General features: G+C 41.3%; 52 protein-coding genes and 3 other annotated features. Of the genes, 45 read left to right on the top strand and 7 right to left on the bottom strand.

Translation table 11 applies throughout. The annotated features are described in order from the left end of the window. Positions 1 to 98: 98 nt before the first annotated feature. Entirely contained in the window at positions 99 to 413 is a 315-nt protein-coding gene (locus BN2425_RS12185; RefSeq protein WP_042459672.1) for a YtpI family protein, read from the bottom strand. Between the two features lie 100 nt (positions 414 to 513). On the opposite strand from BN2425_RS12185, the gene BN2425_RS12180 reads away from it, so the two are divergent. Continuing rightward, positions 514 to 1446 (top strand): DHH family phosphoesterase, encoded by a 933-nt coding sequence (locus tag BN2425_RS12180; RefSeq protein WP_042459669.1) that lies wholly within the window; start codon positions 514 to 516, stop codon positions 1444 to 1446. 43 nt (positions 1447 to 1489) lie between these two features. Here BN2425_RS12180 and ytrI read toward each other — a convergent pair whose 3' ends face one another. Further along, entirely contained in the window at positions 1490 to 1993 is a 504-nt protein-coding gene (gene ytrI, locus BN2425_RS12175) for a sporulation membrane protein YtrI (protein WP_042459666.1), read from the bottom strand. Further along, complete coding sequence (locus tag BN2425_RS12170; RefSeq protein WP_042459662.1) at positions 1990 to 2328, bottom strand: YtrH family sporulation protein; 339 nt, start codon at positions 2326 to 2328, stop codon at positions 1990 to 1992. The genes ytrI and BN2425_RS12170 overlap by 4 nt, the downstream gene beginning before the upstream one ends. Positions 2329 to 2625: 297 nt before the next feature. Here BN2425_RS12170 and dnaE point away from each other — a divergent pair, with 297 nt between their 5' ends. The 7 genes from dnaE to pyk all read left to right on the top strand — a co-directional run bounded on the left by dnaE (position 2626) and on the right by pyk (position 13171). Beyond that, positions 2626 to 5991 carry a DNA polymerase III subunit alpha gene (gene dnaE / locus BN2425_RS12165; RefSeq protein ID WP_042459660.1) on the top strand — a complete coding sequence of 1122 codons (3366 nt, stop codon included), beginning with the start codon at positions 2626 to 2628 and terminating at the stop codon, positions 5989 to 5991. Positions 5992 to 6118: 127 nt separating this feature from the next. Continuing rightward, the gene (locus BN2425_RS12160) at positions 6119 to 7357 is read left to right on the top strand and encodes an NAD(P)-dependent malic enzyme (protein ID WP_042459657.1); all 1239 of its coding nucleotides are present in this window, start codon (positions 6119 to 6121) and stop codon (positions 7355 to 7357) included. 56 nt (positions 7358 to 7413) lie between these two features. Then, positions 7414 to 7980, top strand: coding sequence for a FadR/GntR family transcriptional regulator (locus BN2425_RS12155; RefSeq protein WP_042459655.1), 567 nt, complete (start codon positions 7414 to 7416; stop codon positions 7978 to 7980). A 203-nt stretch (positions 7981 to 8183) separates the two neighbouring features. Continuing rightward, positions 8184 to 9062: an acetyl-CoA carboxylase, carboxyltransferase subunit beta gene (gene accD / locus BN2425_RS12150; RefSeq protein ID WP_042459651.1), complete on the top strand. Its 879-nt coding sequence runs from the start codon at positions 8184 to 8186 to the stop codon at positions 9060 to 9062. Next, positions 9056 to 10033, top strand: a complete 978-nt coding sequence (gene accA, locus BN2425_RS12145; protein ID WP_042459647.1) for an acetyl-CoA carboxylase carboxyl transferase subunit alpha — start codon at positions 9056 to 9058, stop codon at positions 10031 to 10033. Before accD ends, accA begins: the two co-directional genes overlap by 7 nt. Before the next feature lie 318 nt (positions 10034 to 10351). Further along, the gene (gene pfkA, locus BN2425_RS12140; RefSeq protein WP_042459643.1) at positions 10352 to 11314 is read left to right on the top strand and encodes a 6-phosphofructokinase; all 963 of its coding nucleotides are present in this window, start codon (positions 10352 to 10354) and stop codon (positions 11312 to 11314) included. A gap of 93 nt (positions 11315 to 11407) precedes the next feature. Next, positions 11408 to 13171, top strand: a complete 1764-nt coding sequence (gene pyk, locus BN2425_RS12135; RefSeq protein WP_042459640.1) for a pyruvate kinase — start codon at positions 11408 to 11410, stop codon at positions 13169 to 13171. Between the two features lie 201 nt (positions 13172 to 13372). Here pyk and ytvI read toward each other — a convergent pair whose 3' ends face one another. Further along, the gene (ytvI, locus tag BN2425_RS12130; RefSeq protein WP_042459638.1) at positions 13373 to 14482 is read right to left on the bottom strand and encodes a sporulation integral membrane protein YtvI; all 1110 of its coding nucleotides are present in this window, start codon (positions 14480 to 14482) and stop codon (positions 13373 to 13375) included. Positions 14483 to 14621: 139 nt separating this feature from the next. Here ytvI and BN2425_RS12125 point away from each other — a divergent pair, with 139 nt between their 5' ends. The 23 genes from BN2425_RS12125 (at position 14622) to BN2425_RS12010 (ending at position 38719) form a co-directional block, all read left to right on the top strand. After that, positions 14622 to 15083 (top strand): DUF441 domain-containing protein, encoded by a 462-nt coding sequence (locus BN2425_RS12125; RefSeq protein ID WP_042459635.1) that lies wholly within the window; start codon positions 14622 to 14624, stop codon positions 15081 to 15083. Between the two features lie 362 nt (positions 15084 to 15445). Continuing rightward, complete coding sequence (gene citZ / locus BN2425_RS12120; RefSeq protein WP_042459632.1) at positions 15446 to 16564, top strand: citrate synthase; 1119 nt, start codon at positions 15446 to 15448, stop codon at positions 16562 to 16564. Between the two features lie 136 nt (positions 16565 to 16700). Next, on the top strand, positions 16701 to 17969 hold the full coding sequence (gene icd / locus BN2425_RS12115) for an NADP-dependent isocitrate dehydrogenase (protein ID WP_042459629.1): 1269 nt from the start codon (positions 16701 to 16703) through the stop codon (positions 17967 to 17969). 231 nt (positions 17970 to 18200) lie between these two features. Next, positions 18201 to 19139 (top strand): malate dehydrogenase, encoded by a 939-nt coding sequence (mdh, locus tag BN2425_RS12110; RefSeq protein ID WP_042459627.1) that lies wholly within the window; start codon positions 18201 to 18203, stop codon positions 19137 to 19139. A gap of 140 nt (positions 19140 to 19279) precedes the next feature. Further along, positions 19280 to 19996 carry a response regulator transcription factor gene (locus BN2425_RS12105; protein WP_042459625.1) on the top strand — a complete coding sequence of 239 codons (717 nt, stop codon included), beginning with the start codon at positions 19280 to 19282 and terminating at the stop codon, positions 19994 to 19996. Further along, the gene (gene pnpS, locus BN2425_RS12100) at positions 19993 to 21747 is read left to right on the top strand and encodes a two-component system histidine kinase PnpS (protein ID WP_042459623.1); all 1755 of its coding nucleotides are present in this window, start codon (positions 19993 to 19995) and stop codon (positions 21745 to 21747) included. The genes BN2425_RS12105 and pnpS overlap by 4 nt, the downstream gene beginning before the upstream one ends. Positions 21748 to 21771: 24 nt before the next feature. Beyond that, positions 21772 to 24408, top strand: coding sequence for a DNA polymerase I (gene polA, locus BN2425_RS12095; RefSeq protein ID WP_042459621.1), 2637 nt, complete (start codon positions 21772 to 21774; stop codon positions 24406 to 24408). 52 nt (positions 24409 to 24460) lie between these two features. Beyond that, a complete protein-coding gene (gene mutM / locus BN2425_RS12090) occupies positions 24461 to 25294 on the top strand; it encodes a DNA-formamidopyrimidine glycosylase (RefSeq protein ID WP_042459619.1) in 834 nt (277 codons plus the stop codon). Between the two features lie 113 nt (positions 25295 to 25407). After that, positions 25408 to 26043: a sporulation membrane protein YtaF gene (ytaF, locus tag BN2425_RS12085; protein WP_042459616.1), complete on the top strand. Its 636-nt coding sequence runs from the start codon at positions 25408 to 25410 to the stop codon at positions 26041 to 26043. A 22-nt stretch (positions 26044 to 26065) separates the two neighbouring features. After that, complete coding sequence (coaE, locus tag BN2425_RS12080) at positions 26066 to 26671, top strand: dephospho-CoA kinase (protein ID WP_042459613.1); 606 nt, start codon at positions 26066 to 26068, stop codon at positions 26669 to 26671. Positions 26672 to 26925: 254 nt separating this feature from the next. Next, positions 26926 to 27957 (top strand): glyceraldehyde-3-phosphate dehydrogenase, encoded by a 1032-nt coding sequence (locus tag BN2425_RS12075; RefSeq protein ID WP_042459610.1) that lies wholly within the window; start codon positions 26926 to 26928, stop codon positions 27955 to 27957. A gap of 158 nt (positions 27958 to 28115) precedes the next feature. Then, a complete protein-coding gene (locus BN2425_RS12070; RefSeq protein WP_052352853.1) occupies positions 28116 to 28502 on the top strand; it encodes a hypothetical protein in 387 nt (128 codons plus the stop codon). Positions 28503 to 28599: 97 nt separating this feature from the next. Beyond that, complete coding sequence (nrdR, locus tag BN2425_RS12065) at positions 28600 to 29061, top strand: transcriptional regulator NrdR (protein ID WP_042459603.1); 462 nt, start codon at positions 28600 to 28602, stop codon at positions 29059 to 29061. Between the two features lie 53 nt (positions 29062 to 29114). Further along, complete coding sequence (locus BN2425_RS12060) at positions 29115 to 30503, top strand: replication initiation and membrane attachment family protein (protein WP_042459599.1); 1389 nt, start codon at positions 29115 to 29117, stop codon at positions 30501 to 30503. 12 nt (positions 30504 to 30515) lie between these two features. Further along, entirely contained in the window at positions 30516 to 31445 is a 930-nt protein-coding gene (dnaI, locus tag BN2425_RS12055) for a primosomal protein DnaI (protein ID WP_042459596.1), read from the top strand. 140 nt (positions 31446 to 31585) lie between these two features. Further along, the gene (gene ytxC, locus BN2425_RS12050; RefSeq protein ID WP_042459592.1) at positions 31586 to 32470 is read left to right on the top strand and encodes a sporulation protein YtxC; all 885 of its coding nucleotides are present in this window, start codon (positions 31586 to 31588) and stop codon (positions 32468 to 32470) included. Between the two features lie 131 nt (positions 32471 to 32601). Further along, positions 32602 to 32846 (top strand) — a binding site (T-box leader). Between the two features lie 372 nt (positions 32847 to 33218). After that, the gene (gene thrS, locus BN2425_RS12040) at positions 33219 to 35153 is read left to right on the top strand and encodes a threonine--tRNA ligase (protein WP_042459587.1); all 1935 of its coding nucleotides are present in this window, start codon (positions 33219 to 33221) and stop codon (positions 35151 to 35153) included. Positions 35154 to 35320: 167 nt separating this feature from the next. Then, positions 35321 to 35455: a sequence feature (ribosomal protein L20 leader region), on the top strand. A 139-nt stretch (positions 35456 to 35594) separates the two neighbouring features. Next, on the top strand, positions 35595 to 36098 hold the full coding sequence (infC, locus tag BN2425_RS12035) for a translation initiation factor IF-3 (RefSeq protein WP_042459584.1): 504 nt from the start codon (positions 35595 to 35597) through the stop codon (positions 36096 to 36098). A gap of 16 nt (positions 36099 to 36114) precedes the next feature. Further along, positions 36115 to 36315 carry a 50S ribosomal protein L35 gene (gene rpmI, locus BN2425_RS12030; protein ID WP_042459581.1) on the top strand — a complete coding sequence of 67 codons (201 nt, stop codon included), beginning with the start codon at positions 36115 to 36117 and terminating at the stop codon, positions 36313 to 36315. A gap of 36 nt (positions 36316 to 36351) precedes the next feature. Continuing rightward, the gene (gene rplT, locus BN2425_RS12025) at positions 36352 to 36711 is read left to right on the top strand and encodes a 50S ribosomal protein L20 (protein ID WP_042459578.1); all 360 of its coding nucleotides are present in this window, start codon (positions 36352 to 36354) and stop codon (positions 36709 to 36711) included. A 61-nt stretch (positions 36712 to 36772) separates the two neighbouring features. Then, positions 36773 to 37042 (top strand): DUF1294 domain-containing protein, encoded by a 270-nt coding sequence (locus tag BN2425_RS12020; RefSeq protein ID WP_042459575.1) that lies wholly within the window; start codon positions 36773 to 36775, stop codon positions 37040 to 37042. Positions 37043 to 37060: 18 nt separating this feature from the next. Next, positions 37061 to 37552: a dUTP diphosphatase gene (locus BN2425_RS12015; protein ID WP_042459573.1), complete on the top strand. Its 492-nt coding sequence runs from the start codon at positions 37061 to 37063 to the stop codon at positions 37550 to 37552. An 81-nt stretch (positions 37553 to 37633) separates the two neighbouring features. Beyond that, complete coding sequence (locus tag BN2425_RS12010) at positions 37634 to 38719, top strand: M42 family metallopeptidase (RefSeq protein WP_042459570.1); 1086 nt, start codon at positions 37634 to 37636, stop codon at positions 38717 to 38719. A 231-nt stretch (positions 38720 to 38950) separates the two neighbouring features. Here BN2425_RS12010 and sspI read toward each other — a convergent pair whose 3' ends face one another. Continuing rightward, entirely contained in the window at positions 38951 to 39160 is a 210-nt protein-coding gene (gene sspI / locus BN2425_RS12000; protein WP_042459564.1) for a small acid-soluble spore protein SspI, read from the bottom strand. 113 nt (positions 39161 to 39273) lie between these two features. On the opposite strand from sspI, the gene BN2425_RS11995 reads away from it, so the two are divergent. From BN2425_RS11995 to BN2425_RS11980, 4 genes are all read left to right on the top strand, one after another. Further along, positions 39274 to 40029, top strand: a complete 756-nt coding sequence (locus tag BN2425_RS11995; protein ID WP_042459561.1) for a TrmH family RNA methyltransferase — start codon at positions 39274 to 39276, stop codon at positions 40027 to 40029. A 59-nt stretch (positions 40030 to 40088) separates the two neighbouring features. Beyond that, positions 40089 to 40336: a binding site (T-box leader), on the top strand. A 67-nt stretch (positions 40337 to 40403) separates the two neighbouring features. Continuing rightward, complete coding sequence (pheS, locus tag BN2425_RS11990; protein ID WP_042459558.1) at positions 40404 to 41441, top strand: phenylalanine--tRNA ligase subunit alpha; 1038 nt, start codon at positions 40404 to 40406, stop codon at positions 41439 to 41441. Positions 41442 to 41454: 13 nt separating this feature from the next. Continuing rightward, positions 41455 to 43869 (top strand): phenylalanine--tRNA ligase subunit beta, encoded by a 2415-nt coding sequence (pheT, locus tag BN2425_RS11985; RefSeq protein ID WP_042459555.1) that lies wholly within the window; start codon positions 41455 to 41457, stop codon positions 43867 to 43869. A 138-nt stretch (positions 43870 to 44007) separates the two neighbouring features. After that, the gene (locus BN2425_RS11980) at positions 44008 to 45081 is read left to right on the top strand and encodes a nuclease-related domain-containing protein (protein WP_052352852.1); all 1074 of its coding nucleotides are present in this window, start codon (positions 44008 to 44010) and stop codon (positions 45079 to 45081) included. Between the two features lie 138 nt (positions 45082 to 45219). Here BN2425_RS11980 and BN2425_RS11975 read toward each other — a convergent pair whose 3' ends face one another. Next, complete coding sequence (locus BN2425_RS11975; protein ID WP_042459553.1) at positions 45220 to 45507, bottom strand: 4a-hydroxytetrahydrobiopterin dehydratase; 288 nt, start codon at positions 45505 to 45507, stop codon at positions 45220 to 45222. 11 nt (positions 45508 to 45518) lie between these two features. Next, on the bottom strand, positions 45519 to 46472 hold the full coding sequence (gene rnhC, locus BN2425_RS11970; RefSeq protein ID WP_042459550.1) for a ribonuclease HIII: 954 nt from the start codon (positions 46470 to 46472) through the stop codon (positions 45519 to 45521). Positions 46473 to 46569: 97 nt separating this feature from the next. Between rnhC and zapA the strand changes: the two genes are divergently transcribed. The 10 genes from zapA to BN2425_RS11920 all read left to right on the top strand — a co-directional run bounded on the left by zapA (position 46570) and on the right by BN2425_RS11920 (position 57558). Next, the gene (gene zapA / locus BN2425_RS11965) at positions 46570 to 46830 is read left to right on the top strand and encodes a cell division protein ZapA (RefSeq protein ID WP_042459547.1); all 261 of its coding nucleotides are present in this window, start codon (positions 46570 to 46572) and stop codon (positions 46828 to 46830) included. A gap of 6 nt (positions 46831 to 46836) precedes the next feature. Continuing rightward, a complete protein-coding gene (locus BN2425_RS11960; protein ID WP_042459544.1) occupies positions 46837 to 47379 on the top strand; it encodes a CvpA family protein in 543 nt (180 codons plus the stop codon). A gap of 85 nt (positions 47380 to 47464) precedes the next feature. Beyond that, positions 47465 to 49186 (top strand): DNA polymerase/3'-5' exonuclease PolX, encoded by a 1722-nt coding sequence (gene polX, locus BN2425_RS11955; RefSeq protein WP_042459542.1) that lies wholly within the window; start codon positions 47465 to 47467, stop codon positions 49184 to 49186. A gap of 52 nt (positions 49187 to 49238) precedes the next feature. After that, the gene (locus tag BN2425_RS11950) at positions 49239 to 51599 is read left to right on the top strand and encodes an endonuclease MutS2 (protein ID WP_042459540.1); all 2361 of its coding nucleotides are present in this window, start codon (positions 49239 to 49241) and stop codon (positions 51597 to 51599) included. 19 nt (positions 51600 to 51618) lie between these two features. After that, positions 51619 to 52026 (top strand): DUF350 domain-containing protein, encoded by a 408-nt coding sequence (locus tag BN2425_RS11945; protein ID WP_042459538.1) that lies wholly within the window; start codon positions 51619 to 51621, stop codon positions 52024 to 52026. Between the two features lie 301 nt (positions 52027 to 52327). Then, positions 52328 to 54025, top strand: a complete 1698-nt coding sequence (locus BN2425_RS11940) for an AMP-binding protein (protein ID WP_042459536.1) — start codon at positions 52328 to 52330, stop codon at positions 54023 to 54025. A gap of 235 nt (positions 54026 to 54260) precedes the next feature. Next, the gene (locus tag BN2425_RS11935; protein ID WP_042459534.1) at positions 54261 to 54845 is read left to right on the top strand and encodes a TetR/AcrR family transcriptional regulator; all 585 of its coding nucleotides are present in this window, start codon (positions 54261 to 54263) and stop codon (positions 54843 to 54845) included. Between the two features lie 31 nt (positions 54846 to 54876). Beyond that, positions 54877 to 55650, top strand: coding sequence for an enoyl-CoA hydratase (locus tag BN2425_RS11930; RefSeq protein ID WP_042459531.1), 774 nt, complete (start codon positions 54877 to 54879; stop codon positions 55648 to 55650). 117 nt (positions 55651 to 55767) lie between these two features. Further along, the gene (locus tag BN2425_RS11925; RefSeq protein ID WP_042459527.1) at positions 55768 to 56541 is read left to right on the top strand and encodes an electron transfer flavoprotein subunit beta/FixA family protein; all 774 of its coding nucleotides are present in this window, start codon (positions 55768 to 55770) and stop codon (positions 56539 to 56541) included. Between the two features lie 39 nt (positions 56542 to 56580). Further along, positions 56581 to 57558, top strand: coding sequence for an electron transfer flavoprotein subunit alpha/FixB family protein (locus BN2425_RS11920; RefSeq protein WP_042459525.1), 978 nt, complete (start codon positions 56581 to 56583; stop codon positions 57556 to 57558). Positions 57559 to 57671 lie beyond the last annotated feature (113 nt).

The following is a 57671-nucleotide window of genomic DNA, read 5'->3' as shown; positions in this document are numbered from 1 at the left end:
CTGGCTCCATAACAGATTTGCAGAGGAAAAATAAAAAGCCGCTTCTCGAATGAGGAGCGGCTAGAATATTTATGCTAGAATTAGGTAAGGCTGATCGATTATACCGAAGCATCATCGGTCATCTTTGCTTCCTCTATTGCAAAAGGAAGGTAGTGTTTATACTTTTTCACCCCAACCCAGCTGAAATAAGCGCCATATAGGGTGAAAATGGCAGCGACAAGATAGCTGACAGCTGTTTCGGAAATAAACACCAAATGGTTAACTCCGAATAAGCAGACAAACAGCCCTAAAGCAATATTGCCTTTAGCTGAAAGCCATTTCTTTTCAACCGGACGATTGCTTCGGAAGTATTTGGTTTTATAAAATATATAGAAAGCAAAGGAAATAGCGATCAGTAATACGAATACAAACATGTCCCGTTCCTCCAAGTTTTGAAAAATCATCTTTATTGTATCGTTAATGAAGGAAAATTACCAGAATTGGTACCTAAATAATCCGGTTAAAGGAGTGCCTATGAAAGAGAAAATTTTGGAAGCCATTGAACAATATGAAACAATTATCATTCACCGCCATGTCCGGCCAGACCCGGATGCTTATGGGTCGCAAGGAGGACTGGCTGCTATTTTGCAAGAATCCTATCCCAATAAAAAAATTTATGCCGTCGGGCAGGAAGAACCAAGCCTAAACTATTTGCGCAGACTGGATACGATTTCCGATGATGTGTATAAAGGGGCGTTAGTCATTGTCTGTGATACCGCTAATCAAGAAAGGGTAGACGATAAGCGATACACTTTGGGGGATAAATTAATTAAAATCGACCATCACCCGAACGAAGATCCATATGGAGATTTGTTATGGGTAGATACCACTGCAAGTTCCTGCAGTGAAATGATTTATGAGTTTTATCTCTCTGGTAAGGAACAAGGCCTTAAACTAAATGATAAAGGGGCACGGCTCTTATTTGCTGGTATTGTCGGTGATACGGGACGGTTTATTTATCCAAGCACAACCGAGAAAACATTTGCCTATGCTGGAGAGTTGATTCATTACAATTTTTCCCGGACTGAATTGTTTGACAAGATGTATGAACTAGAGCCAAACATTATTAAATTAAATGGATATATCCTGCAAAATTTTGAATGGCAGGAAAATGGGGTTGCTTGTGTAAAGTTGACAAAAGAACTAATGGAGGAATACAAGGCCAAGCCGTCTGAGGCGTCGCTGCTTGTCAGCACATTGGGTGATGTCAAAGGTATTAAAGCATGGGTCTTTTTCATTGAAGAAAGCGACCAAATAAGGGTCCGGCTTCGGTCCAAGGGGCCAGTCATTAATGGCGTGGCGAGAAAATTTAATGGCGGCGGCCATCCACTCGCAGCAGGAGCATCCATTTACTCATGGGATCAAACAGCAGACGTCCTAAAAGAACTAAACGAAGTATGTAAATAGATAAGTATTGAACGATAAATAGGGCGGCTGGGGTTTGCCGTCCTTATTCATCAAACTGGAGTTCGAGCTGGATAGATAATGTTGTATAGATGACCATTTCCCTAACTTTAAGCTTATATCGTTTTTCATTTAATTTTACCGGTTCATTTTCTATGATTTTCTTAATTAATTCTTTACTCTTTGCCACTGTTTCCAGGTCTTTAGCCAGCACCATTTTTATATCATCCCGGACAGCTTCTTCGGTTTGGAATACACTAAGATCGTCAAGCCGATATCTCTCTCCATTGATAATCTTTATGTTAATCTTTTGTACTGTAATTTTATCTAAATTGCGTTGATTTAACTCTTCATAGTCGGCTTGCCAAATTTTTATATCATTCTTTAATTCTTCAATTTCATTCTGCTGTGTTTGAATTAACTTGGAATTCTCCTCCTGCCAGACACCGAAAATATATAAAAAAATACACCAGCTAATGGCTCCGCCAATCCCCATACCAGCAAAAAAACGCTGCCAGGACGGCTTCCGATAATAAGGCGGTATCCTCATGATGAGATATGCTCCTGTGTCAGCCAGTTTATGATCAGTGCGCCGGTCTGTGCGCCTCCTAAAGCAGATAGAATCAATAAAAATTGCTTAAATAAATCTTTTGTATCCGCATTAAATAATCCCCGTTCAAACGTATAAACGGCATCGAATGTACCGCCAATGGCGGCGACGATTCCCCAGATCCGCAATGCGGATGATAAGCGATATACGGTAGTTAACGGTGGCTGGCCTGTTAAAAATGAGGCAATTCCCCCGATTAAAGAGCCGCCAAGCACGACTCCCAGAGCAATAAAGTAGCTTTCAATAAATGCTGGAAAAAAGCCGATTTCTTTCATCCATTCCAACCGCCTTTTACGATAAGTATCCTCTCTCTATCATGTATATGGACAAGTAGCATGGATTATGATTTTGATAGTTCGGAGAGTAAATCTTGTCTTTGAGAATTGTCCAGCACCACAAGGAAAGTTTCAGCAGCATAGCCAGCACACGAAGAAAAGCAATCGTTTTTTCGAGAGGCAATACGGTACTGACAAGGGCGCTTCCGCTCTTCTTAAAATGAGAACATATTTTCTTTTTTTTCTGCAATGTTTATAATAGGAACTGAGAATGAGTAAGTAAGGGTGTGACAAATCATGTCTTTTATTCACCTGCATGTTTATAGCGCATATAGTTTGCTGTCAAGTACAGCTTCTGTTCCAAAATTAGTAGAAAATGCCCAAAAGAAAGGGTATCATGCACTGGCTTTAACGGATCGGAATGTTATGTACGGCGCAATTGAGTTTTATAAATTATGTAAACAGCACCAAATCAAACCGATAATCGGATTAACGGCAGATATCGAAAGCATTTATAAGGAAAATGAGGCATTTCCGTTAGTATTGCTAGCGGAAAATAATGAGGGCTTTAAAAATTTGATCAAAATATCAAGCTCTCTGCAAACAAAAACAGAGAATGGAATTCCAATCAGGTGGTTGAAGCACTACTCAGAGGGAGTGATCGCAATTTCACCTGGTATCGAGGGAGAAATTGAACAAGCCCTTCTAAACCATGATGTTGCTGCAGCTGAAAAGGTTGCGAAGGAATATGTAGCGATTTTTGGACAAGGCAATCTTTATCTATCCATCCAAAATCATAGACTCGCTTCAGAGAGAGCTATTAGTAATCCGCTGCAAAAACTGTCACAACTGTTAAATATCCCCCTAGCAGCCACAAACTGCGTTCATTATTTAGAAAAGGAAGATACCTTTGCCCATGAATGCCTCTTGGCCATTAAAAATGGCGATAAGCTCCAAGATGAACAGAGAGAGAAACTAGGGAGCGATGAATTCTATTTAAAAACAGCAGGGGAAATGGTGGAGGACTTCTCTGACTTGCCTGAGGCTTTAGAGAATACCCTCAACATTGGGGAGAGATGCAATGTTAACATTGACCTGGGTAAAACGTTCTTGCCATCATATCCAACCGAGGATGATATTCCATCTGATGTTTATCTCGAAAAATTATGTTTACAAGGACTAAAAGAACGTTTTTCCTCACCGCCGGGAAGTGAGTATTATGACCGGTTGAACTACGAATTAGATGTCATCAAACGTATGAAATTCAGCGACTATTTTTTAATTGTTTGGGACTTTATGAAGTATGCTCGCGATAAGAGGATTTTAACTGGACCTGGCAGGGGTTCGGCAGCAGGTTCCTTAGTAGCCTATACCCTTTATATTACCGATGTGGATCCAATTCAACATCATCTCTTATTTGAGCGGTTCTTAAATCCAGAACGGATATCGATGCCGGATATTGATATTGATTTTCCCGATAACCGGCGGGATGAAGTCATTGAATATGTGGCCCATAAATATGGCGAGCTCCATGTAGCTCAAATCGTCACCTTTGGAACACTTGCATCTAAGGCTGTATTACGGGATGTGGGCAGGGCTTTCGGTTTGAATACGAAAGAATTGGACTATATGGCTAGACTGGTGCCGCCAAGGATGGGAGGCACGTTAGCGGACGCCTATAAAGAATCAGAAGGGTTGCGAAGGTTTGTCCAAGAATCTCCCCTTCATCGGAGACTGTTTGATACCGCGCAAAAATTGGAAGGGCTGCCGCGCCATACTTCCACACATGCTGCGGGGGTTGTTCTCAGCGAAAAGCCGCTTACAGAGTTAGTCCCCATCCAACAGGGGTCAGGCCATGTATACTTGACCCAATATTCCATGGAGCACTTAGAAGAGCTTGGACTATTAAAAATGGACTTTCTGGGACTCAGGAATTTAACGCTCCTTGATTCCATTTTGTCATCGATTTATTTCCATACAGGAAAAAAACTCGAATTAAGGTCGATACCCCTTGATGATGCCAAAACCTTTGACTTATTGGCAAGAGGGGAAACAACAGGTATATTTCAGCTGGAATCAGAAGGGATGCGCAAGGTATTAACCCGGTTAAAACCGACCCGTTTTGAAGATATCGTTGCGGTAAATGCCTTATATCGTCCAGGCCCAATGGAAAATATACCGCTGTTTATCGACCGAAAGCATGGAAGACAAGCGGTTGCTTATCCGCATCCTGACCTCGAGCCAATCTTGGAAAATACCTATGGAGTTATTGTCTATCAAGAGCAAATCATGCAGATTGCATCCAGGATGGCCGGTTTTTCACTCGGTGAAGCAGACTTGCTGCGGCGGGCTGTAGGAAAAAAACAAAAAGAAGTGCTTGACCGTGAGCGGAACCATTTCGTTCAGGGCGCTTTGAAAAAGGGATATAGTCAGTCAATGGCAGACCAAATCTATGATTTAATTGTCCGCTTTGCCAATTACGGCTTTAATAGAAGTCATGCTGTAGCCTATAGTATGATTGCCTGCCAGCTTGCTTATTTGAAAGCCAACTATCCTGTCTATTTTATGGCTGGTCTTTTGACATCAGCAATTGGAAACGAATCAAAAATAGCCCAATATGTAATGGAAGCAAAACAAATGGGTATAGCGGTTTTGCCTCCCTCGATTAACTCAAGCCACTTTTTCTTCCAAGTTGAACACGACCAGATCCGTTACAGCCTTGCTGCAATAAAGGGAGTGGGGATGGCCGCTCTAAAAGAGATCCTTCACGCTAGAAAGAAGAAGGTTTTCACTGATTTGTTCGATTTTTGTATAAGAATATCCTTGAAGGCCATTAATCGAAAAACATTGGAAAGTTTGGTCCATTCGGGAAGCTTTGATGAATTTGGACAGGATCGCGCGGTCCTTTTAGCTAGTTTGGATGTCGCCATCGAGCATGCGCAAATATTTAAACCTGCAGACACGGACCAAATTGATTTATTTGAACAAGAATTAATACCAAAGCCAAAATATGTTCAAATGGACCCAATCAGCCAGGCTAATAAGCTTTTGTTTGAAAAAGAGGTCTTAGGAATTTATCTATCAGATCATCCTATTTCCCTATATGAAAAATCCCTAAAGCAGACTAGTGCCAAATCTCTATTCGAAATATCGGCAAAACTAGGCCGAACGGCTACAGGGGTATATATAGCCTCCAAGAAACCAATTCGTACAAAAAAAGGCGAATCAATGGCCTTTTTAACTGTTAGTGATTCCAGTGGAGAGATGGAGGCTGTAGCTTTTCCAGAGGCTTACAGAAGATTTTCATCATTGTTGCAAGAGGGAAAGTTTGCGGTAATTGAAGGTAAAGTAGAACAACGTGAAAGCAAACTGCAAATGATTATTCAGCAGGCATATGATATAGACCAATGGATACAGACAAAAATAGTCAGAAAGTCTGTACTGTATTTAAAAATTAGCAAAGACAAGCAACATGAAAGTTTGCTGAACCAAATTAATCATATTTTAGAGAAAAATAAGGGAAATGCCAAAGTGGTTCTACACTACGAAGTAACCAAGAAAACCGTTGCCTTATCAGATACAAAAAATGTGAATCCAACCGCAAAATTACTAGAAAATCTAAAGGATTTACTTGGTTCTGACAGTGTCGTTTTAAAAGAATAATTCTTTACAAGTACTAAAGATATGTTATAGTTGAAAAGAGACATGTGTGGTCTGACCACCATTGCGGAATGAAGCTGATTTAGAAGGGTGTATCATTTTTTTGGTAAGGGTAGAGGGGTGACATTTCTTGACTTTAAGAGAAGAAGCATTACATATGCATCGAATTAATAAGGGAAAGTTAGAGTCGAAATCTAAGGTGCCAGTCAGGAATGCGCATGATTTAAGCTTAGCGTATTCACCTGGTGTGGCAGAGCCATGCAAGGACATCTATGAAAAACCAGAAACAGTATATGATTACACCATGAAAGGGAATATGGTTGCTGTCGTCTCTGATGGAACGGCTGTATTAGGACTGGGGAATATAGGACCAGAGGCAGCACTACCCGTAATGGAAGGCAAAGCGGTTTTATTTAAAAGCTTTGCTGGTGTGGATGCATTTCCGATTTGTTTAAATACCACTGAGGTTGACAAAATTATTGAGACTGTTAAAATATTGGAGCCAACCTTTGGCGGCGTTAATCTCGAGGATATTGCAGCACCTAATTGCTTTGTCATTGAAGAAAGACTGAAAAAAGAAACCAATATTCCTGTATTCCACGATGATCAGCATGGGACCGCAATTGTAACAGCAGCGGGCTTGGTTAATGCATTAAAATTAATCGGTAAAAAAATGACTGAAATAAAAGTGGTGGCCAGCGGCGCAGGAGCTGCCGGCATTGCTATTATAAAATTGTTATATCATTATGGTGTTAGAGATATTATCATGTGTGATACAAAAGGAGCCATATACGAAGGACGGCCGCAGGGAATGAACACGGTCAAAGCGGAAGTGGCGAAGTTTACCAACCGGGATAACCTCTCTGGCAGTCTAGAGGATGTAATCAAAGGCGCGGATGTATTTATAGGTGTATCGGTTGCGGGGGCACTGACAAAGGAAATGGTGGCCTCCATGAACTCTGATGCAATTATTTTTGCGATGGCCAATCCAGTTCCAGAAATTATGCCCGATGAAGCAAAGGAAGCTGGAGCCATTGTGATCGGGACAGGCCGATCTGATTTTCCAAATCAGGTGAATAATGTTTTAGCCTTTCCGGGCATTTTCCGAGGAGCACTTGATGTAAGGGCCACTCATATCAATGAAGAAATGAAAATTGCAGCAGTTGAAGCCATTGCTAACTTAATCAGTGAAGATGAGCTCCAGCCAGATTACGTTATTCCTGGTCCGTTTGACCCGAGAGTTGCTCCTAATGTAGCAGCGGCTGTTGCAAAAGCTGCTATGGAAACGGGTGTTGCCCGGATTAAAGTGGACCCTGAAGATGTAAAAGAAAAAACCAAAAGACTCGCTCTAATAGGCAAAAGTGAGTGATATCATTAGTGTCAACTACAAAAGTTTACTTAGAGATTATCAAACAACTAAGAGAAATGATTACGGATGATGGACTTAAGCCGGGAGACAAAATTCCTTCTGAACGTGAACTGTCCGAGCGCCTGAATTTCGGGCGCTCTTCTGTTAGAGAAGCTCTTCGGGCATTGGAAATGCTGGGATTAATCGAAACACGAAGAGGGGAAGGAACATTTATCCGGGACTTTCGTGATCATCGGCTGGTTCAACTCCTAAGTACGTTTATCCTTCAGGATGAAAAAGCCAAAACAGATGTATTTGAAACAGTGGAGTTAATTGAAATTGACGGGCTCCAATTAGCGCTTCGAAAAATGAAATCAAAGGATCATGAAGAGCTGTTGAATTGGATTAGAACCGTTGACGTCGTTCGCCATAGTGATTTCTTTTATCGAATCATTAGGTATGCAGACAATTACCTATTATTTCGGATATGGGTTATATTGAAAGAATATTATGAATCGTTGGTTCCTGAACCTGCTCAATATAGCCGAGAGGATTATTTATCATTAGCAGAGGCACTTGCTAAACGGGATGAAGCCAAGACGCTGAGTGCTTATCGGCAATTACGAAATTTGTCTTTCAAGTGACGACAAATACTAACAAATTTTATACGATCTTTGTTTTATAGTGAGAGTTGGACATGCCCTGGGGATAGGGTTTTTTTCATCTTCTAGTGGTCTGACCACTAATTGAAAATGCAAGGTATGAGATTGAATGTAGATAGAAAGACTGCTTTTAGGATAAGAAAAAAATCTCCTATGGCAGGCTTGTTTACAAGGGAGGATTCATTTTGGCGCTTAAAGATTTATTTACCAAACCTCAGACAAAAAAGAAAAAGTATGCAGCCATTCCAACAGAAGCGGTAAAAAGTGATGTTCCTGAAGGAATTATGACCAAATGCCCTTCTTGTAAAAAAATTATGTATACAAAAGAATTATTAAAAAACGAAAAAGTTTGTCTCCACTGTGGATATCATTTTCCAATGAATTCAAAGGAGAGGATTAATAGTTTTATTGATGCGGGAAGTTTTGAGGAGATTAATAAAGAGATGATCTCAAAAAATCCGTTACAGTTTCCAGATTATATAGAAAAATTGGAAAAGGACAGGGCTAAGACGAAATTAAACGAGGCCGTAGTAACGGGGATTGGCACAGTGAACGGCCACAAAATTGTAGTGGCTATTATGGATTCATCGTTCAGGATGGGCAGTATGGGCTCAGTTGTCGGCGAGAAAATAACCATGGCGGTTGAAAAGGCTGATGAATTAGCTGTTCCATTTATTATTTATACCGCCTCAGGTGGTGCCAGAATGCAAGAAGGGGCCCTAAGTTTAATGCAAATGGCCAAAACAAGCGTGGCGCTAAAGCGTTTCAGTGACCATGGAGGTTTAATCATTTCCATCATGACTCATCCGACTACTGGTGGGGTCTCTGCAAGTTTTGCATCGCTGGGGGATTATAATTTTGCTGAACCCGGTGCCCTCATTGGTTTCGCAGGCCGCAGGGTAATCGAACAATCTATTCGAGAAAATCTACCCGAAGATTTTCAAACCGCCGAGTTTCTTTTAAAACATGGCCAATTGGATGCGATAATTTCGCGTTTGGAAATGGTTGAAACGATCGCAAACATTCTTGATATCCATCAACCAGGAGGTAAACTTGAATGGTAGGAGAACTTGAATTTGAGCGTCCAGTTCTGGAGCTAAGGAAAAAGATTGCAGAGTTAAAAGAGTTTACTAAAACTGCCGATGTGGATTTGACGGCAGAGATTCGAAAATTAGAGGTACGTCTGGAAAAATTGGAACAAGATATTTATGAAAATATAAAACCATGGGACCGGGTTCAAATTGCGAGACATCCAAACAGACCGACGTCCCTTGATTATATTTCTTATCTATTTGATGACTTTTTTGAATGCCATGGTGACCGTACCTTTGGGGATGATGAAGCAATTGTAGGCGGTATTGCCAAGTTTAAAGGTCTGCCTGTTACGGTTATTGGCCATCAGAGAGGAAAAGATACCAAAGAAAATATTCGCAGGAATTTTGGAATGCCTCATCCAGAAGGATACAGGAAAGCTCTTAGGCTAATGAAACAGGCCGACAAATTCAACCGCCCGATTATTTGCTTTATTGATACTAAAGGGGCATATCCGGGAAAAGCAGCAGAGGAACGGGGCCAAAGCGAAGCGATTGCCCGTAATCTGTTTGAGATGGCTGGTTTAAAGGTACCGGTTATTTGTATTGTTATTGGAGAAGGCGGCAGCGGTGGTGCATTGGGACTTGGTGTAGGCAATCGAATATATATGCTGGAAAACTCCACGTATTCCGTCATTTCACCAGAGGGTGCTGCAGCTATATTATGGAAAGATGCTGCCTTTGCCCAAAGAGCAGCAGAGTCTATGAAAATAACTGCTCCTGACTTAAAAGAATTGGGAGTGATCGATGGGATTATCCCTGAGATTAAAGGTGGGGCGCATAAGGATGCCAAGAAACAGGCAGAGGAAATCGAGAAAACGTTGCTGCAATCTTTAAAGCAGCTGCTAGCTCTTTCTGAAGCTGAATTAATTGCCGACCGCTATAACCGATTTAGAAGTATTGGTGAGGTTGGCTTTGTTGATGAGTATATTGGAGTAAAATAATAGGACTCAGCCACCACCTGAAAAAACGTGCTCCGAAGCTGAGCACGTTTTTCCTTGTTCTATACCTTGTTCATGAAATTGTTGAAAAAAATTCACTGAATAGCTAATGATTTCGTTTACAAACACAATATCAATCGCTTTCAGTTAACATACTATTCCGTCTATTGAAAATCAGTTGTTATAGGCATTTCTTCATGTTATTTTATAATTATTCAAGGGTTTTATGTAAATAATAGAAAAAGGTATTGAATCTAGAAAAACTAATTATTTACTACGAGCATTTTTACATAATTATATTCGATTAATGAGGTGATAACCATGAAAAAAATTGGTGTACTTACAAGTGGTGGTGACGCCCCGGGGATGAACCCGGCCATTCGTGCTGTTGTCAGGAAAGCAATTTATCATGATATGGAAGTATATGGGGTTTATGGCGGCTATGCTGGATTAATTAGCGGCAACATAAAAAAGCTAGAACTAGGTTCAGTTGGCGACATTATTCACAGAGGTGGGACGATGCTGTTGTCGGCCCGCTGCCCGGAATTTAGGAACAAAGAAGTACAGCAAAAAGGGATCGAGCAACTTAAAGCTCATGGGATTGAAGGGCTGGTTGTAATCGGCGGCGACGGGTCCTACATGGGGGCAAAAGCATTAACAGAGCAGGGTTACCCATGTGTGGGCGTGCCTGGTACAATCGATAATGACATTCCAGGAACTGATTTTACCATTGGGTTTGATACAGCACTAAATACAGTAATTGATGCGATTGACAAAATTCGTGATACCGCAACATCCCATGATAGAACGTTTGTCATTGAGGTTATGGGAAGAGACGCAGGGGACATTGCACTCTGGGCTGGACTTGCCGGAGGTGCCGAAACCATTTTGATTCCTGAAGAGAATTATAATATGAATGATATCGTTGAAAGGCTTCGTAAAGGTCAAGAACGTGGCAAAAAGCATAGTATCATTGTGGTCGCAGAAGGTGTCTGCAGCGGTGTGGATTTTGCCAAAGAACTTAAGGAATTAACAAACAACGATATTCGGGTATCCGTATTAGGACATATGCAGCGCGGGGGCTCTCCAACGGCACAAGACCGGGTGCTTGCAAGCAGATTAGGAGCAAGGGCGGTTGAACTTTTGATGGCAGGTAGAGGCGGCCGGGCAGTTGGTATTGAAAACAATAAACTGGTTGATTACGATATCATCGAGGCACTGGAGCAACGTAAACACAAACTTGACGCTAACCTTTTTGATCTTTCAAAAGTTTTATCGATTTAATAGTTGATTGTATATACTAAATATCAATAGTTAACAGCGCCTTGGGAATGTCATTCACGGGCGCTTGGCACTTTAATATAGGAGGCAAACTGAATGTTACGCAAAACAAAGATTGTTTGTACAATTGGTCCTGCAAGTGAAACAGTAGACAAACTAACACAATTAATGAATGCCGGAATGAACGTTGCCCGGTTAAATTTTTCCCATGGGGACTTTGAAGAACATGGCAGCCGAATTAAAAATATCCGTGAAGCAGCCAGTGCAAACGGAAAAAATATAGCGATTTTACTTGATACAAAAGGTCCTGAAATAAGGACGCATAATATGCAAAACGGAGCTCTTGAACTGAAGTCTGGAGAGTCCATTATTGTTTCAATGACGGAAGTTGAGGGTACGCTTGAGAAATTCTCTATTACATATCCTGGTTTAATTAATGATGTTCAGGTTGGTTCTAAAATTCTCTTAGACGATGGATTAATTGGTCTTGAAGTAACCAAAATTGATGCTGATGCGGGGGAAATTCACACTAGCATCCTTAATAGCGGTACATTAAAAAATAAAAAAGGTGTGAATGTTCCTGGGGTTTCTGTAAATTTGCCGGGAATTACGGAAAAGGATAAAAATGATATTCTCTTCGGTATTGAACAAGGGATTGACTTTATTGCAGCCTCATTTGTCCGCCGAGCCAAAGATGTATTAGAAATCCGTCAATTACTCGAAGAAAACAATGCAGGTCATATCCACATCATTCCTAAAATTGAAAACCAGGAAGGTGTGGATAACATTGATGAAATTTTGGAAGTATCCGACGGCTTGATGGTAGCCCGTGGCGATCTTGGTGTAGAAATACCTGCTGAAGAGGTTCCGCTTGTTCAAAAATTACTTATTAAAAAGTGTAATGCGTTAGGAAAACCGGTTATTACGGCTACTCAAATGCTTGACTCAATGCAAAGAAATCCTCGTCCGACACGTGCCGAAGCAAGTGATGTTGCGAATGCTATCTTTGATGGTACTGATGCAATCATGTTATCCGGCGAAACAGCAGCAGGACTTTATCCAGTTGAAGCCGTGCAAACCATGCATAATATTGCTATGAGAGCGGAACAGGCACTAGATCATAAAGAAATTCTATCCAATCGCAGTAAGAATACCGACCATAATCTTACCGATGCAGTTGCTCAATCTGTAGCACATACAGCTCTAAATTTAGATGTTGAAGCTATTATTACTTCTACCGAAAGTGGCCATACAGCTAGAATGATTGCGAAATATCGTCCAGAATCTACTATTGTTGCTGTGACAGCAAATGAGCCAGTATACCGCCGGCTAGCTCTTGTGTGGGGCGTTGTTCCACAGTTGGGGAGAGTTGCAACGACAACAGATGAAATGTTGGATATAGCTGTTGAAGAGAGCATAAACAGCGGTATTGTTAAGCATGGTGACCTAGTTGTCATTACTGGAGGTGTACCGGTAGGGGAGACTGGCACTACAAACCTGATGAAAATTCATGTAGTTGGAGATATTTTGGCAAAGGCACAAGGAATTGGCAGAAAATCTGCTTTTGGTAAAGTAGTGATTGCCCATAATTCCAGTGAAGCTTTGGAAAAAGTGAAACCGGGTTCTGTTCTGGTTACGATCGGTTCTGACCGGGAGATGGTACCTGCCCTTGAAAAGTGCAGTGCGCTGATCACCGAGGAAGGCGGCCTTACTAGTCATGCGGCTGTCGTAGGCCTAAACTTAGGCATCCCTGTTATTGTTGGTGTAGAAGGGGCATTAAGCCTATTCAGAGAAGGTCAAGAAGTAACAGTGGATTCAACAAGAGGTATTGTTTATAACGGACATGCAAGTGTACTATAATAAAGGCTCTATTAAACGATAATCTTGATTTTTTTAACTCTGTTGATTGGAGCGGAAGGCGCTCGACTCTCGCGGGAGTACGGGGCCGAGGAGTCTCACCGGCACTGCCCGCGGGAACGCTTAAGCGACTGGAGCGGAAATCAACAGCCAAATTTGACATAATAAAAAAACGTCAGCTCCAAAAAGGGAGCTGACGTTTTTTTAATCACCCTTGATATATGCCCATAGATCATGAAAAACTCGAGCGCGATAAAGTGTAGTAAGTATAACAAGACTAACCGGACCGACAATCAACCCTAAAAAGCCAATCAGTTTAAAGCCAGCAAATAAGGCAATAAGTGTTGCGAGTGGATCCATGCCGATATTGGAAGACAAAATTTTTGGTTCCATAATTTGTCTTTGCACAAGGACCACTAAATAAAGCACTCCTAGACCAATGGCAAGACCAATATTACCACTGATTGCCATGTAGATGATCCACGGGACAAAAATAATACCAGTCCCTAAATAAGGAAGAATATCAACAATTCCTGCTATTAGAGCAATAGTAATTGCGTAATCGATGCGAAGGATTAACAGACCAATTAAAATAATCACCGTAGTGATTGAAATAAGGGTCAATTGGGCTTTGATAAATCCAAACAAAGCCATTTTTAAATCCGAAAACACGGTGTGAAAGCTCATTTTAGCTTTTTGCGGCAACAGCTTACTGGCTCCCGCTCTCAGCCGACCCCAATCCTTGCTGATAAAAAAGGTGGCTAATAATGAAAAAATCAGAACGGTGGCTGCATTTGGAAACCACGACAAGATATTTGGAATATTGCCGAATAGGTTTTGAATAAATGATCCTACTGTATTTCCGATTTTTGTGCCGACATTTTGGATGTTTTCAATAATAGTATCTTTCTGTCCGGCGTCCAATTTATTAAACATCCTGGTTAAATCATTATATAAAGGGATAATTTGTGCGGTAAAGTAATCTTCTATAAATGTGATGAATTTAACCAGATGTTCAGGAACGACCTTTGACAAATAAGCTGCTCCGGATACAAGTTCCGCAACCAAAAGGGTGATTAACCCAGCGAAGACTGCAAATATTATGATAAGGCTGATTAATACAGCAAGGGCCCTCGGCATTCTAGCCTTTCTTTCCAAGAAATTGACAAGAGGATTAATCATCAGCGCAATGATTAAACCAATTAGAAAAGGGTAGGTTATCTTTGATAAATAATACAATGAAAAAATTCCTACTATAATCGTGCCAATAACAATAAGAAATCGGATTGTTCTATTGATGTACGCTGGGTTCAAATTATTCCTCCTTTCTTTGGAAAGGTGATAACTTTAGTTTACCACTTTTTGAGAAAAACTGCATGAATTACCAAAGGGGAAAAATGAAGACTATAGTCTTTGTTCTTTAAAATTTTGCTGAAAGGATGGGTGTTTATTAATGGTAAGTGAATCAATATTATTTCTTATGTTATTATTGGTTATCGGGTATATTGCGAAAAACAGTTCCTTAATGATTGCGATTTTAATCCTTTTGTTAATTAAGACGGGAGGAGTCGGTGATAAGGTGTTCCCCATTCTCCAGTCCAAAGGAATCAACTGGGGTGTCACCATTATAACAATCGCTGTTTTGGCGCCTATTGCCAGCGGGGATATTGGATTTAAAGATTTGAGCGGGGCCTTTAAATCGTTTTATGCGTGGATTGCGCTTCTTTCCGGGATTGCTGTGGCGCTCCTGGCAAAAGGCGGTGTCAAGCTGCTGGCAGATGATCCCCATATCACAACCGCACTTGTACTAGGAACAATTCTATCGGTTTCCCTGTTTAAAGGTGTTGCCGTGGGTCCGCTAATAGGCGCGGGAATTGCTTATTCAGCTATGAAATTTTTTGAACTATTCCATTAGATATTTTTTAAAATAATAATTTTTTAATGTTTTCAATTGCTTTTCATTCACAAAAGTCTGATTATTGTTTATAATAGGCTTGTAAGTGTTTCCTTTATTATATAAGTTATATAGGAATACTGTTTATTTACACAAATGAATTATTTACTTGAATGAAAGGGCATACATGGTTTTGCAGCTTGGGCGAGCAATCGCTCAGTCAAATTTGAGGGCTATAAAAGTGATAAATATTTTTTAAGATTAGCTGCTTTTATTCTTACTTATGCTATTTCTTTCAAACCTGACTAGAATCCTCTAAGGGTTCTAAGGTTTAAGTCTTTATGATGGGTAAGGGGAAATTTAAAGGTGAAGGAGAGATATGGATGACAGTAACACGCGGTCTTGAAGGGGTAGTAGCCACAACATCATCAATTAGTTCAATCATTGATGACACGCTAACCTATGTTGGCTACAACATTGATGATTTAGCTGAAAATGCTAGCTTTGAAGAAATTATTTATTTATTGTGGCATCTTAAACTGCCAAATGTTGAAGAATTAGCTGAATTAAAAAAGCAGCTTTCCGAAAACGCTGAACTTCCTCAAGAAGTCATTAATCATTTTAAAACGTATCCAATTCAAAAGGTCCATCCAATGGCAGCGCTTCGTTCGGCTGTGTCCTTGCTAGGTTTATATGACGATGAGGCTGATATTATGGAGGAAGATGCGAATTACCGTAAAGCCATCCGTCTTCAGGCAAAAATGCCTTCCATTGTGGCTGCCTTTGCTCGGGTAAGAAAAGGGCTTGAGCCAATAGCACCTAAAAAGGATTTAAGCTTTGCAGCTAACTTCCTTTATATGCTGACAGGCAATGACCCTGAACCAATTGCAGTGGAAGCGATTGATAAAGCACTTGTCCTGCATGCAGACCATGAATTAAATGCCTCTACCTTTACTGCTCGTGTATGTGTAGCAACACTTTCTGATGTATATTCCGGTATTACGTCCGCAATTGGTGCACTGAAAGGGCCACTTCATGGCGGTGCAAATGAAGCGGTTATGAAGATGCTAAAAGAAATCGGAACTTTAGAAAATGTGGAGCCGTATATTCGCGGTAAATTGGCAAACAAAGAGAAAATCATGGGTTTTGGACACAGGGTATACCGGAATGGTGACCCTCGTGCCAAACACTTAAAACTAATGTCCCAAAAATTAACGGAACTTACTGGTGAACCGCACTGGTATGATATGTCTGTTAAAATTGAGAGCATTGTCACAGGCGAAAAGAAATTACCGCCAAATGTCGACTTCTATTCAGCATCTGTTTATCACAGTTTAGGAATCGATCATGATTTGATGACACCAATCTTTGCGGTTAGTCGTGTATCAGGCTGGCTGGCTCATATTTTGGAACAATACGCAAACAACCGGTTAATCCGTCCTCGTGCGGAATACACTGGGCCTGGCATGCAAAAATACGTTCCAATTGAGCAAAGAGATTAATTTTTTTAAGATTCCATTTTACTTTTTGTCAAAAAATTGGTGTAATAGGATTGACTGCAAAGGTTAGAGGGTATGCAGCCCTCTAACCTTTGATTAAGTCTATAAGCTTTATACATAACTAGGAGGGAGAACAACTATGCAAGGCGAAAAAATTACGGTTACAAACGGGGTATTAAACGTTCCTAACAATCCAATTATTCCATTTATCGAAGGTGACGGTACAGGTCCAGATATTTGGGCAGCTTCATACAGAGTATTAGATGCTGCTGTCGAAAAAGCCTATAAAGGCGAACGTAAATTAGTTTGGAAAGAAGTCTTGGCTGGAGAAAAAGCCTTCAACCAAACAGGTGAATGGCTTCCTAAAGAAACACTTGATGTGATTAATGAGTATTTAATTGCCATCAAAGGTCCATTAACGACACCTGTAGGCGGCGGTATCCGTTCACTTAACGTAGCATTAAGGCAAGAACTAGATCTTTTCGTTTGCTTGCGTCCAGTTAGATGGTTTGAAGGAGTGCCTTCACCGGTTAAACGCCCTCAGGATACGGATATGGTCATTTTCCGTGAAAATACGGAAGATATTTATGCAGGTATTGAATATGAAAAAGGTTCTGAAGCGGTAAGAAAAGTAATAGACTTCTTACAGAACGAAATGGGTGTCAAAAAAATTAGATTCCCAGAAACTTCAGGAATTGGCATTAAACCAGTTTCAGAGGAAGGCACAAACCGTCTTGTCCGTGCCGCTCTAAACTACGCTATTAAAGAAGGTCGTAAATCCCTGACTCTTGTACATAAGGGTAACATCATGAAGTTTACTGAGGGTGCATTTAAAAACTGGGGTTACGAGCTTGCTGAAAAAGAATTCGGTGATAAAGTATTCACTTGGGCTCAATATGACCGCATCAAAGCTGAACAAGGTACAGAAGCTGCAAATAAAGCTCAAGCAGAAGCTGAAGCAGCTGGCAAAATCATCGTTAAAGATGCCATTGCAGATATCTTCCTACAACAAATCTTAACACGTCCTCGTGAGTTTGATGTAGTAGCTACTATGAACCTAAACGGTGACTATATCTCTGATGCACTTGCTGCACAAGTAGGTGGTATCGGTATTGCACCAGGTGCTAACATTAACTACGAAACTGGACATGCGATCTTTGAAGCAACCCATGGTACTGCACCTAAATATGCAGGATTAGACAAAGTGAATCCTTCATCTGTCATTTTATCCGGTGTTCTTATGCTTGAGCACTTAGGCTGGAATGAAGCAGCTAAAATGATTGTTAAATCCATGGAAAAAACCATTGCATCTAAAGTGGTTACTTACGACTTTGCCCGCTTAATGGATGGAGCAACAGAAGTAAAAACTTCTGAATTTGGCGATGAATTAATTAAAAATATGGAATAATGCACACTCGCTGACTGGAGAGCCCTAAAGAGCAACCAGAGCGAAGGTGACTAATCCGTAAGAAATGCGAAAGCGCCCGTATTAGACTTTGACGGCAGCAAATAGAAAACAACTTAAAGGGGAGCTGTTTTTAAATATCTTGCTGAGTGAAAAGGACTAAATTGCGGGCGCTTTTTCTAATTTGATTACTGCTTTATCTATCTTTAATACGAACAAAGGGGATGAGCTATAATGTCATTGAAACGTAAAAAGATTTCTGTGATTGGCGGCGGTTTTACAGGGGCTACAACAGCGTTTTTACTTGCTCAAAAAGAACTGGGAGATGTCGTGTTAGTCGATATTCCGCAAATGGAAAACCCTACAAAAGGGAAAGCGTTAGATATGCTTGAAGCAAGCCCGGTTCAAGGTTTTGATGCCAATATCGTCGGCACCTCCAATTATGAAGATACAAAGGATTCAGATATTGTTGTCATTACAGCAGGTATTGCCCGCAAGCCTGGAATGAGCCGTGATGACTTAGTTCAGACGAATCAAAAAATCATGAAAAGTGTAACGAAAGAGATCGCTCAATATTCTCCGAATTGTATCATCGTCGTTTTGACAAACCCTGTGGATGCTATGACATATACTGTTTTTGCAGAATCTGGCTTCCCTAAAAATCGAGTAATTGGCCAGTCTGGCGTACTTGACACCGCTCGTTTCCGCACCTTTGTAGCACAGGAATTGAACCTATCAGTAAAAGACATTACCGGTTTTGTATTAGGAGGACACGGTGATGATATGGTACCGCTTGTCCGTTATTCTTATGCTGGCGGAATCCCGTTAGAGACATTAATCTCAAAAGATCGCCTAGATGCTATTGTTGAGCGAACAAGAAAAGGCGGCGGTGAAATTGTAAACCTGCTTGGAAATGGCAGCGCCTACTACGCACCGGCAGCTTCATTAGTGGAAATGTGTGAAGCCATCCTAAAAAATCAGCGTCGGGTACTTCCTTCCATCGCATACCTCGAAGGAGAGTATGGCTATGAAGGTATCTATCTTGGCGTTCCAACAATCCTTGGTGCTAATGGCATCGAAAAAGTAATCGAATTGGAGCTTACGGCTGAAGAGAAGGCCGCACTTGATAAGTCTGTAGATTCTGTAAAGAATGTCATGAAAGTGTTAGTATAAGCCAAAAAATTCGGGGGCTCAGCTCCCGAATTTTTTTTGCGGGTTGGGAGCAGCATGACAAAAACTTGCGTACGAGTAAACTTCTGCGTTTTATATTATAATGAAACTAAAAGTTATAACCTTTCAAAGGCGGGGATTGGATGAGTACAAAGGTGCTGGTTGTTGATGATGAACAGTCGATTGTAACGTTACTTCAATACAATTTGGAACAAGCTGGGTATGATGTCATAACAGCAATGGATGGGGAAGTCGGCAAGAAATTAGCAGAACAGGAAACACCCGATATTATAATCTTGGACCTCATGCTTCCGAAAATGGATGGAATAGAGGTTTGCAAGCAACTGCGTCAAGAGAAAGTTATGACTCCTATATTAATGTTAACAGCTAAAGATGACGAACTCGATAAAATATTAGGCTTAGAGTTAGGTGCCGATGATTACATGGTAAAACCCTTTAGTCCAAGAGAAGTCATAGCCAGGGTAAAGGCTATTCTTAGAAGAACGAATGTGCAAATCGAAGCTTCCGGGGATGATGATAGGGAAGACAGTAAATTGGTCATTGGAGAGTTAACGATTTTTCCAGTCAAATATGAGGCATATTTTAAAGGCGGACTGCTTGAGCTGACCTTAAAGGAGTTTGAACTGTTGCATTATCTTGCCCAAAACAAAGGAAGAGTACTAACGAGGGACCAATTGCTAAGTGCTGTTTGGAATTACGACTTTGCTGGCGATACTAGAATCGTTGATGTCCATATTTCACACTTAAGGGAAAAAATAGAGGAGGACACCAAAAAGCCTGCTTATATAAAGACGATTCGCGGTCTTGGTTATAAGCTGGAGGAGCCAAGAGAAGAATGACCAAATATCGAACAAAGCTTTTTATTGCTTTAATTACTCTGATTATTGCAGTTTTAATTGGATTAGGAATATTGCTTGGCCAATTATTTAAGAGTTATTATTTGCAATCATTCAATGAAAGGCTGAAAATTGATAACAACCTTCTTAGCTTTTATATTCAAGAAAATGGCGGTATAAATTCGTTTAATCAACAAGCTGTTTTTGACATCAGTGATATTCTTCACGTTCGCGCAACTGTCACCGATACGGAGGGAAATATATTATATGACACTGGTAAGGTGAAAAATAATGCTGATTCTGGTTTAAGCGAAATTATTCCTGAAGTAATCAAAAAAAGCCCGAAGCAGGATGAAAAGTTTGAAGAGGGCGATGGCTTTGATTTTCATTATTATTGGGAACCAATCAAGAAAGATGAACTAACGGAAGGTTATATTTTTCTTAGCATTAAAACAAATGAGCTTAAACAGGCATACGGGCAAATTTGGTGGATTCTTTCCATTAGTTTAGGACTAGCGTTAATTGTGATCGTTTATCTAGGACATCGTATTACTTCATCCTATACTAGGCCAATTGAAGAGGCTGCCAAAACCGCACAGGAACTTGCAAAGGGAAATTACCGAGCGCGCGCTTCCTCGGTTAGGTTAGACGAAACCGGAATACTGGCATCCTCCATTAATATGCTGGCGGAAGGCCTGCAAGAACTGAAAAGAAACCAGGAAATCCAGCAAGACCGGTTAAGGGCATTAATTGAAAATATCGGGGCAGGACTAGTTCTGATTGACAGTCGAGGCTATATTAACCTGATCAATAAGGGCTATATCGAATTATTTCATGTCCAATCTGCGGATTATTTACAAAAACTTTATTATGAAGTCATTGACCAAGTAGAAGTTTGCCAAATCGTTGCAGAAGTATTCCGGACAGAACACAAAGTGAGCAAGCAATTACATGTTCCATTAGGTATACAAAGAAAATATTTCGATGTTTACGGAGTTCCCATCATGGGTAAAAACAATGTTTGGAAAGGTGTTTTAGTGGTTTTTCACGATATCACAGAACTCAAAAACTTGGAACTCATGAGGAAGGATTTTGTAGCAAATGTTTCTCATGAACTCAAGACTCCTGTTACTTCAATTAAAGGGTTCTCAGAGACCCTCTTAGACGGGGCAATGAATAACCAGGAGACACTGGAATCGTTTCTTTCGATTATTTTAAAAGAAAGCGACCGGCTTCAATCACTCATCCAGGATTTATTGGAACTTTCTAAACTGGAGTCCCATAGCTTTACCTTAAACAAGCAGGAATTAAACTTACACCAGCTTTTAGAAGAAGTGGTAACCTTGCTTTCTGGAAAGGCAAAGACAAAAAATATTTCTCTTGATTTGATTTGCCCAATAAGTCCAGTCGCTATTAGAGGGGACGTGGACCGTCTAAAGCAAGTGTTCATTAATTTAATTGCCAATGCTATTACATACACACCATCTCACGGAGTTGTGACCGTAAAATTAGTAGAACATAAGAATTCTGTGGTGGTGATGGTTAAAGACACCGGGATAGGAATCGAAGAGAAGGAAATACCGAGAATTTTCGAACGATTTTACCGAGTTGACCGTGCCAGAAGTCGGAACTCCGGAGGCACAGGGTTAGGACTTGCCATTGTTAAACATATTGTTGAGGCCCACCATGGAAATCTCAGTGTGGAGAGTGAAGTGGGGAAAGGCAGTGTATTTAAGGTGGAATTACATAATTAAGATAAAAAAGATGGAAGGTGAGATTTGGTGGATACAAAGAAACTAGTACTGATTGACGGGAATAGTATTGCTTACCGTGCGTTTTTTGCCCTTCCTTTGCTGAATAATGATAAAGGTATACATACAAACGCGGTGTACGGCTTTACGATGATGCTAATGAAAATTCTCGAAGACGAAAAGCCGACCCATATTCTGGTGGCATTTGATGCCGGTAAAACGACTTTTCGGCATCAAACTTTTTCTGAATACAAAGGAGGCAGACAAAAAACGCCGCCTGAGTTATCGGAACAATTTCCATTTATTCGGGAGCTTTTGGACGCATACAAGATCTCTAGGTACGAGCTCGAAAATTACGAAGCGGATGATATTATTGGAACGCTTTCTTTGAGAGCTGAAAAAGAAGGCTATGACGTCAAGGTTATTTCGGGGGATAAAGACTTAACCCAGCTCACATCACCCCATACAACGGTTGGTATCACTAGAAAAGGAATTACCGATATTGAAATATACACTCCGGAACACGTAAGAGAGAAGTATGGGCTAACTCCAGAGCAAATTATCGACATGAAAGGACTGATGGGGGACCCTTCCGACAATATTCCAGGTGTACCTGGAGTAGGTGAAAAAACGGCTATTAAGCTGTTAAAGGAATTTTCAACAGTCGAAGAATTGCTTCAATCCCTTTCGCAAGTGAGTGGAAAACTAAAGGAAAAGCTTGAGGAATTTAAGGATCAAGCTATGATGAGTAAAAAGCTTGCGACGATTGAAAGGCAGGCTCCTATTGAAGTTGACTTTAATGATATTTCTTATGAAGGCTATTCTCGAGAAAAAATTATCCAGTTATTTAAAGAACTAGGTTTCTCTTCTTTGTTGGATAGACTGGGAGAAACCGCAGCAGAAACGGAACAAGTGGAATTAGAAGAGCTTGAATTTATTATTTCTGAAGAAATAACAGATGGAATTTTTTCTAATATAAACTATTTTTATGTTGAAATGCTGGATGACAATTACCATCACGCTGACATTATCGGTTTTTCCCTTGTTAATGAAACCGGTCGTTACTTTTTGCCGACTGAGCAGGCATTAGCTTCTAAAGCATTTAAAACTTGGGCTGAGGATCCGCAGAGAACCAAGATTGTATACGATGCAAAACGATCAGAGGTGTCATTAAGGCGATTTGGCATCCATTTAACAGGTGTGAAGTTTGATATTTTAATCGCTTCTTATTTACTCAATCCGACCGAGAATTTTGAAGATCTGGCGTCCATCGCTAAAACGTACGGCTTAACAAATATTCAGTCAGATGAAGCGTTCTATGGGAAAGGGGCAAAGCGAAAAGTTCCTGAGACCTCAGACCTTGCCGGTCATCTGGTGAGAAAAGGGCAAATCATGTTCGATTTAAAAGAAAAGCTCGAAGATGAATTAAAGACAAATGAACAATACGAGTTATTTAAGGAACTTGAAATGCCGTTGTCATTGATTTTAGCCGATATGGAGTCGACAGGAATCAAAGTAGAACGGGACCGACTGCAGGCAATGGGCAGAGAACTGAGTGAACGGCTCGTGCAAATTGAAGAAAGGATCTGTGAACTGGCGGGCGAGAAGTTTAATATCAACTCGCCGAAACAGCTTGGGGTGATTCTTTTTGAAAAAATGCAGCTTCCTGCCATCAAAAAAACGAAAACGGGTTATTCAACTTCAGCAGATGTCCTAGAAAAATTGGCACCGCATCATGAAATTATCGAGCACATTCTTCTCTATCGCCAGTTAGGTAAACTGCAATCTACCTATATTGAAGGACTGCTTAAGGTAATTGATTCAAAAACAGACAAGGTTCATACGAGGTTCCAACAGACCCTAACGGCAACAGGCAGATTAAGCTCAATTGATCCTAATCTGCAAAACATTCCGATTCGCCTGGAGGAAGGCCGGAAAATTCGCCAGGCGTTTGTGCCGTCTGAACCGGGCTGGGTCATTTTTGCTGCGGATTATTCTCAGATTGAACTGCGCGTCCTAGCCCATATTTCTGAAGACGAAAAGCTGATTCAAGCATTCCAAGAGGACATGGATATTCACACCAAGACAGCGATGGAAGTTTTCCATGTTGACAAAGAGGATGTGACCTCCAACATGAGACGGCACGCAAAGGCTGTTAATTTTGGTATTGTATATGGAATTAGTGATTACGGTCTTTCGCAATCGCTTGGTATTTCAAGGAAAGAGGCAGGGCAATTTATTGAGCGTTACCTTGATAGCTATCCAGGTGTTAGGACATACATGGATGATATTATACATCTGGCCAAACAAAAAGGATATGTAACCACCTTGATGAATCGGCGCAGGTACTTGCCAGATATTACGGCACGAAACTTCAACCTAAGAAGCTTTGCTGAGCGTACAGCGATGAATACCCCCATTCAGGGAAGTGCGGCCGATATTATCAAAAAAGCTATGATTGATATGGATGAAGCACTAAAGGACAAGGGTTTGCAATCAAGATTGTTATTACAAGTTCATGACGAATTGATCTTTGAAGCACCTGAAGAAGAAGTGGAAACACTAAAAAGTTTAGTTCCGCTTGTCATGGAAAATGCTCTTGAGTTAAAAGTGCCTTTAAAAGTCGATTATGCCTACGGCCCGACATGGTTTGATGCAAAATAAGAGAAGCGGAATCACTGGTCGGCACTGTTAGTAGCTTGAAAGGAGGGATACCATGCCGGAACTTCCCGAAGTAGAAACAGTACGGAAAACGCTCATTAATCTCGTTCAATCGAAACAAATTGAACATATAACCGTTTATTGGCCAAAAATTATTAAAAATCCAGCAGAAGTCGAGCAGTTTATTGATGCCCTGAAAGGGGAAACCATCCTCGATGTTGGCAGAAGAGGAAAATTTTTAATTATCTATACTGACCAGTATGCATTGGTCTCCCACTTGCGCATGGAAGGCAGGTACGGGCTATATCCGAGCGTGGAGCCATTTGATAAACATACACATGTGATTTTTCACTTTACCGATGGGACGGAATTGCGCTACCGGGATGTACGAAAATTTGGTACCATGCACTTATATAAGAAAGGCGAGGAATTTGTAAAGCCACCATTAGTAGATCTTGGACCCGAACCATTTTCCGAGAATTTTACTAAACAGTATTTGAAAAAGTGTTTGTCCAAAACCAGTAGAAAAATAAAACCAGCATTGCTAGACCAAACTATTTTGGTGGGCTTGGGCAATATTTACGTCGACGAAGCCTTGTTTCGGGCGGGGATACACCCAGAACGATTAGCAAGCTCGTTAACCGACAAAGAAATTACCAGGCTTCATAAAGAGATTGTCGATACTTTGGGGGAGGCGGTCAAAAAAGGCGGCAGTACCATTCGCTCTTATGTGAACTCCCAAGGAGAAATCGGTATGTTTCAGCTTGAGCTATATGCCTATGGACGAGAAGGCGAGGCATGCAAAAAATGCGGCACTCCACTTGAAAAAATCAAAGTTGGTGGTCGTGGCACTCATTTTTGCCCTAACTGCCAAAAAATAACTGAATAGAAATTCTAGTGATAAGACAAAGAGCGAGTATCGTGAAAGAACAAATGAATAACAAAGGATGGGCTCCTGCCATATACTATCTTAGTGATTTTGGAGGAAGGAGCCTTTAGACTATGGGTCAGATGTTCTCACTACTGATACTTGCATTTGCTCTTAGTATTGATAGCTTTAGCGTTGGATTCACTTATGGGTTAAGAAAAATGGTCATGCCAATCAAATCCGTGCTTATTATCGCTGCCTGTTCAGCTATTTCGCTGTTGATTGCTGTATCCATCGGCCACGGCCTGGCAAAAGTGATTTCGCCGGAGCTGACAAGCAAATTAGGTGGATTTCTGTTAATTTGTATTGGAGCCGTTGTTCTGTATCAATTTTTCCGGCCGGAGAAAGAAAAAGAACAGCTTGACCAGGAAACAACCATTGTTAACTTTGAAATCCGTTCATTGGGGCTGGCTATCAATATATTAAAAAAACCAATGTCTGCCGATTTTGACCACTCTGGCACGATTACTGGCATTGAGGCATTCATGTTGGGCTTTGCTTTATCACTGGATGCATTTGGGGCAGGGATTGGTGCGGCCATGTTGGGATTTGCTCCCGTTCATTTAGCTTTAGCATCCGCGATAATGAGTTCACTATTTGTTATGTTTGGCATTAAAACCGGAAGTTACTTTCATAGGTTCAACTGGATTCAACGTTTTTCGTTCCTACCGGGAATTTTATTGATTATGATTGGTATCTGGAAACTATAATGGATGAAGAAAGGAATAACAAATGACACTTGTAATCGGATTAACAGGCGGTATTGCCAGTGGAAAAAGTACAGTATCCAATATGTTCAAAGAAATAGGAATAACCGTAATTGATGCAGATGTTGAAGCGCGCCTGGCCGTACAACAAGGGGAGCCTGCCTACAAACAGATTATTGCCGAATTTGGGGAAGAGATTTTATTAGCAGATGGCGAGATTGATAGACCTAAATTAGGGTCAATTATTTTCCATGATTTCGAAAAAAGACAGCGCCTAAATGAAATCACCCACCCTGAGGTTCGTAAGCGTATGGTACAAAAAATGCAAGTAGCGGCTCTGAATCAAGAAAAGGCTGTTGTTTTAGATATTCCGTTACTATTTGAAAGCAAATTAACCTATATGGTTGAAAAAACCATACTCGTATATGTTAATTTGGAAACCCAGCTAAAACGATTGATGGACCGAAATCAATTATCTGAGGAGGAGGCTCGAGCGAGAATCCTGTCACAAATGCCTTTGTCTGAAAAAGTAAAACTAGCCGATGCAGTAATCGACAATACAAGCACAATCGATTCATCCAAACAGCAACTACTAGCCATTTTACAGGACTGGGGAGTTAATGATAAATAGACTGAGCATGAAGAGGGAGCATCCCTCTTTTTTTTTATTTCTTAGGATTTGTTAAACGATCATGTTGATTTTATTAACTCTGTTGATTGAAGCGGAAATCAACAGCCAAATTTTACAGAGATTTTTATTATAAAATTCTAAAAAGTAAAATTTTAAAATGTGTGTTTTATTTATCACAATTCCTTTGTAATATGTTATACTAATTACAACAATGAGTGTTAAAAGTATAACACTAATCCGGAAGGGGCTGTAAAATGAAGGCGCGCATTGCAATAAATGGTTTTGGAAGAATAGGGCGAATGGTCTTTCGGCAGGCAATACTCGAAAAAAAGCTGGATGTAATAGCCATCAATGCAAGCTATCCGTCGGAAACGTTAGCTCATTTGATAAAATATGATACGATTCATGGAAAATTCCACGGGGAAGTTATCCCATTAGATAATGAATTGCTGGTAAACGGAAGACGAATAAAATTATTAAATGAACGTGACCCGAAACTGTTGCCTTGGCGGGAACTAGGTGTTGATATTGTAATTGAAGCAACTGGTAAATTTAATAGCAGAGAAAAAGCGATGCTGCATCTTGAAGCAGGAGCGAAAAAGGTAATTCTGACGGCACCAGGGAAAAATGAGGATGTTACCATCGTAATGGGTGTAAATGAAGACACATTGAATATTGAACAGCATGACATCATTTCCAATGCATCTTGTACGACGAACTGTCTAGCCCCAGTTGCCAAGGTGTTAGATGACAAATTTGGAATCGAAAGCGGTCTAATGACGACCATCCATTCCTATACAAATGACCAAAAAAATATTGATAACCCACATAAGGATTTACGAAGAGCGCGTGCCTGCGGACAATCGATTATTCCAACCACTACAGGTGCAGCAAAAGCCATCTCGCTAGTCCTCCCGCAATTGAAGGGGAAGCTGCATGGAATTTCATTAAGGGTTCCAACTCCAAATGTATCGCTGGTTGATTTAGTCGTCGATTTAAAACAGGATGTAACAGTCGAACAAGTTAATCATGCGTTCATGGAGGCGAAAAACGGACCATTAAAAGGGATTTTGGATATTACGTTGGAACCGCTTGTTTCAGTTGACTTTAACACAAATGACCATTCGGCCATCATAGATGGTCTTTCCACTATGGTGATGGGCACCAGAAAGGTAAAAGTACTAGCTTGGTATGACAATGAATGGGGATATTCTTCCCGTGTAGTCGATCTCAGTCTGCATGTTGCCGAGGCAATGGCGAAAATGGCTGAAGTAAAAGCTGGGTAAGGATTTCTAAAAGCAAATATCGTTAATAGTTCTTTAACTTAATAGTTTCTGTGATATAATATTGTTATTTAAGAGGTGTATCTTCAATACACCTCTTTTTATATTTCGAGGATTATGTTATAGAATAAAAGTAATAAATAGTTTTTGGAGGAGATATGATGGCCAATTTGTTCACCCGGTATAGAAGGTCGATTGAAACCTCAGACCGGCAATCTGATGATTCCTTAAAGACACATTATTATAAAACAAGAGCCAGCCAAATGCTGGACACAGTAGAAAAGATGTTTAAAGAGGATGCGGACTGCCAAATTAAAACCGTATCAAAGGACCATGGTGAAATTGCTGTTGAATTGAAAAAACCCTTTCCTTGCTTTCTTATAGCAACGGTTATCCAATCCAAGCCATTGGAAACAGCCGTTGATTTTCATATTTCAACAGAGCGAATTTCCCTGACTGGTGCATTTCCTGCCTTAAAGAAGCGCATCAACGCTTACTATGACAGGATGGCTAAGTTACATACCGAAATAAAACCCAATAAAAACTAACCAGCATCTACTTGTGTATCGAATCTCTTTTATATAAGATAATAGTAGGATAATGGATAGTGGATCGGATTCGTTTAGATTTGGAGTTGAGTTGCCCATGAAATGCCCTTCATGTCAGCATTATGGTACACGTGTACTGGATTCCCGGCCGGTAGATGAAGGACGAGCGACCAGAAGAAGGCGTGAATGCGAAGAATGCGGATATCGCTTTACGACTTTTGAAAAGATTGAAGAGATTCCTTTAATAGTGGTTAAAAAAGAAGGAACCAGGGAGGAATTCAGTCGCGATAAAATCCTCCGTGGCTTGATTAAAGCCTGTGAAAAACGGCCAGTTGCTTTAAAGGAATTAGAGGATATTACCCATGGTGTCGAAAAAGACTTGCGCAGCCAGGGGATATCTGAGATTAAAAGTGAGGCCATCGGTGAAATGGTCATGGACAGGCTAGCGAAAGTGGACGAAGTCGCATACGTACGTTTTGCCTCCGTTTACCGTCAATTTAAGGATATTAACGTATTTATTGATGAATTAAAAGAATTGATTAAAAAAGAGAATTCATAGAGCCAAATGGTCTTTGGCTCTTTTTACAATTATCGTGAAAGGTCTGAAAACATATGGCGCAGCATTGGCAGGATATTCTTCCGATCGACCGTTATATTGTAACAGCTAATGGGCTGCTGCATGATTATGACCGTAAAGTACTGACGTTTTTATATCAGCCGTTAATTGGATCTGCCTGTCACAGCTTATATATGACTCTTTGGGCAGAACTTGAGGAAAATCGCCTATGGTCAGAATCCTCAACCCATCATTTATTAATGAATCTGTTAGATCTGAATTTGAAGGACATCTATCAGGCGCGGTTAAAGCTCGAAGGGATTGGGCTGTTAAAAACGTATGTCAAAGTCATAGACGGAGAACGTTCATTTATATACGAACTGCTGCCGCCTTTAAATCCTGAGCAGTTTTTTTTAGATGGAATGTTAAACATTTACTTATATCGCAAAATCGGCAAAAAGCATTTTGCCCGGTTGAAGCGGTTTTTCACTGACCAACAGCTTCCCCATGATCAAGGGTATCAGGACGTAACCAAGGCTTTTCAGGATGTGTTTACTTCAGGCACACCCGAAAATCTACACTATCTGCAGGACTTATCGGTAGAGCTGGACAGCGAAGAGAGTGAACAGTTCATTGGTCGACATGATCAGAAAGGAATTTCTCTCGAGGGCTATACCTTTGATTTTGACCTTTTGTTGGCAGGGCTGCATGAATCTCTTGTGCCAAGGAAGGCCATTAATCAGAAGGTAAAAGAGGTTATCAGCAAATTGGCGTTCCTTTATCATATTGATGCCATCCAAATGAAAAAACTGATTATGGATGCGCTGAATGAGCATGATGAGATTGACGTAGAGCAATTGCGTAAGGCAGCAAGGAATTGGTATCAATTTGAAAATTACGACCAGCTTCCAAGCCTAATTGACCGCACTCAGCCGGAGGCTCATAAACAGCAACGGGAAAAACCAAAAACAAAAGATGAACAATTAATTCTGTACTTTGAAACGGTATCGCCCTTAAAGGTGTTAAGGGATTTATCCGTCGGTGGTGAGCCGTCAGCCTCCGAAATTAAAATTGTCGAAGAAGTGATGATTAATCAAAAGCTGTTACCGGGTGTTATAAATGTCCTGATTTGGTATGTTATGCTGATTAACGATATGAAATTTACGAAGGCCTATGTTGAGTCTATTGCCAGCCAATGGGCCAGAAAGCAATTAAGAACGGTGAAAGAATCGATGGAATTTGCCAGAACACAGTATAAAAATAAAACCACGAAAACGTCAGGGAAATCTTTCAATAAGAAACCGACACGTACGGAGTTTCTCCCTGATTGGTTTAATGATGAACAGCCAGCAAAAGACGATCATAATCAAGAAGTGGCAAAAACATCTGATATAGAAGCCAAAAAGCGAGAAATTGAAGAAATGCTAAAGGCATTCGATGATTAGGATGGTGAAGGTATGGAACGAATTAACCAAACATTAAAGCGATTAGCCTCAAGCGAAAATTTCCAAAAACGATATGAAAGAATCCGCCAGGAAACTTTATCACATCCTGACATCAAGGCTTTTATTCAAAAGAATCAAGAGAATATAACAGAAGAAATCATTGAAAAAAGCTTAAACAAGCTCTATGAGTATATCAATCAGAGCAAGGAATGTGATAAATGTGAGTGCCTCGAATCCTGCATCAATATGATGAAAGGCTATCAGCCGGAATTAGTTTTAACAAGAAACGCCATTGATGTAACTTACGAGCGCTGTCCGCGTAAAGTACTGGATGACGAACGGCGCAAAAATGAAAAACTAATTAAAAGCCTGCATGTTCCTAAAGATATTCTAAGCGCAACGTTTGAAGACTTCGAACATGATGCTGAGCGAATTGATGCGGTGCAAAAAGCGGCGCTTTTCCTGAATAATTATGACCAGGGCAAAACAACTAAGGGATTGTATTTTTATGGAAAGTTTGGAGTTGGAAAGTCTTATCTACTAGGTGCGATTGCCAACAGACTGGCCAAAAAACAAATATCATCGATGATTGTGTATGTTCCGGAATTGCTGCGCGAAATGAAAAGCGCCATCGCCGATTCCACATTAAGCGAAAAAATTGAAGCGTTAAAAACCGAACCAGTTTTAATGTTGGACGACATTGGAGCTGAGGCCGTTTCCAGTTGGACAAGGGATGAGGTGTTAGGACCTATTCTCCAATATCGGATGCTGGAAAATCTGCCAACCTTTTTCACGTCGAACTTTGACTTTCAAGGCCTGGAACATCATTTGGCCTATAGTCAGCGAGGCGAAGAGGAAAAGGTCAAAGCACGCCGGATTATGGAACGAATCCGTGCCTTAAGTGAGCCTGTGTTAGTATCTGGTCCTAACCGGAGGCGATAATTGAATATTTATGATCAGTTCAGGATGATTCCCGTGGGAACATCCTCTTTTTTATGGAATCATCCGTTCTGGCAACTTCTATTTTGGTCAAGTTCCCCATATACATTAAAACAAGAGACTCGGTTAAAGGGGGGATTTGGTTGGTTGAAATCATCTTCCAAAATAGAACAGATGCAATTAAGTGTTATGACCATTTATGGAAGTGTTTAATGCATGTTCCAGACATGAAGAATATTCTTCTTTTAGAAGATCGATATAGAGTAAAAATTCAAGATAGCCTGATTTCAGAAAACGTCCTAGAATATGTAAAGGTAGGATTTTATCAGTTCATTACCACAGTGAAACGGGATGATTGGTTTCATGAAATACTAAGTAATCAATTTTACTATAAGGATACCGAAGAGCAGCAGCAAATCTTAGAAATCCTTTATTCCATTCTTGAAGGCCAGCGGGAGGATCTGTCTGTGTTTATCAAGGATACGAATGAAGACCCAAAAATTAAAGAAGCGATTGAGCAAATATTCCATGATCAAGTGTCGTTTTCCTTTGACTCGTTTGTTAAGTTTCGCTTGCGCTCTTATCTGCAGTACCTGGAGAGGTATGTGGAAGTTTCGATTGATGAGTATAAGATGGAGCAGGAATATCAGATGTTTGTGCAAATGTTAAGGGATTTTTTAGTGGGCCGTGCGCCAAAAACGGACATCCTTTATTTATTGCTGGATGAAGAAATAACGTTTTATAATAAGCAATTTGACGAGATAAAAAGAAGTGAATTGACAAAAATGATTGATCGGAAATTGCTGGTTAATCACCCGATATATGTGGATTCTGCTACGATTGCTCCTTTGTTGTCGCTAGCCCCAATCACTATTTACATTTATACAAAAGACAAAGATGCCCCATTGGTTAGGACCATCCAAAATATTTTTGAGGAACGGGTCATCATTAAACCCTATCAATCCCTTCGTGATCTAGAACAGTTCGGAGGCTATATAGACGGTAAATCTGAACAGCACGGCTCCTGAATGAATAAACTAACGATTTAGGCGTGAGGTCCTTGATTTTTGAAAATAAACTGATTATAATAACGTACATAGTCAACAATGCAAATGCAGTATGCAAAACAGGATGCTAATGCATGACAAAAAAATGATTATAACAAGTTATGAGAAGGACAACAGTATTTTTTTACGGATCATAGAGAGGGAGGTCATGGCTGCAAGCTTCCTATCACGAAAAAGATACTTACCGCCTTTAAACTTCAGCAGTGAACACTACCTTTGGGAAGTTAGTAATTGTTGACGGCAGCAGCCGTTATCTGACCTAAAGTCATTTTGGATCCATTGTGTACAAAATGAAAAATTGGGTGGAACCACGTGTTAATTCAAACTCGTCCCTTTCTTCTAGGGACGGGTTTTTTATTTTATTGGTTGTGTTAAACTTGGTTGTTGATTTCCGCTCCAGGCGTTTCGCTTTCCGCGGGCGTGCCGGGGAGCCTCCTCGGCGATGAAATTGCCTGCGGGGTCTCCCCAGCCCCGTACTCCTTTCGCTTTCCGCGGGCGTGCCGGGGAGCCTCCTCGGCGATGAAATTGCCTGCGGGGTCTCCCCAGCCCCGTACTCCCGCAGGACTCTGAATTACATCCTTGAATAGGCCCACGCACGAAGAAAATGCGAAAGCATTTTCGAGGAGTCTTCGCGCCTTCCGCTCCAATCAACTGGTTAAAATCAACAATAGCCTTTAACACAGCCATTTTATTAAAGGAGGAAAAAGATATGTCAGACGTTGTCAAAATTACGTTTCCTGATGGAGCAGTGAAGGAGTTTCCACAAGGAACAACAACCGAAGATATCGCCGCATCCATTAGCCCAGGCCTAAAGAAAAAGGCCATTGCGGGCAAATTAAATGGAAGTTTAGTCGACCTTCGCCGTCCGCTTTTTGAAGACGGTTCAATAGAAATCGTTACACCAGATTCTAAAGATGCATTAGAGGTATTGCGCCACAGCACAGCCCACTTAATGGCTCAAGCAGTGAAACGCCTATATCCTAATACAAAATTGGGCGTTGGGCCTGTTATTGAAGGCGGCTTTTACTATGACATGGATTTCGAGGAATCGTTGACTCCAGAAGACCTGCCGAAGATTGAAAAAGAAATGGCGAAAATCGTCAATGAGAATCTTGAAATTGTCCGCAAGGAAGTCAGCAGGGACGAAGCAGTCCAGTTATATAAAGAGGTAGGCGACCCTTATAAGGTTGAGCTTGTCGAAGCGATTCCAGCAGGTGAAACGGTAACCATTTATGAGCAAGGAGAATTTTTTGACCTTTGCCGCGGTATCCATGTCCCATCAACTGGAAAAATCAAAGAATTTAAATTATTGAGCATTGCCGGTGCCTATTGGCGTGGGAACAGCGATAATAAAATGCTTCAACGCGTGTACGGCACAGCCTTTTTCAAAAAAGAGGACTTGGCCGAACATCTTCGTATGTTAGAAGAAGCCAAAGAGCGCGACCATCGCAAGCTGGGAAAAGAGCTAAACCTGTTTACCAATTCCAAAGAAATAGGACAAGGCCTGCCGTTGTGGCTGCCAAAAGGGGCAACCATCCGCCGCACCATTGAGCGCTATATTGTCGATAAAGAAGTCAGCTTAGGCTATGACCATGTTTACACACCAATCATGGCCAATGTCGAGCTATATAAAACTTCTGGTCACTGGGATCATTACCATGAAGATATGTTCCCGGTTATGGACATGGACAACGAACAATTGGTGCTTCGTCCGATGAACTGTCCGCACCATATGATGGTTTATAAAAACGCTATTCACAGCTATCGTGAACTTCCAATCAGGATTGCGGAACTTGGAACGATGCACCGCTATGAAATGTCTGGAGCATTATCCGGCCTGCAGCGTGTCCGTGGAATGACGTTGAATGATGCCCATATTTTTGTCCGTCCGGATCAAATTAAGGAAGAATTCCAACGTGTTGTCAATCTGATTTTGGATGTATATAAAGACTTTGATATTACGGATTATTCATTCCGATTATCTTACCGTGATCCACAGGATAAGGAAAAATATTTTGACGATGATGCGATGTGGGAAAAAGCACAAAGCATGTTAAAAGAAGCGATGGACGACCTTGGCCTTGAATATTTCGAAGCCGAAGGAGAAGCTGCCTTCTATGGTCCAAAGCTGGATGTCCAAGTTAGAACAGCAATAGGAAAAGAAGAAACGCTGTCCACGGTTCAATTAGACTTCTTGCTGCCAGAACGGTTTGACTTAACTTATGTTGGGGAAGACGGTAAGCAGCATCGTCCGGTTGTTGTCCACCGCGGCGTTGTTTCGACGATGGAACGTTTTGTAGCCTATCTGATTGAAGAATACAAAGGGGCATTCCCAACTTGGCTGGCACCAGTGCAAGTTCAAGTCATTCCTGTTTCTCCTGATGCACACTATGATTATGCGAGAAAAGTTCAGGAGCAATTGAAAGCCGCTGGTTTCCGTGTCGAATTAGACGGCCGCGATGAAAAAATCGGCTATAAGATCCGCGAAGCACAAATGCAAAAAATTCCATATATGCTGGTTGTTGGTGACAAAGAAGTGGCTGAAAATGCTGTTAATGTCCGCAAATATGGCGAACAAAAGTCAGAAACGCTGGCATTTGAAGAGTTTCTTGCTGTTCTTAAAGCGGAAGTTACAAGAAACTAAAACACTGAGGGCTCATCGTGGCCCTCAGTTGTTTTTTAATTAAATCTATTGAATAATCGATTGTTTTTTGTTACAATAATTTTCGTTGTCGTCAAAGAAAAGTTTATTTGACATCTTATCTTTGCTTATGTTATAGTTACAAAGGTATTAAAACTGAATACTAAGTTTTGGGAAAGAAGAAGCACCCGCTTCTCACCTGATTTGACGCGTTTCGCAGTTGACAGGTATTACGTGGACTTAAATAGTTACTTAAACTATGTTTCGTAAAGTGTGGGTGGTTTCATCCGCACTTTTTTAATTGGCTTCTCTGCTGGAACTTATGATTCTGTTATTCTAAAACCGTATCATGAATCAGGTTTTAAAGGGGCGAATTGGTGATTCTTGTCCCTGGCAAAAGTATTCTTGATAAAACCTTGGAGGTGGCTAACTATTAGCAAAGACATGTTGGTAAATGAGGGTATTCGCGCTCGTGAAGTTCGCTTGATTGATCAAAACGGGGAACAATTAGGGATTAAATCGAAAAACGAAGCGTTGGAAATCGCCGGACGAGTGAATCTTGATTTAGTGCTGGTTGCACCAAATGCAAAACCTCCGGTAGCCCGGATTATGGATTATGGTAAGTTTAAATTCGAGCAGCAAAAGAAAGACAAAGAAGCTCGTAAAAACCAAAAAATCATCACTACGAAAGAAGTTCGCCTGAGCCCAACCATTGATGAGCATGACTTTAATACAAAGCTGCGTAATGCCATTAAATTCTTGGAAAAAGGCGACAAGGTGAAAGCTTCTATCCGATTTAAAGGACGGGCGATTACCCATAAAGAAATCGGTCAAAAAGTATTGGACCGTTTTGCTAGTGAGTGCAAAGAAGTAGCAACAATTGAGTCTCATCCTAAAATGGATGGCCGCAGTATGTTCCTAGTCTTAGCACCTAAAATTGAAAAGTAATAAGGAGGATATCCCAATGCCAAAAATGAAAACTCACCGCGGCGCTGCAAAGCGTTTCAAAAAAACTGGAACTGGTCAATTAAAGCGTGACCATGCTTATACAAGCCACTTATTTGCTAACAAGTCAACGAAAGCAAAGCGTAAGCTTCGCAAATCTGGCCTAGTTTCAAAAGGCGACTTCAAACGTATTCACCAAATGCTTGACAACATTAAATAATCTCGATTGATCGATTTATTATAGGAGGGAAATTACATGCCACGTGTAAAAGGCGGTACTGTTACTCGCAAACGTCGTAAAAAAGTTCTTAAATTAGCTAAAGGTTATTACGGTTCTAAACATACATTATACAAAGTTGCTAACCAACAGGTTATGAAATCATTACAATATGCTTTCCGTGACCGTCGTCAGGTTAAGCGCGATTTCCGCAAACTTTGGATTACTCGTATCAATGCAGCTGCACGCATCAACGGTCTTTCTTACAGCCGTTTAATGCATGGCTTAAAGCTTGCTGGTATCGAAGTAAACCGCAAAATGCTTGCTGAATTAGCAGTTAGCGATGCAGCAGCATTCACTCAATTAGCAGACACTGCTAAACAACAATTAAGCAAATAATAGAACAAGTGCCATTCTCGATTTCTGAGGATGGCTCTTTTGCTATAAAGGGGAAACTACAATGGATGGCAGGACATATTTGGTACTATTTTTTGCTGTAATGAACTTAATCGGTATAATCATAATGGGAGTGGACAAGCAGCGGGCGAAGCGGCACCAGTTTCGTATAAGTGAACGGACCCTCTGGTTGGTGGCCATTTTTGGCGGAGCAATTGGATCAACGGCCGGAATGCGATATTTTCACCATAAAACCAAGCATGTTCAATTTAAATGGGGATTTCCAATCTTGGCACTGGTAGAATTGGTCATTTATTTAAAAATATTTTTCTAATAAGGGAGCGGATGAATCATGAATCTTACAAAACTTTTTGGCATGCAACAAGCATTGGATCAACATATAGAAGAAAAGCATCAATTGCAGGAAAGTGATCTGTTTTCCCGAAAGGTTTTGGCACTATTAGTCGAGGTTGGTGAACTCGCTAATGAAACCAAATGTTTTAAATTCTGGAGCGTTAAGCCATCATCCCCAAAGGACGTAATCTTAGAGGAATTTGTCGATGGAGTCCATTTTATTTTGTCGCTTGGAATTGAATGCGGGTTTGACCGGAAGAATTTTGAAGTTAACGCTTTAGCGTCTTCGAAAGACGTGACAGAGCAATTCTTATATCTATATAAAACGATTAATGACTTTCAGCAATCCAAGAGTTTCGAGGACTATGTAACAGTAATGGGAACTTATTTGCAACTAGGTACATTATTAGAAATAAGTGAAACCGAAATGGAACAGGCATATTTTGCAAAAAATGAAGTAAATTATCAGAGACAAGCCAACAATTATTAATGGTTTTAAATTTGTTGGTTGTTTGAAAGATTCTGTATAATATAGGGTGTAGTTTTGATTTTACCTGAAGGGGGCCGGAAAATGGCTAAACTTGATGAGACATTAACGATGCTGAAGGATTTAACGGATGCAAAAGGCATTCCTGGCAACGAGCGCGAAGTTCGCGAAGTCATGAAAAAATACATAACTCCATATGCTGATGAAATCACAACCGATGGACTTGGCAGTTTAATCGCAAAAAAAGTAGGAAAAGCAGACGGTCCTAAAATTATGGTGGCAGGCCATATGGACGAAGTAGGTTTTATGATTACTCAAATCGACGATAAAGGGTTCCTGCGCTTTCAAACGGTCGGTGGCTGGTGGGGACAGGTTATGCTCGCCCAACGTGTCACAGTTGTAACCAGAAAAGGAGAGGTAACGGGTATTATCGGCTCCAAACCGCCCCACGTCCTGTCTGCTGAAGCACGCAAGAAGCCAATCGATATCAAAGACATGTTTATTGATATCGGCGCGTCCAGCCGCGAAGAAGCCCAAGAGTGGGGAGTACGTCCAGGAGACATGGTCGTGCCATACTTTGAATTTACGGTCATGAACAATGAAAAGATGCTGCTGGCAAAAGCTTGGGATAACCGCATCGGCTGTGCCATCGCCATCGATGTGTTAAAGCAGCTGCAAGGTGTCGACCATCCAAACGTAGTATACGGTGTCGGAAACGTACAAGAGGAAGTCGGCTTACGCGGTGCCAAAACATCCACGCATAAAATTGAGCCGGATATCGGCTTTGCGGTTGACGTCGGTATTGCCGGAGATACTCCTGGAATTACCGAAAAAGAAGCGATGAGTAAAATGGGCAAGGGCCCGCAAATCGTTGTTTATGATGCTTCAATGGTGGCTCATAAAGGGTTGCGTGATTTTGTTACGGATACAGCAGACGAATTGAATATCCCTTATCAGTTTGAATCAATCCCTGGCGGTGGTACCGATGCCGGTTCGATTCATTTAACCCATAATGGGGTACCTGCACTTGCCATCACCATTGCCACTCGTTATATTCATTCACATGCTGCAATCCTACACCGTGATGATTACGAGAATGCTGTCAAGCTGATTGTCGAAGTGATTAAACGGTTAGATCGCGAAACAGTTGATAAAATTATTTTTGAATAAAAGAAACGAACCCCGGCAGACTGTTGCCGGGGCTTTTTTTGTTTTGTTTTGGCGATTCGCAAATAAAAATGGGAAATTCGCAAATAAAGCAAGGAAATTCGCAAATAGAATAGCAATTTTCGCAAATAAACAGCAAAAATTCGCAAATAAAACACGTCTCACCTTGAAGACGTTTATATAATAAAAAAAAGCCGGCGCGTAATAAAATTTTTGCCGGCTTTTAATTCATTTTTATTGTTTTAACCCGTTTTCAAGCGTATTCAACATGTCTTTTTTCTCATTCTCAGAAGCATTGTTCCAAATGACTTCGAACAAAACGCCCAAGCCAGGAAGCATTTTTTCTTCCCCGCTCTGAATAGCATCCACAATGGTATCTTCTAATTGATCTTGCGTATCATTGGCTACATTATGAATAACAGCTTTTCGCAAATTTAAGTTCATGAAGCACACTCCTTTTTTTGCTCTTTACCCTATTAGCATGACTAATTTTGGATTTTATATGTATTTTCGATATAATAAAAAAATCAAAAGTTTATTTTAAAGGGGAAAAAGCCTTGAAGTATATACAATCCATCCAAAATCCGCAGGTAAAGCAATGGAAAAAGCTGCAGACTAAAAAAGAGCGGGACCGTTCCAGCACCTTTCTCGTAGAAGGATTTCATCTGGTGGAGGAAGCCTTAAAACAAGACGAGCTTGTTGTCGAAATCATCGTTTCTGAAAAAATTGGTGTTCCTCCGCGTCTAGATAGTGGCGACACGCCGATAGTAATGGTCACTGAAGAAATATCCGACGCTTTAACAGATACAGAAGCACCGCAAGGAATTTACGCCGTGTGCCGTCAACCTGACTTTGGCAAGTCCTTGGAACAGGCCAAAACGTTTCTATTTATCGATGCCGTTCAAGACCCAGGTAATCTCGGCACGATGATTCGTACTGCTGATGCGGCAGGTATGGATGCGGTCATAGTTGGCCGCGGCAGTGTAGATGTTTACAATTCCAAGGTGCTGCGGTCCGCACAGGGCAGCCATTTTCATCTGCCTATCATTAGAGACGACCTTAATGAATGGATCAATAAACTTGCAGCCAGAAACATACCAGTTTACGGAACAGCGCTCGAAGGTGCATCTGTTTATAAAGAAATTTCACCAAGCGATTCCTTTGCTCTCATCGTCGGAAACGAAGGAAATGGCATCAGCCAAGAACTGCTTGCCACAACAACTGCTAACCTATATATCCCGATTTACGGAAAGAGTGAATCTCTAAATGTGGCCGTTGCTGCCGGAATTCTTTTATATTATTTAAAAAAATAGGCGAAAACAGGTTTGAAACATAGGGAAAAGTGGTATATAATATTGAACAATGTTATAACGAATCGACCATGACGGAGAAAAGTAACTTGTCATTCGGCCATATTAGGGAGAAAATGCCTTGACTGAAAGCATTTTTATGGATGAAGCAAGCGAAGTTCACCTCCAGAGTTGGCATCGGGACCACGTTAAAGTGCAAGCTTTATCGTGTAAAGATGTACCGGCACAGCCGTTATCCGAATGAAGCGAACACATATACATAGCATGTGTTTACAAGGGTGGTACCGCGAATGATAACCTCGTCCCTTTTCAGGGATGGGGTTTTTTTGTTTTTTAAAGCCTAGGTACATATTGAATACAAAGAAGGAGGAAATAGCATGCAAGAACGTTTAAAAGAGCTTCAGGCAGAAGCAATCCAAAAAGTGGATCAGTCTGCCGGCTTAAAGGAATTAAATGACATCCGTGTTGCTTACTTAGGTAAAAAAGGACCGATTACCGAGGTATTAAGAGGAATGGGCAAACTTTCGGCAGAGGAGCGTCCGGTAATCGGAGCACTTGCCAATGAAGTCCGCGAAGCGATTGCTGCGAAAATTGAAGCAAAACAATCCGCTCTTGAAGAAGCAGCCGTTCAAGAAAAATTGGCTGCTGAAAGCATTGATGTGACGCTGCCAGGGCGACCTGTCAAGGCAGGCAATCATCATCCATTAACAAAAATCATTGAAGAAATTGAAGATTTATTTATCGGTATGGGTTATGAAATTGCCGAAGGTCCAGAGGTGGAGCAGGATTACTACAATTTTGAAGCATTGAACCTGCCAAAAGGTCATCCTGCACGTGATATGCAAGACTCATTTTATATTACCGAAGAAATTTTGCTTCGCACTCATACTTCGCCTGTGCAAGCACGGACGATGGAAAAGCATCAAGGCAAAGGCCCTATCAAAATTATCTGCCCGGGCAAGGTGTACCGCCGCGATAACGATGATGCGACTCACTCACACCAGTTTATGCAGATTGAAGGGTTAGTCGTTGGAGAAAACATCCGCATGAGCGACTTAAAAGGTACGCTAAACGTATTTGCTAAGAAAATGTTCGGTGAAGACCGGGAAATCCGTTTGCGTCCAAGTTTCTTCCCATTCACGGAGCCATCAGTAGAAATGGATATTTCCTGTAAAATGTGCGGCGGCCATGGCTGCAATGTCTGCAAACATACAGGCTGGATTGAAATTCTTGGCGCTGGCATGGTTCATCCAAATGTATTGGAAATGGCTGGCTATGATTCAAAAAAATATACTGGATTTGCGTTCGGAATGGGACCAGAGCGGATTGCCATGCTGAAATACGGCGTTGACGATATCCGTCATTTCTATACAAACGATGTTCGGTTTTTAAATCAATTTGCAATTGAGGAATAGGAGGTAAACCAAAATGTTTGTTTCATATAAATGGCTTCAGGAGTATGTCGATTTATCCGGAGTAACTCCAGCTGAATTGGCCGAAAAAATCACAAAAAGTGGTATTGAAGTTGAAGGGGTAGAAATCCTCAACGAAGGAATTAAAAATGTGGTAGTGGGTTATGTCGTTGAACGTGAACAACACCCAAACGCTACAAAATTAAATAAATGTTTGGTGGATATCGGTGAAGGTGAGCCAGTCCAAATCATTTGTGGTGCCCCCAATGTCGATAAAGGCCAAAAAGTGGCTGTTGCCAAGGTAGGTGCCAGACTCCCAGGTGGTGTAAAAATTAAACGGGCCAAGCTTCGTGGTGAGGAATCCAATGGGATGATTTGCTCGCTTCAAGAGTTAGGCATTGAAAGTAAATTAATTCAAAAAGAATACTCGGAAGGAATCTTTGTTTTCCCTGCTGATGCAGAAGTGGGGACCGATGCTCTTGATTTATTGGGCCGCGACGATCAAATTTTGGAACTGGGACTTACACCAAACCGCGCTGACTGCCTAAGCATGCTTGGGGTGGCCTATGAAGTAGCGGCAATTCTGGGCAGGGAAGTGAAGCTGCCAGAAACAAATTTAGAATCTGCTGAAGAAAAAGCTTCCGATTACGTGACAGTTACCGTGGAAGCTAAGGAAGACAATCCTTTATATGTAGCGAAAGTCATTAAAAATGTGAAAATTAGTAATTCACCATTATGGATGCAAGCACGGCTAATGTCAGCGGGTATCCGTCCGCATAATAACGTGGTTGATATCACGAACTATATCCTTTTGGAATACGGCCAGCCGCTGCACGCTTTTGACTATGATCGTTTAGGGTCAAAGCAAATTCTGGTCCGCCGGGCTGCCGATGGCGAGAAATTCATTACGCTTGATGATGTGGAACGTACCTTAACTTCTGACCATCTCGTGATCACCAATGGAAAAGAACCGGTTGCCCTTGCTGGAGTCATGGGCGGTGCCAATTCTGAGGTAACTTCCGATACTACAACTGTATTGTTGGAGTCTGCTTATTTTAATGGAGCTACGATTAGAAAGGCTTCCAAAGACCATGGTCTACGAAGTGAGGCTAGTGCCCGTTATGAAAAAGGAATTGACCCGAATCGTGTTCGGCCAGCTGGTGAACGTGCTGCCTACTTAATGGCTAAATATGCCGGCGGTGAAGTGTTAGAAGGCACAGCAGAAGTAGATGTACTGACAGTAGAGCCAGCTGTTGTATCGATCACACTTGAAAAAATTAATCGTGTTCTTGGAACCGACATTCAAATGAAAGAGGTAAAGGACATTTTTGACCGCCTTCAGTTTGATGCAGTGATTGAGGATGATACGATTACCGTGACCGCTCCGACTCGCCGCGGCGACATTAAAATTGAAGAGGATTTAATTGAGGAAGTGGCCCGTCTATTCGGTTATGACAATATTCCATATACGTTGCCAATAGGCTCTACAACTCCAGGTAAATTATCTGAATACCAAAAGAAACGTCGGGTTGTCCGTCAGTTTCTAGAAGGTGCTGGCCTCTATCAAGCTGTAACGTATTCTTTGACTAGCGAACAGAAAGCAGCACAATTTGCCCTAGAAAATCGGGATACGATTCGTTTGGCGATGCCAATGAGCGAGGACCGCAGCGTTCTTCGATTGAGCATTCTGCCGCAGTTGTTGGAAGTATTGAAATATAACAGTGCCCGCCAAAACGACAGCTTGGCAGTTTATGAAACAGGCAATGTCTTTTTAGCCAATGGAACGGATGTGCAGCCGGAAGAAAGCGAGCACCTAGCCGCAGCGATTACCGGATTGTGGCACCACCATTCATGGCAAGGCGAGAAAAAGCCAGTTGACTTTTTCGTAGCCAAAGGGATTCTTGAAGGATTGTTCGATAGACTAGGCTTAACAAACAGAGTGGAGTATGTGCAGGCGCAAGTTGAAGGTATGCACCCTGGACGTACAGCTGAGATTCGATTGAATGGCGCGAAAATCGGCTTTGTCGGCCAAGTTCATCCAAGTGTTCAAAAGGAATTCGATTTAAAAGATACTTACGTATTTGAACTATCTTTAAAAGCTGTATTGAATGAGGAAACGAACGCCCTGCAATATCAATCAATCCCACGGTTTCCTTCGATTACAAGAGACATCGCTCTAGTGGCAGACAAAGAAACAGTGTCTGGCTCTTTGAAATCGATTATTCTTGAAGCAGGCGCACCGCTGCTAAAAGATGCAGAAGTGTTTGACTTATACCAAGGGGACAAGATGGAAGCAGGCAAGAAATCGATTGCGTTCTCACTCAAATATATGGATCCTGAACGTACCCTGACTGACGAAGAAGTGACAAAAGTACATGACCGTGTACTAAACGCTTTAGCAGAAAAAGCTGGGGCAGTGTTACGGGGATAAAATGCAAAAGCCGGCTCTCTTTATTAGAAGAGCCGGCTTTTAATATTCAAAGAAACTTCACAACTACCTATTAATATGAAAAGGATTTTTTTATTATGTTTAGAATTGTTTGGTGTAAAAAGGAAGGAGTGATTATTTTTGATTTTAAAAGAAAGACCTATACCTTATAGAATCCTGATTTTAGAGGCGTTGTTGAGGCGTTTGCCCCTCAATCATGAGAAGTACCAACAAATTAAAGAAGAACTTGGAAGGCGTTATGCCGGTTACATGGGGGAGAAGTCATTGGATTATTACCTCCGATCTCTTCCTAAGGAATTCCTCATTCTCCACGATTTAAACCTTCCCGATGGCGAATATATTTGCCAAATAGACACTCTCCTCTTGACACCTCAATACGCACTAATCATTGACGCAAAAAATATGGCGGGAAAATTAATATTCGATACTGATAATGAACAGTTTATTCAAATGAATAATGGGATTGAAAAAGGTTATCCAGACCCAATTTCCCAAGCAGAGAGACATCAAAAATATGTAATGGCCTTTTTAAAGGAGCATGGTTATCCACCAGTACCAGTTGAATATTTAGTTGTCTTAAGTAATGGATACTCTAATTATGTACTAACAGGGAAAAATTCACATAAAGTTAGGCCGCGCGTGTGCAAGTCCGATGCCTTTGAAAGTAAGTTGAAGTTTTTTGAAAGGATGCACCATGAAATCTGCTTTACCTCTAAGGAATTACGAAAGTTAAGTAGACAACTTATTAAAATGAACACTTTACCGACAATCTATATTTTGAATAAGTATGGAATAAAGCTTGAAGAACTACTACCAGGAGTGTTTTGCCCGTTTTGCTTTTTTCATCCGCTCGTCAGGAAAAAGCAAAGCTGGTATTGCTCTTCATGCCTTAGATATTCAAATGATGCCCATATGTTTGCTTTATTGGATTATTTTCTCCTTATTGAGCCACAAATCAGCAACCAGAAGTTTCGCATGTTTGCCAGATTAGATTCTATTCATGTCGCTGGAAGATTATTGCGTTCTGAACATCTGGCTGGATCCGGATCTAAAAAGCAAAGAGTCTACACTCCAGTGAACTTTCCAAGTGGGTATTGGCAATTACTTTGGAATTCGCAAAAAAAATTAGGGAATTCGCAAATAGGACCCATAAATTCGCAAATAAAAGTCCAAAAATCGCAAATAAACCGTTAAAAATCGCAAATAAAAATAAAAACTACTATTTTCTTAACTAAAAGAAGCGAACTTTGACTTGTCTTGTGGTCCCAATATAATAAATCAGGAATGTAAAAGGCTGCCCAAGTAATAAGAACAATTGGGCAGCCTGTTTTTTTAGTATTTCTTATAAATTGAATCATAAGTTTCCGCCAACTGGAAATCCAGTGCAGTTAGCCCTCCCGCGTGCCAGGAAGTTAACTTTAATGTGATCAACTTATAATCAATCGAGATAAACGGGTGATGGTTTTTCTCCTCAGACAAACGGGCAATTTCATTAACAAAATCGATTCCTTTTATAAACTCCTGGAAACGGTATTTCTTCACAATGAATTTCCCGTCCAGTTTCCAACCAGTCAAAGCCGCCAGCGCCTGGTCCCGCTCATCCTCTGTTAACTTATTCATCTAAACTCCTCCTACCTTCGTTTTTTTGCAGCAATCCCGATTGCTTTTTCTGTATTGGCAAAATGAAGTTTCACATAAGCAGGCAGGACATCTCGGCCTTTTTTTAATATCAGCTTGGCTGCCGCTTCATCCACCTGTGAACCAGCCCCCTTTGGAATTGTAAAGCCAGCTGCTTCACTCATCTTATCGATGTATTGAATAAAAGCATAGCGGGCTAGAATGCTGGCTGCAGCGACTGCCAGATGAATTCCTTCTGCTTTCGTACTAAAATAAATATTTTCATTGGCAATTGCCTTTTGCCCTCTCAAATGCTGAAAATACGTGTCTGGCTGGACAAACTGGTCAACCAGTATGGCATCAGGCTTTTCCGGAGCAATCTTCGCCAGCACATTTAATAGGGCCTGATTATGTAGAATGGCCTTCATTTTCCCTTGAGACATGCCCTTTTTCTGCACCTGATTATATTTTTCATTTTTCAATGTCATGAGGCTGAAGGGGACCACATCTTTGATGACTTTGGCGATTTCAATGATTTTTTGGTCATTTAACTCCTTAGAATCCCGAACCCCGAGCTCCTTCAGTAAAGGGATATTCTCTTTTTTTACATATACGGCAACAACCGTGATTGGGCCGAAGAAGTCACCGGTGCCTACCTCATCTGAACCGATGACCGACATCTGGGCAATGCCTGGGGGGACATTCCCTTTTGCGGCAGATTTCTGTCCGCCAGTTTTTGCAGCAGGTTTGTTCACTCCAGGGCTGGAACTTCCCCATCTCGCTGCCTCTTGTTCAGAATCATTTCCCTGAAACAAAACTTTCCCCGATTTATAGGCCGTAATCATGCAAGCCGGAAGTTTTGCGGCAAAAACACTGCCTGGAGGATTCTTTTCTTTAAGATATTTAGCATAATAGTTTTTCATTTTTTCTATTTGATTCATCGGACATTGTAAAACGACATTACCCAATAATGGCACCACATTTCTCTAGAATTTCTTTTACTTTTCGACTTTTTCTGTTCGTGTTATGATAGAGTGTAGGATTCTCTTGAAAGGAGCCTTTACGTTGACGAATGTACATAGAAACAGAATAAGCGTAGATATTTATGGACAGCAATACATCATTATGGGCAGTGAAAGCCCTAACCATATCCGCCTTGTTGCATCCTTAGTTAACGATAAAATGCGTGAAATCAATTCAAAGAATCCGAACCTGGATGTTAATAAACTAGCTGTATTAACTGCTGTCAATGCAGTCAGTGAGTTTCTGAAAATGAAAGATGAATTGGAACAAGTGAGATTAGAACTCCAAAAAGAAAAGGACTAGTAAACTATGTTAGATTTAGCCATTATTGTTTTTCTTATCGCTGGGATTTTTATTGGGCTAAAAAGAGGCTTTATTCTTCAGCTTGTTCATCTAGTTGGGTTTATTATCGCATATGTGGTAGCATTTTTATACTATGATGAACTCGCTCCCAAACTGATTTTGTGGATTCCATATCCAAACTTTGGTGAGGGAACAGCTTTGAAAATCTTATCTGATTCTGCAAATATGGAAACTGCCTTTTATCGTGCCGTGGCCTTTGTGATTATCTTTTTTGTAGCTAAGGTGGTCTTGCAAATTATTGGTTCCATGTTTGACTTTATTGCCCATTTACCGATTTTGAAGCAGTTGAATCGCTGGGCGGGTGCCATTTTGGGATTCGCTGAAGTTTATTTGATTACATTTATTTTATTATACATTGCCGCCTTAATTCCAATCGAATTTATCCAAGCTCAATTGGATGGTTCCATGGTTTCAAAGGCAATGATCAACTACACCCCAGTTCTTTCTGAGCAAATCAAAACTTGGTGGATGAATCATACAGCTGGTTGAACTTCTCTCTAGCAGAGGAGTTTTTCTTTATGGACGAAAAACGGGTAAACTATAGGGGTGCGAATTTAAAAAGCAGGTGAAGTTTGTGGAGATAACAAAAAAGGAAATCATTCGTTTACTGGAAACCATTGCGATTTATTTAGAATTAAAAGGAGAAAACTCCTTCAAGATATCAGCGTTTCGGAAAGCAGCCAATGCCTTGGAAGCTGATGAACGGGGCTTATTTGAGATAGAGGATTTCACATCCATACCTGGGATTGGCAAAGGGACAGCTGCAGTCATTGAGGAGTACATAAAAGAGGGGACGTCTACCGTACTAAAGGAATTAAAGGAAGAAGTGCCTCCAGGATTAATTCCGTTATTACAGATTCCCGGTTTGGGTGGCAAAAAGATAGCCAAGCTCTATCAGGAGTTAGGAATTGTCGATGTCACAAGCTTAAAGTCAGCCTGTGAAGCCAAACAGGTTCAATCCTTAGCCGGTTTTGGCAAAAAAACGGAAGAGAAAATACTAAGTGCGATTGAAAATATCGGAACAAGACCAGACCGTCTTCCACTGGCGTTTATGCTGCCGCTTGCCGAACAAATCGAAGTAAAACTCTCAGAAATGAAAGATATCGAGCGGTTTTCTCGGGCAGGCAGTTTGCGGAGAATGCGGGAAACGATTAAAGACCTTGATTTTATCATTGCAACCAATAACTATGAATCAGTCCGCGAACAGCTGCTTCAATTGCCTTCGATAAAAGAGGTAATTGGGGCTGGTGATACGAAGGTCTCCTTAACCTTTGCCTTTGATTATGATGTTTCTGTCGATTTTCGGCTCGTCAAACCAAACGAGTTTATTACCACGCTGCACCATTTTACCGGCTCAAAAGATCATAACGTAAAAATGCGGCAGCTGGCCAAGGAACGCGGCGAGAAAATCAGCGAGTATGGTGTTGAAAACGTTGAGACAGGTGAAATTTTGACGTTTTCTTCGGAACAGGAATTCTTTAACCATTTTGGACTCCCGTTTATTCCACCCGAAGTGCGGGAAGACGGTAAAGAGGTTGATACTTTCTCGGAACACGAAGAGTTAATCGAGCTCGGTGACATTAAAGGGGATCTCCATATGCATTCCACCTGGAGCGATGGTGCCCATACGATTGAGGAAATGGCGGAAGCGTGCCGAGCAAGGGGTTACCAATATATGGCGATTACCGACCACTCGCAGTATTTAAAAGTGGCCAACGGTTTAACCCGGGAACGCCTCCTTCAGCAGCGGGAAGAAATAAAACGATTAAATGCCAAATATCATGATTTTGTGATTCTTTCAGGCATTGAGATGGATATTTTACCAGATGGGTCCTTGGACTTTGAAGACGACCTTCTAGCAGAGCTTGATTTTGTGATCGCTTCGATCCATTCCGCATTTACCCAGCCGAAAGAAAAAATTATGGAACGGTTGAAAAATGCGCTTGAAAATGCCCATGTAGATTTAATTGCCCATCCGACGGGCAGAAAAATTGGCCGTCGTGAAGGATATCATGTGGATATCCCGATGCTGATTGAGTTAGCGAAACAAACCAAAACGGCATTAGAATTAAATGCCAACCCTAATAGGCTGGATTTGGCGGCGGAGTATTTGCGTCAGGCTCAGGATGCAGGGGTTAAAATTTTAATCAACACGGATGCACACCGATTGGATACGTTAAAGCATATGGAAATAGGGGTATCAGCGGCGAAAAAAGGCTGGATCAAGAAATCCACAGTGCTTAACGCGTTAGACAAATATGACTTACTGGATTACTTGGCCAATAGGAACCAATAATCAATCTATCCTATAAAGCCGCATCTAACCGACATCAAGGAGGAGGATCCTCGTGCAAGATAGAGTTTTAAAAGTATTAGAATTCACGAAAGTAAGAGAACAGGTGTTAGAGCATGCTGCTTCTTCACTTGGGAGAGAAAAAATAAAAAATTTAGTTCCTTCTTCTGATTTTGAGGAAGTGGTTAAATTGCAAGCGGAAACCGACGAGGCCACGACCGTAGTCCGAATCAAAGGCCATGTCCCGTTAGCTGGTATTCACGATATTCGGGCTCATATCAAACGTTCGGTAATAGGCGGGGTCCTAAGCCCGCATGAACTCGTTCAAATTGCCAGCACAATCCATGCAAGCCGGCAAATGAAACGGTTTATTGAGGAAATTGCCGAGGAACGTACAGAGCTGCCGATATTACTAGAACAAGTGTCCCAAATTATACCGCTCACCGATTTGGAACAAACCATAAAAATGGCAATCGATGAGAGTGGAGAGGTACTAGACGGTGCTAGCGAACTATTACGTTCCTTAAGGCATCAGCTGCGTGCCAATGAAGCGCGGGTCCGGGAAAAGTTGGAGAGCATGATTCGCTCTTCCAGCGCCCAGAAAATGTTATCGGATGCCATCATCACCATCCGCAACGACCGGTTTGTCATTCCTGTAAAACAAGAGTATCGCGGGCATTACGGCGGAATTATCCATGACCAAAGTGCTTCCGGGCAAACCTTATTTATTGAACCGCAAGTGATTGTTCAATTAAATAACCAGCTGCAGGACATTCGGGTCAAAGAACAGGTAGAGATCGAGCGAATTTTGATCGAACTTTCAGCGAAAACAGCTGAGCATGAGAATGAGCTTAAAGTAATTGTGGAAATCATGGCCAATTTAGACTTTATTTTTGCAAAAGCCCGTTACGGCAAAAAAATTAAAGCGTCGAAGCCAGAGATGAACAACGAAGGCAGGATATGCTTGTATAAAGCCAGGCACCCATTAATTCCAATAGATGAGGTCGTGCCAAATGATATCTTAATTGGAAAGGATTATACAACCATTGTCATTACCGGACCAAATACAGGGGGGAAAACGGTCACCTTAAAAACTTTGGGGCTATGTGCCTTAATGGCGCAAGCTGGACTTCAAGTTCCGGCTTTGGACGGATCAGAGCTGGCTGTATTTGGAGAAGTTTATGCGGATATTGGCGACGAGCAGTCAATTGAACAGAGTTTAAGTACGTTTTCTTCGCATATGGTCAATATTGTTGATATTCTAAAAAGAGTAGATTATAACAGCTTGGTGCTATTTGACGAACTTGGCGCCGGGACTGACCCGCAAGAAGGGGCAGCTTTAGCGATATCAATATTGGATGAAGTCCATAATCGTGGAGCACGAGTGGTCGCTACAACTCACTACCCCGAATTAAAGGCCTATGGCTATAATCGGGAAGGCGTTTTAAATGCAAGTGTCGAATTTGATGTGGAAACGCTAAGTCCGACATACAAGCTCCTTTTAGGAGTACCTGGCCGAAGCAATGCATTTGAGATCTCCAAACGGTTGGGCTTAAATGATAAGGTGATTCAGGCTGCACGTTCTCATGTAAGTGAGGATACGAACCAAATTGACAATATGATTGCCTCATTAGAACATAGCAAGCGGCAGGCGGAAACGGAAATGCAAGAAGCCCGTGACTACTTAAAACAAGCGGAGAAATTGCATCATGACCTGCAAAAGCAAATGATTGAGTTTTACGAGAAGAAGGATTCGATGCTGGAAAAAGCAGCAGAAGAAGCAGAAAAATTAGTGGATGATGCTAAACAGGAAGCTGAAAAAGTGATTCGCGACCTTCGGAAAATGCGCACTGAAAAGCATGCGGAAATTAAAGAGCATGAGTTAATTGACGCCAAAAGAAGGCTGGAAGGTGCTGCGCCGGAAATCAAGAAATCAGCCAAGCTCCCTGCCAAGAAAACCAAGCAGCATACCCTCATGCCGGGGGATGAGGTAAAGGTACTTACCTTCGGTCAAAGGGGGGCTCTGGTGGAGCGGGTATCCGACAGCGAATGGCAAGTGCAAATTGGGATATTAAAGATGAAGGTAAAGGAAAAAGATATCGAATATCTTGGCACCCCTAAGCAAACGGAAACAAGGCCTATGGCACTGGTAAAAGGCCGGGAAGATTCCAATGTTAGGCTTGAACTCGATTTGCGTGGAGAACGGTATGAAGATGCCTTAATGAAGGTAGAAAAATATATCGACGATGCCCTGCTCGCCAACTATCCGAGGGTCTCCATTATCCATGGAAAAGGGACCGGCGCGTTAAGGCAGGGAGTACAAGAATATCTAAAGAATCATCGTTCGGTTAAAAGAATTCGTTTTGGTGAAGCGGGAGAGGGCGGTACCGGTGTGACCGTCGTAGAATTTAAATAAAGTCCGGGGAGAAACGACAATGGACCAGTTTTGGGAAAATCAGTATATTCAAATTGCGGCCTATTACAGTGTGGTCATTTTATGCATGGTGGTTTTTTTAGCCATTTTTGAACTCGTGACAAAGTACAAAAATTGGGAAGAAATCAAGAACGGGAATGTGGCCGTTGCCATGGCAACAGGTGGCAAAATTTTTGGGGTGGCCAATATTTTCCGCCACACGATTGAAGCGCATAATTCATTGCTCTTCATGATTGGCTGGGGTGTATACGGTTTTGTACTTTTATTGGCAGGGTATTTCATATTTGAATTTCTTACACCCAAATTTAGAATTGACGAGGAAATTCAAAAAAATAATCGTGCCGTAGGGTTGATATCCATGATTATTTCAATTGGACTGTCCTATGTCATTGGAGCAGGTATTTCATAAGGGGAGAATGCAATTGGAAACATTAGCAAAAGTGCTTTTTGTATTATGCGGTTTGTTTTTACTTGTGGGTATTATATACATGGTTGTTTGGACATAGCAAAAACCGTCGGAGTGATTTACGATTCCGGCGGTTTTTTTGTTAACAGCAAATGGAAACACTATACTATGATAATACCAAAAGATTGCAAAATATTAGTTATACAAAATTTAGGAAGTTTAATTGTTAATTGGTAAATACTGTACTATAATAGTTTTAGTAGTTTGAATTTTTAAAATTATTTACTTGAAAAGGGGGAATACGATGGAGAAGAAACCGTGGTTGAATCAATATCCAAAAGAAATTCCAGCCACACTAACTTATTTAAGGGAGCCTGTTTACCAATTTTTAGAGCGTTCTGCTCAAATGTATCCGGATAAATCGGCCCTGCATTTTATGGGAAAAGAATTATCATTTAAACAGGTTTATCAAGAGGCAGCGAGCGTAGCCGGATACCTGCAGCATATCGGCATTCAAAAAGGCGACCGTGTCGCCATTATGCTGCCTAATTCTCCACAAGCCGTTATCACCTACTTTGGGGTATTAATGGCGGGCGGCATCGTTGTTCAAACAAACCCATTGTACACCGAACGCGAGTTGGAGTACCAAATGAAGGATTCCGGTGCCAAAGCAATTGTGGCAATGGACATTCTCTACCCAAGGGTAATGAAAATCATGCCACAAACAGATCTGCAGCATATTATCGTAACCGCTATCAAAGACTACTTGCCATTTCCCAAAAATCTGATTTACCCTTCCATCCAGAAAAAGCAATATGGCATTGTGGTAAAGGTTAAGCATGAGGGAAATACTCATTTATTAACAGAAATCGTCAAAACGCCAGCCAAAAATATCACCAAATATGATTTTGATTTTGATGAAGAATTGGCTCTGCTCCAATATACCGGAGGCACAACCGGTTTCCCGAAAGGCGTTATGTTAACCCATAAAAATTTAATTGCCAATACCAGCATGAGCGAGGCCTGGGTTCATAAAGCTAAGCCGGGGGAAGAAGTCGTTTTGGGAATTGTCCCATTTTTCCACGTTTATGGGATGACCGTTTGCATGCTGTTATCGATTAAAATGGGTGCAAAAATGATTCTGATGCCAAAATTTGATGCACTGGAAACCTTAAAAACAATTCATAAACAGAAGCCCACGCTTTTCCCAGGTGCGCCAACGATTTATATAGGTTTGTTAAACCATCCAGAATTGTCCAAATATGACTTATCTTCGATTGAGGCCTGTATCAGCGGTTCTGCACCGCTTCCGATTGAGGTCCAGCAGAAGTTCGAAGAGGTGACTGGTGGAAAGATGGTCGAAGGCTATGGCTTATCTGAAGCATCGCCGGTCACACATTGTAACTTTTTGTGGGGGCAGCGAATAAAGGGGAGTATTGGGGTTCCATATCCTGACACTGATGCCCAAATTATTTCTACGGAAACAGGTGAACCATTGCCTCCCGGTGAAATTGGCGAAATCACCGTCAAAGGCCCGCAAGTGATGAAGGGCTATTGGAATCGTCCCCATGAGACGGATGAAATTTTAAAAGATGGCTGGCTCTATACCGGAGATCTTGGTTATATGGATGATAAAGGATTTTTCTATGTTGTTGACCGCAAAAAAGATATGATTATTGCTGGCGGTTATAACATTTATCCAAGGGAAATTGAAGAAGTATTATATGAACATCCTGATGTTGTTGAAGCGGTCGCAGCAGGTGTGCCACACCCATACAGAGGTGAAACCGTTAAAGCCTATGTAGTTCTTAGAGAAGGGGCAACCGTTACGGAAGATGAACTGAACCAATTTGCCCGCAAATATTTAGCGGCCTACAAAGTACCTAGAATTTATGAGTTTAGAAAAGAACTTCCGAAAACAGCAGTCGGCAAAATTCTAAGACGAATCCTGGTGGACGAAGATAAAAAGAAACTAGCAGAAGAAGATAAAAAACAAGCATAAATGATTCTAGCCGGCATATAGATAAATATCACAAATAATCGTTGACAGAACGGTATTTAAAAATTATCATAAAAATATGAATGATGATTCATTCATATTTTCTTTTTTTTACTTTTTCCATTCGTTAAGGTAAGCTAAGGAAGGAAAAGCGTAGCTTATCTTAAGGGTGTTCGGAACGAAGTCCGCTGCATCAAGTATCCTGCGCTTTTTCTATTTTTCCTAAAGGAAGGTTAACATGAAAAGATCTAAACCAAAATTTATGCAAATTATTGATGCTGCTGTGATTGTTATTGCAGAAAATGGATATCACCAGGCCCAAGTTTCTAAGATTGCCAAACAGGCCGGTGTAGCTGACGGCACCATCTATCTTTATTTTAAAAACAAAGAAGATATCCTCATCTCTCTCTTTGAAGAGAAAATGGGAGCATTCGTTGAAAAAATAGATGAAAAGATTGCAGGAAAAGAAACAGCGGCAGAGAAATTATTAATGATGGTTGAGACTCATTTCCAGCTTCTCTCTGACGACCATCACATGGCAGTTGTAACCCAGCTTGAATTGCGCCAGTCCAATAAAGAGTTGCGGCACCGCATAAATGATGTCCTTAAGGGATATTTGCAGGTGATCGACAAAATCCTTATCGAAGGCAAGGAGTCAGGAGAGTTTTCCAGTGACTTGGACGTCCGGCTGGCCCGGCAAATGATCTTTGGCACCATCGATGAAACCGTCACGACCTGGGTAATGAATGAGGAAAAATACGATTTGAATGCACTTGCACCGCAGGTCCATGGTCTTTTGATCAACGGCTGCGGAGCGCATTAATGTTTTCAAACGAACAAGGGGAGGGGTTAGATTGGAATATTTGAATTGGTCTAGTGAGGACAAGGTTGCCACGATTACCTTAGACAGGCCGCCAGCCAACGCTTTGTCATCGGGGCTGTTGCGTGAGCTTTCAAGTGTCTTAGATGAAATCGAGTCAAACAGCGAAATTCGAGTCATTGTTATTCACGGCCATGGACGCTTTTTCTCAGCAGGCGCCGATATCAAGGAATTCACCACCGTCCAATCCTCAGGCGATTTTGCGAGTCTTGGAAAATTTGGACAAGATTTGTTTGACCGTATGGAGAAGTTTCCAAAACCGATTATTGCAGCCATTCATGGAGCCGCATTGGGCGGAGGTTTGGAACTTGCGATGGCCTGCCATATCCGTTATGTAACGGAGAATGCCAAATTGGGACTTCCAGAACTGCAATTGGGCTTAATCCCTGGATTTGCCGGCACGCAGCGATTGCCAAAATATATTGGTGCAGCAAGGGCGGCCGAAATGATGTTTACTTCTGAACCAATCACAGGTTTACAAGCTGTCCAATTTGGTTTGGCCAATAGCGCATACCCTGAGGCCGAAATTTTAGAACAGGCTTATCAGCTTGCCAAGAAAATTGCCAAGAAGAGCCCTGTTGCAATCAAAGCGGCTATTGAACTATTAAACTATGGAAAAACCAAAGAATTTTATGAAGGCACTGCCAGAGAAGCCCAATTATTTGGAGAGGTTTTTGCCTCTGAGGATGCAAAAGAAGGCATCTCTGCCTTTATCGAAAAGCGGGAGCCAAATTTTAAAGGTGCATAAACTCATTCGTTCCGGGTGCCGACAGCACTTGTAACGAGGGTTTAAATAAATTTTTTTACACATTATTTTCTAAATCTTTCAAACATAAGGAATGTTTGAATACTTAGGAGGGAAACCATGAATATTTTTGTATTAATGAAAAGAACATTTGATACGGAAGAAAAGATCACTATTTCCGGTGGGAAAATCAACGAAGACGGTGCTGAATTTATTATCAACCCTTACGATGAATACGCGATCGAAGAAGCGATTCAAGTTCGCGATGCCAATGACGGCGAAGTAACTGTCATCTCAGTTGGCAACGAAGACGCAGAGAAGCAATTGCGCACAGCGCTTGCCATGGGGGCAGATAAAGCGGTCCTCATCAATACGGAAGATGATGTCGAAAATGGTGACCAATTTACTACTGCAAAAATTATTGCTGAATATTTGAAGGATAAAGAAGCGGACCTCATCCTAGGCGGAAACGTAGCTATTGACGGCGGTTCCGGTCAGGTTGGCCCTCGTGTGGCTGAACTGTTGGACATCCCTTATGTAACAACTATCACTAAATTGGAGGTTGACGGAACTTCTGTTACTGTTACGCGCGACGTCGAAGGGGATTCAGAAGTCATTGAAACCAGTCTTCCATTATTAGTAACGGCTCAACAAGGCCTAAACGAGCCGCGCTACCCATCTTTGCCAGGAATCATGAAAGCAAAGAAAAAGCCGCTGGAAGAATTGGAGCTAGACGATCTTGATCTTGAAGAAGAAGATGTCGAAGCCAAAACAAAAACAATTGAAATCTATCTGCCTCCTAAAAAAGAAGCAGGTAAGGTTCTTTCTGGCGAGCTCGCTGATCAAGTAAAAGAACTTGTACATTTGCTCCATTCAGAAGCAAAAGTAGTTTAATCGGTTATCCTAAAAATTGTTTGCAGGAGGTAAATACGAATGTCAAGAAAAGTATTGGTGTTAGGAGAAGTTCGGGACGGCTCATTACGGAACGTATCATTCGAGGCAGTGGCAGCTGCTAAAACCGCTTCTGAAGGCGGCGAAGTAGTTGGGGTTCTTCTTGGTGAATCTGTAAGCGTTTTAGGCGCTGAATTAATTAAACACGGGGCTGACCGTGTGGTAGTGGTGGAAAATGAAAAATTAAAGCAATATACATCGGATGGTTTTTCGCAGGCGCTTTTAGCGGTGATTGAACAAGAGCAGCCGGAAGGACTGATTTTTGGTCATACTGCACTAGGCAAAGATTTATCTCCTAGAATTGCTGCTAAATTGGGTTCCGGCCTTATCTCTGACGCAACAGGTGTTGAAGCAGCTGGCGGCAATGTGGTGTTCACACGCCCAATTTATTCAGGCAAGGCCTTTGAAAAGAAAATTGTCACGGATGGCCTCATTTTTGCGACTGTTCGTCCAAATAACATTGCACCGCTCGAAAAGGATGATTCTAGAAGTGGTGATGTATCTTCTGTTTCCGTTGATATTAAAGACTTGCGTGCCATTGTGAAAGAAGTGGTTCGCAAGGCAACAGAAGGTGTTGATTTAAGTGAAGCCAAGGTTGTTGTTTCCGGAGGCCGCGGTGTTAAAAGCTCTGATGGATTCCAGCCTTTAAAAGAATTGGCTGAAGTGCTTGGCGGTGCAGTTGGTGCATCCCGTGGCGCTTGTGATGCTGAGTATTGTGATTACTCGCTTCAGATTGGTCAAACTGGTAAGGTTGTAACGCCTGACCTATATATTGCTTGTGGTATTTCGGGAGCGATTCAGCATTTGGCTGGTATGTCCAACTCGAAGGTTATTGTAGCAATTAACAAGGATCCGGAGGCCAACATCTTCAAAGTGGCTGACTATGGAATCGTGGGTGACTTATTCGAGGTTGTACCAATGCTGACGGAAGAGTTTAAGAAGTTGAAGGTTCACCAATAATATTTAGATAGTAGAAACGAGCGGACGGGGGGTCCGCTCGTTTTTGGCTAGCATGGATAAGTTGCGACCAAGGTATTCGTTAATATGAAGTTATAACGACAAAAGGAAGCCGG

Source organism: Neobacillus dielmonensis, from assembly GCF_000612665.1.
Lineage (GTDB): Bacteria > Bacillota > Bacilli > Bacillales > Cytobacillaceae > Neobacillus > Neobacillus dielmonensis.
Note: the sequence above shows the minus strand (reverse complement) of the source record. Positions and strands in the feature narration are given on the sequence as shown.

What these genes read in the sequence shown, in the direction of transcription:
- BN2425_RS11940 (WP_042459536.1), top strand. Translation starts at nt 52,328, where the DNA reads ATGGAGAAGAAACCGTGGTTGAATCAATATCCAAAAGAAATTCCAGCC.
- coaE (WP_042459613.1), top strand. Translation starts at nt 26,066, where the DNA reads ATGACACTTGTAATCGGATTAACAGGCGGTATTGCCAGTGGAAAAAGT.
- infC (WP_042459584.1), top strand. Translation starts at nt 35,595, where the DNA reads ATGTTGGTAAATGAGGGTATTCGCGCTCGTGAAGTTCGCTTGATTGAT.
- BN2425_RS11945 (WP_042459538.1), top strand. Translation starts at nt 51,619, where the DNA reads ATGGACCAGTTTTGGGAAAATCAGTATATTCAAATTGCGGCCTATTAC.
- BN2425_RS12170 (WP_042459662.1), bottom strand. Translation starts at nt 2,328, where the DNA reads ATGAAAGAAATCGGCTTTTTTCCAGCATTTATTGAAAGCTACTTTATT.
- rpmI (WP_042459581.1), top strand. Translation starts at nt 36,115, where the DNA reads ATGCCAAAAATGAAAACTCACCGCGGCGCTGCAAAGCGTTTCAAAAAA.
- pyk (WP_042459640.1), top strand. Translation starts at nt 11,408, where the DNA reads ATGTTACGCAAAACAAAGATTGTTTGTACAATTGGTCCTGCAAGTGAA.
- BN2425_RS12075 (WP_042459610.1), top strand. Translation starts at nt 26,926, where the DNA reads ATGAAGGCGCGCATTGCAATAAATGGTTTTGGAAGAATAGGGCGAATG.
- BN2425_RS11920 (WP_042459525.1), top strand. Translation starts at nt 56,581, where the DNA reads ATGTCAAGAAAAGTATTGGTGTTAGGAGAAGTTCGGGACGGCTCATTA.
- icd (WP_042459629.1), top strand. Translation starts at nt 16,701, where the DNA reads ATGCAAGGCGAAAAAATTACGGTTACAAACGGGGTATTAAACGTTCCT.
- rplT (WP_042459578.1), top strand. Translation starts at nt 36,352, where the DNA reads ATGCCACGTGTAAAAGGCGGTACTGTTACTCGCAAACGTCGTAAAAAA.
- citZ (WP_042459632.1), top strand. Translation starts at nt 15,446, where the DNA reads ATGACAGTAACACGCGGTCTTGAAGGGGTAGTAGCCACAACATCATCA.
- BN2425_RS11925 (WP_042459527.1), top strand. Translation starts at nt 55,768, where the DNA reads ATGAATATTTTTGTATTAATGAAAAGAACATTTGATACGGAAGAAAAG.
- pheS (WP_042459558.1), top strand. Translation starts at nt 40,404, where the DNA reads ATGCAAGAACGTTTAAAAGAGCTTCAGGCAGAAGCAATCCAAAAAGTG.
- BN2425_RS12010 (WP_042459570.1), top strand. Translation starts at nt 37,634, where the DNA reads ATGGCTAAACTTGATGAGACATTAACGATGCTGAAGGATTTAACGGAT.
- BN2425_RS12020 (WP_042459575.1), top strand. Translation starts at nt 36,773, where the DNA reads ATGGATGGCAGGACATATTTGGTACTATTTTTTGCTGTAATGAACTTA.
- accA (WP_042459647.1), top strand. Translation starts at nt 9,056, where the DNA reads ATGGTAGGAGAACTTGAATTTGAGCGTCCAGTTCTGGAGCTAAGGAAA.
- BN2425_RS12105 (WP_042459625.1), top strand. Translation starts at nt 19,280, where the DNA reads ATGAGTACAAAGGTGCTGGTTGTTGATGATGAACAGTCGATTGTAACG.
- BN2425_RS11975 (WP_042459553.1), bottom strand. Translation starts at nt 45,507, where the DNA reads ATGAATAAGTTAACAGAGGATGAGCGGGACCAGGCGCTGGCGGCTTTG.
- nrdR (WP_042459603.1), top strand. Translation starts at nt 28,600, where the DNA reads ATGAAATGCCCTTCATGTCAGCATTATGGTACACGTGTACTGGATTCC.
- mutM (WP_042459619.1), top strand. Translation starts at nt 24,461, where the DNA reads ATGCCGGAACTTCCCGAAGTAGAAACAGTACGGAAAACGCTCATTAAT.
- ytrI (WP_042459666.1), bottom strand. Translation starts at nt 1,993, where the DNA reads ATGAGGATACCGCCTTATTATCGGAAGCCGTCCTGGCAGCGTTTTTTT.
- dnaE (WP_042459660.1), top strand. Translation starts at nt 2,626, where the DNA reads ATGTCTTTTATTCACCTGCATGTTTATAGCGCATATAGTTTGCTGTCA.
- thrS (WP_042459587.1), top strand. Translation starts at nt 33,219, where the DNA reads ATGTCAGACGTTGTCAAAATTACGTTTCCTGATGGAGCAGTGAAGGAG.
- pheT (WP_042459555.1), top strand. Translation starts at nt 41,455, where the DNA reads ATGTTTGTTTCATATAAATGGCTTCAGGAGTATGTCGATTTATCCGGA.
- dnaI (WP_042459596.1), top strand. Translation starts at nt 30,516, where the DNA reads ATGGAACGAATTAACCAAACATTAAAGCGATTAGCCTCAAGCGAAAAT.
- BN2425_RS11935 (WP_042459534.1), top strand. Translation starts at nt 54,261, where the DNA reads ATGAAAAGATCTAAACCAAAATTTATGCAAATTATTGATGCTGCTGTG.
- BN2425_RS12155 (WP_042459655.1), top strand. Translation starts at nt 7,414, where the DNA reads ATGATTACGGATGATGGACTTAAGCCGGGAGACAAAATTCCTTCTGAA.
- mdh (WP_042459627.1), top strand. Translation starts at nt 18,201, where the DNA reads ATGTCATTGAAACGTAAAAAGATTTCTGTGATTGGCGGCGGTTTTACA.
- BN2425_RS12180 (WP_042459669.1), top strand. Translation starts at nt 514, where the DNA reads ATGAAAGAGAAAATTTTGGAAGCCATTGAACAATATGAAACAATTATC.
- ytaF (WP_042459616.1), top strand. Translation starts at nt 25,408, where the DNA reads ATGGGTCAGATGTTCTCACTACTGATACTTGCATTTGCTCTTAGTATT.
- BN2425_RS12185 (WP_042459672.1), bottom strand. Translation starts at nt 413, where the DNA reads ATGTTTGTATTCGTATTACTGATCGCTATTTCCTTTGCTTTCTATATA.
- sspI (WP_042459564.1), bottom strand. Translation starts at nt 39,160, where the DNA reads ATGAACTTAAATTTGCGAAAAGCTGTTATTCATAATGTAGCCAATGAT.
- BN2425_RS12070 (WP_052352853.1), top strand. Translation starts at nt 28,116, where the DNA reads ATGGCCAATTTGTTCACCCGGTATAGAAGGTCGATTGAAACCTCAGAC.
- BN2425_RS12015 (WP_042459573.1), top strand. Translation starts at nt 37,061, where the DNA reads ATGAATCTTACAAAACTTTTTGGCATGCAACAAGCATTGGATCAACAT.
- BN2425_RS12125 (WP_042459635.1), top strand. Translation starts at nt 14,622, where the DNA reads ATGGTAAGTGAATCAATATTATTTCTTATGTTATTATTGGTTATCGGG.
- pfkA (WP_042459643.1), top strand. Translation starts at nt 10,352, where the DNA reads ATGAAAAAAATTGGTGTACTTACAAGTGGTGGTGACGCCCCGGGGATG.
- pnpS (WP_042459623.1), top strand. Translation starts at nt 19,993, where the DNA reads ATGACCAAATATCGAACAAAGCTTTTTATTGCTTTAATTACTCTGATT.
- BN2425_RS12060 (WP_042459599.1), top strand. Translation starts at nt 29,115, where the DNA reads ATGGCGCAGCATTGGCAGGATATTCTTCCGATCGACCGTTATATTGTA.
- BN2425_RS11960 (WP_042459544.1), top strand. Translation starts at nt 46,837, where the DNA reads ATGTTAGATTTAGCCATTATTGTTTTTCTTATCGCTGGGATTTTTATT.